37 protein-coding genes, 1 rRNA gene, 3 pseudogenes and 1 riboswitch are annotated in these 44,080 nt (G+C 40.5%); of the genes and pseudogenes, 32 read left to right on the forward strand and 9 right to left on the reverse strand.

Features of this window, described 5'->3' with window-relative positions:
* Nucleotides 1-256 precede the first annotated feature (256 nt).
* From J7E67_RS24545 to J7E67_RS24645, 21 genes and pseudogenes are all read left to right on the forward strand, one after another.
* Complete coding sequence (locus J7E67_RS24545) at nucleotides 257-1,720, forward strand: PstS family phosphate ABC transporter substrate-binding protein (protein ID WP_214714169.1); 1,464 nt, start codon at nucleotides 257-259, stop codon at nucleotides 1,718-1,720.
* 279 nt (nucleotides 1,721-1,999) lie between these two features.
* Nucleotides 2,000-2,659 carry an acetate CoA-transferase subunit alpha gene (atoD, locus tag J7E67_RS24550; RefSeq protein WP_214714167.1) on the forward strand — a complete coding sequence of 220 codons (660 nt, stop codon included), beginning with the start codon at nucleotides 2,000-2,002 and terminating at the stop codon, nucleotides 2,657-2,659.
* Complete coding sequence (locus J7E67_RS24555) at nucleotides 2,659-3,324, forward strand: 3-oxoacid CoA-transferase subunit B (protein WP_251026973.1); 666 nt, start codon at nucleotides 2,659-2,661, stop codon at nucleotides 3,322-3,324. Before atoD ends, J7E67_RS24555 begins: the two co-directional genes overlap by 1 nt.
* An 85-nt stretch (nucleotides 3,325-3,409) precedes the next feature.
* A pseudogene (locus tag J7E67_RS24560) lies at nucleotides 3,410-3,637 on the forward strand (thiolase family protein); the annotation flags it as partial.
* Nucleotides 3,638-4,035: 398 nt separating this feature from the next.
* A complete protein-coding gene (locus J7E67_RS24565) occupies nucleotides 4,036-5,475 on the forward strand; it encodes a GntP family permease (protein WP_214714163.1) in 1,440 nt (479 codons plus the stop codon).
* A gap of 57 nt (nucleotides 5,476-5,532) precedes the next feature.
* Entirely contained in the window at nucleotides 5,533-6,318 is a 786-nt protein-coding gene (locus J7E67_RS24570) for a 3-hydroxybutyrate dehydrogenase (protein WP_214714161.1), read from the forward strand.
* Nucleotides 6,319-6,448: 130 nt separating this feature from the next.
* Nucleotides 6,449-7,864, forward strand: coding sequence for a sigma-54 interaction domain-containing protein (locus J7E67_RS24575; RefSeq protein WP_214714159.1), 1,416 nt, complete (start codon nucleotides 6,449-6,451; stop codon nucleotides 7,862-7,864).
* A 242-nt stretch (nucleotides 7,865-8,106) separates the two neighbouring features.
* Nucleotides 8,107-9,855, forward strand: coding sequence for an ABC transporter ATP-binding protein (locus tag J7E67_RS24580; RefSeq protein ID WP_214714157.1), 1,749 nt, complete (start codon nucleotides 8,107-8,109; stop codon nucleotides 9,853-9,855).
* A gap of 23 nt (nucleotides 9,856-9,878) precedes the next feature.
* Complete coding sequence (locus J7E67_RS24585) at nucleotides 9,879-10,553, forward strand: response regulator transcription factor (protein WP_214714155.1); 675 nt, start codon at nucleotides 9,879-9,881, stop codon at nucleotides 10,551-10,553.
* A complete protein-coding gene (locus J7E67_RS24590) occupies nucleotides 10,550-11,587 on the forward strand; it encodes a sensor histidine kinase (RefSeq protein WP_251026974.1) in 1,038 nt (345 codons plus the stop codon). The genes J7E67_RS24585 and J7E67_RS24590 overlap by 4 nt, the downstream gene beginning before the upstream one ends.
* A 171-nt stretch (nucleotides 11,588-11,758) precedes the next feature.
* Entirely contained in the window at nucleotides 11,759-13,951 is a 2,193-nt protein-coding gene (locus J7E67_RS24595) for an alpha-galactosidase (protein ID WP_214714153.1), read from the forward strand.
* 241 nt (nucleotides 13,952-14,192) lie between these two features.
* Nucleotides 14,193-15,812 (forward strand): anaerobic glycerol-3-phosphate dehydrogenase subunit GlpA, encoded by a 1,620-nt coding sequence (gene glpA / locus J7E67_RS24600; protein ID WP_214732999.1) that lies wholly within the window; start codon nucleotides 14,193-14,195, stop codon nucleotides 15,810-15,812.
* A complete protein-coding gene (locus J7E67_RS24605; protein ID WP_214714149.1) occupies nucleotides 15,805-16,956 on the forward strand; it encodes an FAD-binding protein in 1,152 nt (383 codons plus the stop codon). Before glpA ends, J7E67_RS24605 begins: the two co-directional genes overlap by 8 nt.
* Nucleotides 16,949-18,166: an anaerobic glycerol-3-phosphate dehydrogenase subunit C gene (locus J7E67_RS24610; RefSeq protein WP_214733000.1), complete on the forward strand. Its 1,218-nt coding sequence runs from the start codon at nucleotides 16,949-16,951 to the stop codon at nucleotides 18,164-18,166. The genes J7E67_RS24605 and J7E67_RS24610 overlap by 8 nt, the downstream gene beginning before the upstream one ends.
* 123 nt (nucleotides 18,167-18,289) lie before the next feature.
* Nucleotides 18,290-18,859 carry a glycerol-3-phosphate responsive antiterminator gene (locus tag J7E67_RS24615; RefSeq protein ID WP_214714145.1) on the forward strand — a complete coding sequence of 190 codons (570 nt, stop codon included), beginning with the start codon at nucleotides 18,290-18,292 and terminating at the stop codon, nucleotides 18,857-18,859.
* A 304-nt stretch (nucleotides 18,860-19,163) separates the two neighbouring features.
* Nucleotides 19,164-19,988, forward strand: coding sequence for an MIP/aquaporin family protein (locus tag J7E67_RS24620; protein WP_214714143.1), 825 nt, complete (start codon nucleotides 19,164-19,166; stop codon nucleotides 19,986-19,988).
* 25 nt (nucleotides 19,989-20,013) lie between these two features.
* A complete protein-coding gene (glpK, locus tag J7E67_RS24625; RefSeq protein ID WP_214714141.1) occupies nucleotides 20,014-21,504 on the forward strand; it encodes a glycerol kinase GlpK in 1,491 nt (496 codons plus the stop codon).
* A gap of 141 nt (nucleotides 21,505-21,645) precedes the next feature.
* Nucleotides 21,646-23,307 (forward strand): glycerol-3-phosphate dehydrogenase/oxidase, encoded by a 1,662-nt coding sequence (locus J7E67_RS24630; protein WP_214714286.1) that lies wholly within the window; start codon nucleotides 21,646-21,648, stop codon nucleotides 23,305-23,307.
* A 266-nt stretch (nucleotides 23,308-23,573) separates the two neighbouring features.
* A complete protein-coding gene (locus tag J7E67_RS24635; protein WP_214733001.1) occupies nucleotides 23,574-24,956 on the forward strand; it encodes an L-cystine transporter in 1,383 nt (460 codons plus the stop codon).
* 250 nt (nucleotides 24,957-25,206) lie between these two features.
* Nucleotides 25,207-26,052: a VOC family protein gene (locus tag J7E67_RS24640; protein ID WP_214714138.1), complete on the forward strand. Its 846-nt coding sequence runs from the start codon at nucleotides 25,207-25,209 to the stop codon at nucleotides 26,050-26,052.
* 22 nt (nucleotides 26,053-26,074) lie between these two features.
* Nucleotides 26,075-27,145, forward strand: coding sequence for an LLM class flavin-dependent oxidoreductase (locus tag J7E67_RS24645; RefSeq protein WP_214714136.1), 1,071 nt, complete (start codon nucleotides 26,075-26,077; stop codon nucleotides 27,143-27,145).
* 148 nt (nucleotides 27,146-27,293) lie between these two features.
* On the opposite strand, the gene J7E67_RS24650 is transcribed toward J7E67_RS24645, so the two are convergent.
* Nucleotides 27,294-27,473 (reverse strand): DUF3934 family protein, encoded by a 180-nt coding sequence (locus J7E67_RS24650; RefSeq protein WP_168241740.1) that lies wholly within the window; start codon nucleotides 27,471-27,473, stop codon nucleotides 27,294-27,296.
* 93 nt (nucleotides 27,474-27,566) lie between these two features.
* On the reverse strand, nucleotides 27,567-27,800 hold the full coding sequence (locus J7E67_RS24655) for a hypothetical protein (RefSeq protein WP_214714134.1): 234 nt from the start codon (nucleotides 27,798-27,800) through the stop codon (nucleotides 27,567-27,569).
* A gap of 205 nt (nucleotides 27,801-28,005) precedes the next feature.
* On the opposite strand from J7E67_RS24655, the gene J7E67_RS32395 reads away from it, so the two are divergent.
* From J7E67_RS32395 to J7E67_RS24665, 3 genes and pseudogenes are all read left to right on the forward strand, one after another.
* Complete coding sequence (locus J7E67_RS32395; RefSeq protein ID WP_374102965.1) at nucleotides 28,006-28,134, forward strand: hypothetical protein; 129 nt, start codon at nucleotides 28,006-28,008, stop codon at nucleotides 28,132-28,134.
* A pseudogene (locus J7E67_RS24660) lies at nucleotides 28,106-28,313 on the forward strand (hypothetical protein); the annotation flags it as partial. The gene J7E67_RS32395 and the pseudogene J7E67_RS24660, both read left to right, overlap by 29 nt.
* 25 nt (nucleotides 28,314-28,338) lie before the next feature.
* The gene (locus J7E67_RS24665) at nucleotides 28,339-29,100 is read left to right on the forward strand and encodes an NRDE family protein (RefSeq protein ID WP_214714133.1); all 762 of its coding nucleotides are present in this window, start codon (nucleotides 28,339-28,341) and stop codon (nucleotides 29,098-29,100) included.
* A gap of 60 nt (nucleotides 29,101-29,160) precedes the next feature.
* Here J7E67_RS24665 and J7E67_RS24670 read toward each other — a convergent pair whose 3' ends face one another.
* Together J7E67_RS24670 and J7E67_RS24675 are read right to left on the reverse strand one after the other, a co-directional pair.
* Nucleotides 29,161-30,105: an SDR family oxidoreductase gene (locus J7E67_RS24670; protein WP_214714131.1), complete on the reverse strand. Its 945-nt coding sequence runs from the start codon at nucleotides 30,103-30,105 to the stop codon at nucleotides 29,161-29,163.
* Between the two features lie 330 nt (nucleotides 30,106-30,435).
* A complete protein-coding gene (locus tag J7E67_RS24675) occupies nucleotides 30,436-31,257 on the reverse strand; it encodes a metal-dependent hydrolase (RefSeq protein WP_214714129.1) in 822 nt (273 codons plus the stop codon).
* A 382-nt stretch (nucleotides 31,258-31,639) separates the two neighbouring features.
* Here J7E67_RS24675 and J7E67_RS24680 point away from each other — a divergent pair, with 382 nt between their 5' ends.
* Complete coding sequence (locus J7E67_RS24680) at nucleotides 31,640-32,815, forward strand: ABC transporter substrate-binding protein (protein WP_214733002.1); 1,176 nt, start codon at nucleotides 31,640-31,642, stop codon at nucleotides 32,813-32,815.
* A 61-nt stretch (nucleotides 32,816-32,876) separates the two neighbouring features.
* Here J7E67_RS24680 and J7E67_RS24685 read toward each other — a convergent pair whose 3' ends face one another.
* Genes J7E67_RS24685 through J7E67_RS24695 form a run of 3 tightly spaced genes read right to left on the reverse strand, consistent with a single transcriptional unit; the run spans nucleotide 32,877 to nucleotide 35,215 of the window.
* Nucleotides 32,877-34,019 (reverse strand): glycosyltransferase family 4 protein, encoded by a 1,143-nt coding sequence (locus J7E67_RS24685; RefSeq protein ID WP_214733003.1) that lies wholly within the window; start codon nucleotides 34,017-34,019, stop codon nucleotides 32,877-32,879.
* 23 nt (nucleotides 34,020-34,042) lie between these two features.
* Nucleotides 34,043-34,564 (reverse strand): phosphatase PAP2 family protein, encoded by a 522-nt coding sequence (locus J7E67_RS24690; protein ID WP_251026984.1) that lies wholly within the window; start codon nucleotides 34,562-34,564, stop codon nucleotides 34,043-34,045.
* Nucleotides 34,565-34,576: 12 nt separating this feature from the next.
* Nucleotides 34,577-35,215, reverse strand: a complete 639-nt coding sequence (locus tag J7E67_RS24695; protein ID WP_214714121.1) for a nucleotide sugar dehydrogenase — start codon at nucleotides 35,213-35,215, stop codon at nucleotides 34,577-34,579.
* 333 nt (nucleotides 35,216-35,548) lie between these two features.
* On the opposite strand from J7E67_RS24695, the gene J7E67_RS24700 reads away from it, so the two are divergent.
* The 6 genes from J7E67_RS24700 (at nucleotide 35,549) to J7E67_RS24725 (ending at nucleotide 41,184) form a co-directional block, all read left to right on the forward strand.
* Nucleotides 35,549-36,439: an acyl-ACP desaturase gene (locus tag J7E67_RS24700; RefSeq protein WP_168245907.1), complete on the forward strand. Its 891-nt coding sequence runs from the start codon at nucleotides 35,549-35,551 to the stop codon at nucleotides 36,437-36,439.
* Between the two features lie 88 nt (nucleotides 36,440-36,527).
* Nucleotides 36,528-36,628, forward strand: a riboswitch (purine riboswitch).
* Between the two features lie 74 nt (nucleotides 36,629-36,702).
* On the forward strand, nucleotides 36,703-37,698 hold the full coding sequence (gene add, locus J7E67_RS24705) for an adenosine deaminase (protein WP_214714119.1): 996 nt from the start codon (nucleotides 36,703-36,705) through the stop codon (nucleotides 37,696-37,698).
* A gap of 165 nt (nucleotides 37,699-37,863) precedes the next feature.
* Nucleotides 37,864-38,283 carry a hypothetical protein gene (locus tag J7E67_RS24710; RefSeq protein WP_214714117.1) on the forward strand — a complete coding sequence of 140 codons (420 nt, stop codon included), beginning with the start codon at nucleotides 37,864-37,866 and terminating at the stop codon, nucleotides 38,281-38,283.
* A gap of 1 nt (nucleotide 38,284) precedes the next feature.
* Complete coding sequence (locus J7E67_RS24715; RefSeq protein ID WP_214733005.1) at nucleotides 38,285-38,968, forward strand: PspA/IM30 family protein; 684 nt, start codon at nucleotides 38,285-38,287, stop codon at nucleotides 38,966-38,968.
* A 145-nt stretch (nucleotides 38,969-39,113) separates the two neighbouring features.
* A complete protein-coding gene (locus J7E67_RS24720) occupies nucleotides 39,114-39,788 on the forward strand; it encodes a response regulator transcription factor (RefSeq protein ID WP_214733006.1) in 675 nt (224 codons plus the stop codon).
* Nucleotides 39,778-41,184, forward strand: a complete 1,407-nt coding sequence (locus J7E67_RS24725) for a sensor histidine kinase (protein WP_251026975.1) — start codon at nucleotides 39,778-39,780, stop codon at nucleotides 41,182-41,184. Before J7E67_RS24720 ends, J7E67_RS24725 begins: the two co-directional genes overlap by 11 nt.
* An 88-nt stretch (nucleotides 41,185-41,272) precedes the next feature.
* Here the strand turns inward: J7E67_RS24725 and J7E67_RS24730 are convergent, their stop codons facing one another.
* Together J7E67_RS24730 and J7E67_RS24735 are read right to left on the reverse strand one after the other, a co-directional pair.
* Nucleotides 41,273-42,082 (reverse strand): Cof-type HAD-IIB family hydrolase, encoded by an 810-nt coding sequence (locus J7E67_RS24730; protein ID WP_214733007.1) that lies wholly within the window; start codon nucleotides 42,080-42,082, stop codon nucleotides 41,273-41,275.
* 197 nt (nucleotides 42,083-42,279) lie between these two features.
* Nucleotides 42,280-43,243: pseudogene (locus J7E67_RS24735) on the reverse strand (LacI family DNA-binding transcriptional regulator).
* Nucleotides 43,244-43,689: 446 nt separating this feature from the next.
* Here J7E67_RS24735 and J7E67_RS24740 point away from each other — a divergent pair.
* A 16S ribosomal RNA gene (locus J7E67_RS24740) occupies nucleotides 43,690-44,080 on the forward strand; the annotation flags it as partial.

A 44,080-nucleotide genomic window follows, 5' to 3' on the forward strand; every position in this document is an offset into this window, starting at 1 on the left:
AAAAAAACAGTGAAAAGTGTCTCCAATGAAGGCTATTGGCGACAAAAGTCAAAAAAAAAACAGTGAAAAGTGTCTCTAAGGAGTGTTGATAGTGAGTTCATAAGCTTATCCTATCCTTCCTCCTAAAAATCAACAATAAACCAAATCAAATCACGTTTTCAAAATTCCTGTATTGTAAAATATACCAATAAAGTGTAAAATTACACTATAAGTAATTTACGGAGTAACTACTTTATTGGTAAAAAGGAGCGAGCATATGGGGAAAAAGGTAAAGTTCATATTATTGTATTTTGGGATTGTACCGCTTGTAGTTTCATTTGGAGAATTAGCAATACTGATGGAGTTTGATCATATCCTTTTAGCGTTATTGCCTGTCTTGATTTTCTTCGGATGCCTTGCTGGGTTTCTAGCTAGTAAACAGCTCCTTAAGCAGGCCAACTTGAAAGACTATCTGATCCTTGTCCTTGTTCCTCTTGCCTATACAGCAGTACTGTGGGCTGTATTTATGCTGATTAGCAACGGGTTTTACGGAGCTGATGCTTGGTTGTTTTATAGTATTTTTCATCTGGCATTCGCACCAATCTATTTTATGGCCATCCTTTTGGGGGAAGGAAGATTATTTCTTTGGGCACCGTTCGCCTATGAGCTTTCCTTTGTTTTAGGAGTATTGTTTGCCGTGTTGAAAAGGAGGACGCGCCCAGCCTTTAATAGAAAACAATTGCAGTCTGTTGTGATGGTGTTTGTGCTTGCAATGGGTACGGGTGCGGCTGTTCAATGGCACCGTAATCAAACGGTCCTGCCATCGTATGGTTTTAAATATGGAGGGGGATATTCTAGTACGGATCTCTATCTTTATGATGTTAACAACCCAGATAATATCCTGCCAAAGCTGAAAACTGCCTCAACCTATACAATCAAAAACCCGAGTGAAATGCCTATTTTAGATGGAGCGGAAGCGGCGTTCCCGGTTTATTCTGCCTTTGCCAATGCAGCCTATGAAAATATCGAAAAGGTTTATCAAGAATACGGGGAGGTCGTCACCTTCACCAATACGATTTATGCTTATGAACGGCTTTTAACAGGAGATGTCGATATATACTTTGGAGCAGAGCCATCGAAAGAACAGCAGCAAATGGCGAAAGAGGCAGGAAAAGAACTGGTTATGACTCCGATTGGTAAGGAAGCGTTTGTCTTCTTTGTTAATCCCGACAATAAGATTGATAGCTTAGCCGTTTCAGAGATTAAAGACATCTACTCGGGAAAAATAAAAAACTGGTCAAAATTCGGCGGCAAGAACGAAAAAATTATTGCCTTTCAGCGCCCCGAAAATTCAGGAAGCCAAACACTGTTGGAGAAAATAATGGGCGATACGCCAATTATGAAGCCTCTGAAAGAAGATGTACCTGAAGGGATGGGCGGGATTATTGAACAGGTTGCTGATTACCGAAACTACGACAACTCGATTGGTTTTTCATTTCGTTTCTTTGCAACCGGAATGAAGGCGAACACTGACATTAAACTACTTGCCATTAATGGGATTGAACCAACTCCTGAAAACATCGCGAGCGGTAAATACCCATTCACCGCCTCCCTTTACGCAATCACAGTGAGGGACAACAAAAAAGTGCGAACAGTCCAACCATTCCTTGAATGGATGCAGGGGCCACAAGGGCAGGGGCTCGTTGAAGAGATTGGCTATATTAGAGTTGGTAAGAAATAGGGTGTAAAATAGGGTGTCAGGCACCGTCCGTGGACACTTCGTCGATTTGTCCACCCGATCTGGACACTTACCGTTAATTTATAGGAAGTATATTATTGTTTGGACAAAAAGTGAGGGGCATTTGGATGCACTTCGCTTTTTATTTTGCTCTTTGTAATTTTGATTTTCAAAAAACTTCGGACATCGCCTTAAGGGACTCTATTTTTGGCACACTTCTTGCATATTAAATGAGTGTAACTAACACTAATTTCATTTAATTCTTTCAGGAGGTGCGTTGTAGTGAATAAAATTATTTCAATAGAGGAAATTTCCTCCATTCTGACAGATGGAATGACCATTATGGCAGGTGGGTTTATGGGGGTAGGTACACCACAAGAACTGGTAACTGCCCTGCTTGAAGCAGATGTGAAGGATTTAACGCTAATCGCAAATGACACCGCTTTCATCGAAACGGGTGTAGGACCATTAATTGTAAACAAACGAGTAAAAAAGGTAATTGCATCACATATTGGCACAAACCCTGAAACCGGCAAACAAATGATTGAAGGTGAACTGGATGTGGAACTAGTTCCCCAGGGGACACTTGCTGAACGTGTTCGTGCCGGAGGGTCTGGCCTTGGTGGAGTGTTGACTCCCACCGGTGTTGGAACTGTTGTCGAAGAAGGCAAAGAAAAAATCATCGTCGATGGCCGTGAATATTTACTCGAAAAACCGCTTCGCGCTGAAGTTGCCATTCTTAAAGCATTTAAAGCAGATAAAGCTGGCAATTTGATTTATCATCGTTCGGCCCGGAATTTTAACCCATTGATGGCCTTAGCAGCAGATCTCGTGATTGTTCAAGTAGAACAAATCGTTGAAGTTGGAGAAATTGACCCGGATGAAGTAATGACACCAGGAATCTTGGTCGATAAAATTTTCATTCAGGGAGGTAGTCGATAATGATAAATACGCTAGTGAATCCAAAACAAGTGATCGCTGCTCGTGTTGCGAAGGAATTGCAAGATGGAGATGTAGTTAACCTGGGGATTGGACTGCCGACTATGGTCCCAAACTACCTGCCTGAAAATGTTAACGTCATTCTCCAATCTGAAAATGGATATATCGGACTCGGGCCTGTAGACGGAGATATTGATCCGGATTTGGTTAATGCGGGTGGGCAGCCTTCGGGTATTAATCCAGGAGGTGCGTTCTTCGACAGCCTTTTCTCATTCGAATTAATCCGAGGAGGACATGTGGACGTAACGGTCCTTGGAGGATTAGAGGTTGATGCAAAAGGCAACCTTGCTAACTGGATGGTTCCTGGAAAAATGGTGCCTGGTATGGGTGGAGCAATGGATTTAGTTACTGGAGCCAAGAAAGTTATTGTAGCAATGGAACATATGGCCAAAAACGGATCATCCAAAATATTAGAACAATGTCGATTGCCTTTGACTGGAAAGGGCGTAGTGGACCTGATTGTGACGGAACTAGCGGTCTTTCGTGTAACAGCTGAAGGATTGGTGCTGGAGGAACTTCAAGATGGTGTCGAACTTGATACCGTTAAGGAAAAAACAGAAGCTGCGTTTACGATCAATCCAGCTATTTTAAAAGCAAAAAACGGTTAATTAATACGGAAAGTGTTCAATTTTTTGCAAATAAAGCAACCTACAACTTATTAGTACAGGAGGGAAAGGTTATGCGTGATGTTGTGTAAGTGCTGTTCGTACAGCGATTGGTAGTTTTATGGGGGCATTAAGTAACACCCCCGCCCCAGAATTAGGTGCGATTGTGATCAAAGAAGCCTTAAATCGTGCAGGTGTAACCGGTGAACAAGTGGATGAAGTCAAAATGGGAAACGTGCTTCAAGCTGGTCTTGGTCAAGGTCCTGCCCGTCAAGCTTCCATCAAAGCGGGTTTGCCAATTGAAGTTTCTTCGATGGCGCGGCTGCCCTAGTTCTGAAGATAGAAAATGAAAAGTAAATCGAGTTTCATAGATTCCGAGGGATTAGGCATTTATCAAATGCTGTTAAAGCCAGTGTTTTAAATAAATCGATTCCGGAAAAACGGAAAATTCCGGATTTTCGGAATCCAATCGCACTGAATTTTCCGAATTTGCGGAATCATAAACGAGAGTATAAAGGGTGGTTTTTGGTAACGTATAGTTATAAACTATTAATTTAGTATAATACTTGTATGATAATAAAGAAAATTTAAATTTTTGAGAAATTAATAACCGATTTTGGCACGGAACTTGCATTTTTTTAAGTGAACTTTATCCTGTAAACGCTTACCTAGAGGATGCTGAAGCTCATACAAAAAGTAAAAAGGGGGATTTAAATGCAATTATTTATTATTCTTTTGTCACTTGGGCTCTTAATGTTTGTTGCCTACCGAGGATTTTCTGTTATCTTATTTGCACCGATCTGTGCACTTTTAGCTGTTGTACTTGTTGACCCAAGCCATGTTTTACCGTTCTTTTCCGGTGTGTTCATGGAAAAAATGGTGGGATTCATTAAATCATACTTCCCAGTGTTCCTATTAGGAGCCATTTTTGGAAAAGTAGTTGAAATGTCAGGGATTGCAGAATCCATCGCTAAGACGATTGTCCGTCTGCTTGGTGCAAAACGTGCGATGCTAACCATTGTATTATTAGGCGCCATATTAACATATAGCGGTGTAAGCTTATTCGTAGCTGTATTTGCAATTTACCCATTTGCTGCTCAAATGTTCAGGGAAGCGAATATTCCTAAACGCTTAATTCCAGGAACGATTGCACTTGGTGCGTTCACGTTCACTATGGATGCCCTGCCGGGAACACCGCAAATTCAAAACGTTATACCAATTCAATTCTTTAAAACAGATATTTATGCGGCACCAACACTTGGAATTATCGGGGCTATTTTTGTCTTAACTCTAGGGCTGCTTTATCTAGAGATTAGAAGGAAAAAGGCAGCAAAAGCAGGGGAAGGTTATTATGGATTTGAAGCCGAAACTGCGGCTGCATTGGATTTAGCTGAATCAAATCAAAAGGACGTAACCGTTCCAGATTTAACGACACATCAATCTGTTTTAAAGCAAATATTAGCGTTTGTACCGCTTGTGCTGGTAGCTGTTTCAAATAAATTATTCATTACCTACATACCAAAATGGTACCCGAACGGTTTTGATTTTTCTGCGATTGGCTTAAAAGCATATACAGTAGATGTTCCTACTGTTGCAGCTATCTGGGCCATTGAAATGGCCTTAGTCGTGGGGATCGTCACGTCACTTGCCTTCGATTGGAAACGTGTGACAGTAAACTTTAAAGAAGGACTAAACCTCAGTATTGCCGGAGCATTGCTTGCAACGATGAATACGGGTGCCGAATACGGTTTTGGCGGTATTATTTCCTCACTTCCAGGATTTGCAAAAATCAGTGACGGGATTTCTAGTACCTTTACGAATCCACTTGTTAACGGTGCTGTTACTACAAGTTCACTAGCAGGTATTACTGGCTCTGCCTCTGGTGGTATGGGTATTGCCTTAGGCGCGATGGCTGATAAATACAATCAGGCAATTACTGCGGCTAATATTCCACCAGAGGTTATGCACCGTGTTGTCGCCATGGCATCCGGTGGTATGGATACACTTCCACATAACGGTGCCGTCATTACCTTGCTCGCGGTTACAGGATTAACACACAAACAATCGTACCGCGACATTTTCGCCGTAACAGTGATTAAAACAATAGCCGTTTTCTTTGTGATTGGTCTTTACACTTTATTTGGGATTATCTAAAGACATTGCGCGTAAATATAGAAGAATAGTTGTCTAGTTATAAAGGAGGATTCTCGTATGACCAAGTCATTAGAAGGAAAAACAGCATTTATTACAGGGTCTGCAAGTGGGATTGGATTAGAAATCGCGAAGGCGTTTGCACAAGAAGGCGCTAAGGTTGTGATCTCAGATCTAAATGCTAGTAAAAGCGAAGAAGTGGCTGCTGAATTAAGGGAGCAAGGATTTGAAGCATTATCGGCGCCATGTGATGTGACCGACGAGGAAGCATTTAAAAATAGTCTTCAGTCAGCTTATAAAGCATATGGCAGTATTGATATTTTAGTCAATAATGCAGGAATGCAGTTTGTATCACCAATTGAGGAATTTCCCACTGAGAAATTTGAATTACTGGTAAAAATCATGTTAACCGCCCCATTTATTGGGATTAAAAATGTATTCCCAATCATGAAGAAACAAGGCTTTGGAAGAGTAATCAATATGGCTTCCATTAATGGTGTGATCGGGTTTGCTGGCAAGGCTGCCTACAATAGTGCCAAACACGGTGTCATTGGTTTGACAAAGGTTGCAGCATTGGAAGGTGCAGCAGACGGAATCACCGTAAATGCTTTATGTCCTGGTTACGTGGATACACCACTAGTAAGAAACCAATTGGGAGATTTGGCTAAAACAAGAAATGTCAGCTTAGACAGTGTAATTGAAGAAGTACTCTTCCCGCTGGTTCCACAAAGAAGGCTATTATCCGTAACAGAAATTGCTGATTATGCGGTCTTTTTAGCAAGTGATAAAGGAAGAGGCGTTACAGGTCAAGCAGTTATTCTAGATGGCGGCTACACTGCTCAATAATTCCAAATAGAGAATCCTATTCGATTGATCGAATAGGATTTTATTATTCTATGAAAATGCTCCCAGTCGCTCAAACAAACGTCTACGTTTGGTATAATTTTAATATCTAATGTGCAAAGGTGGGAAAAGAATGTACCAAGGATTTGAGAAGATCCCCCAAAATTGGCATGAACAAATGATTCATCTATTAGCGGAACGAATCGTAGTCGTCGATGATAATGGTATTATTCTTTATATAAATGAGGCGTATTGCCAGTTTTTAGGAACGACGATTAAAGATGCGGTCAACCGGCCTGTACAGGATGTCATCGAAAATACCCGCATGCACATCGTTGCCAAAACAGGACAAAAAGAGCTTGCTGCTCTTCATCCGATTAATGGAAGTGAAATGATAGCAAACCGTTTCCCAATTATTGAGGATGGTAAAATCGTCGGAGCGGTGGGAACAGTCATGTTTCGTTCCCCTGAGGAATGGCGAATGTATAGAACAAAAATACAGGGTCTAGTAGAAGAATTAAAGTACTATAAAACCAAACTTGAAAAAGAGCTGAAAAGTAAGTACAAATTCAATGATTTAATTGGAAAAAGCTCTACTTTTCTAGCAACCAAAAAACTAGCAGAAAGAATATCAGGAAGCAACTCATCCGTTTTACTAATCGGCGATTCTGGAACAGGCAAGGAATTATTCGCTCATGCCATTCATAATAGCAGCATGCGTGCCTCCTTACCCTTTGTTGCGATCAATTGTGCTTCAATACCTGAACATTTACTAGAATCGGAACTGTTTGGTTATGATGACGGTGCGTTTACAGGAGCAAAGAAAGGCGGAAAGAAGGGGCAGTTCGAAATTGCCAACAATGGTACACTTTTTCTAGATGAAATAGGCGACATGCCACTTTCGATGCAAAGTAAGCTTTTGAGGGTGCTGCAGGAAAAAGAGATTCAGCGAGTCGGAGGTCAAAAGTCTATTACAGTAGATGTGCGAATCATTGCAGCAACACACCGGGATTTAGAGATGCTGGTGGAAGAAGGAAAGTTTCGTCAGGATTTGTATTATCGATTAAATGTCATCAAAATAGAAATTCCCCCTCTTAGAGAACGAAAAGAGGATATTCCGCTAATCTCTCAAAGCTTATTGAAGAAGTTAGAGGGGAAATTTTACCGCAAAGGAATTGAGCTATCTACTGTGGTAGAAGAGAGACTAATGGAGCATTCATGGCCGGGAAACATCCGGGAACTTGAGAATGTCTTGGAACGATCCATCAATGTTCTGGATGGGAAAACGATTGAAATGGTCCACCTGCCATTATACTTACGTGACATGGAACCGGATTTTGTTAAGGGAGCTAATACCCAGAATCTTGAGACGACGCCAAAACCGCTATTACCGATTTTCTCATTAAAAGAAACACTTGCTCATGCCGAGAAGAAAGCCATTTTAAATGCATTAGAGGTGACAAATGGCAATAAGCAGGAGGCTGCTAAACTACTGGAAATTGGGAAAACTAGTTTCTATGAAAAATGTAAATTGTATGCTATTAGATAGTAACAATAATTAATTTGGGACTTCATTTCCAACTCGAAAAGAGTAGGTGGAAGTAAGTCGATCTTGTTAGGGTGTCAGGCACCAGCCGTGGACAAATGTCCACGGCTGGTGCCTGACACCCTTTTTTAAGCTATTCTTATTGGCAGTTCATATTCAATTCATATATTCTTTGTATAATCGAGTTTGTAATTGAGAATGTAGACTTGAAATTAACGTGACCTTTAGAAGGGATGTAAATATATATGACGGAAGTGAAGATTGAGAAGGGCTGGCGCCAATTTATTCGATTGGTTCAGCATACCAATCCATCTAAATTGCTCCTTGGTATCGCTCTTTTATTAAGTGTAGGTACCACAATAGTGGGGCTATTGGTCCCGCTGTTTACAAAAAATCTTATTAATGATTTTTCGATTAGTTCTTTAAGTACGGGTAGGATTATTCTTCTTGTTACTGCGCTTTTACTACAAGCAGTGGCTAGCGGGATATCCATCTATTTATTAAATCATCTCGGCCAATCAGTTGTGGCCGGGATTCGAGACAGTTTATGGAAAAAGCTGCTCGTCTTACCGGTACCGTTTTATGATGAAAATCAAACCGGCGAAACCGTCAGTAGAATGACCAATGATACAGCCGTGGTCAAAGGATTAATTACCGATCATCTCGCAAATTTCCTATCAGGAACCATTTCCATCATTGGTTCGATTGTTGTTTTGCTGCTATTGGATTGGAAAATGGCTTTGCTCATGTTTATAGCACTGCCTCTTGCAGCAGTAATATTAATGACACTTGGAAGAAAGATGCATCAGGTATCAAAAGGGATGCAAACCGAAACAGCACGTTTTACCTCAGTTCTCCAGCAAGTTTTATCAGAAATACGATTAGTCAAAGCTTCCAACGCCGAGGCTATCGAGTATAAGAATGGTAAAAACGGGATCACCCAATTGTTTCAATATGGGTTGAAAGAGGCGAAGATTCAAGCATTAATCACACCCCTGATTGGTTTAGTGATTATGGTATTACTAGTTGTCATTCTAGGTTACGGTGGAATGAGGGTATCATCAGGTGCATTAATGGCGGGTGATTTAGTTGCCTTTATTATGTATCTGTTTCAAATCGTCATGCCAATGGGACAATTAGCTGCCTTCTTTACCCAATTTCAAAAAGCAACCGGTGCCACAGAACGAATTATCGCCATCATGGATATGAACGAGGAAGAAGACCATTCGAATCAGGATGTTCATAATGTGAATCAATCGATCACTGTAGAGGATCTGAACTATTCTTATAAAAATGGGGAAGACGTACTTATGAATATTAGCTTTTCCGCAGAAGCAGGCAAGGTGACTGCGATTGTCGGTCCAAGCGGGAGCGGAAAAACGACCCTATTTTCTTTATTGGAGCGTTATTATCAACCGCAACAAGGCGCTATTCGTCTGGGGCAAGAACCGATTAATCAATTCTCCCTGTATTCCTGGAGAAGTCAAATTGGCTATGTATCACAGGAAAGCCCGATTGTTGTGGGAACGATTCGTGATAATATTTGTTACGGAATGGATAAAAAAATTGAGCAGGCAGATATCGAAAGGGTGGCAAAAATGGCCTATGCGGACCAATTTATTGCGGAACTGCCAAACGGGTATGATACAGAAGTTGGTGAAAGAGGAATAAAGTTATCGGGTGGGCAGCGTCAGAGGATTGCGATTGCTCGTGCCTTTTTAAGGGACCCCAAAATTTTAATGTTAGATGAAGCAACTTCCAGTCTTGATAGCAAATCAGAACGTGTTGTTCAACAGGCATTGCAAAATTTAATGAAGGGAAGAACCACCCTCGTAATTGCGCATCGTCTGTCAACGGTGATCGATTCTGATCAAATTATCTTTTTGGATAAAGGGAAAATTACCGGAAGCGGTACACATGAACAACTTTTAAGAACTCACTCCTTGTATCGTGAATTTGCTGAGCAGCAATTACGGATCAACGAACCTGCTTAATAGAAGGAAAGGAATGAGGATGAATGACAAAAGTTCTAATGGTCGATGATGATGCCAATATTCGCGAACTAATCCAACTTTTTTTAAAAAAAGAAGGGTTCGAACTTTATGAGGCATCAGATGGTGTAATGGCATTACAACTGATGGAAAAAGTAAAGATGGATTTAGCGATCATTGATATTATGATGCCAAATATGGATGGCTGGGAATTATGCAAAGAGCTGCGGGAATTTAGTGATATTCCCATCTTAATGCTGACCGCCAAAGGGGAAACAACACAAAAGCTGAAAGGATTCGAGTTGGGAGCGGACGATTATCTAGTTAAACCCTTTGACCCAATGGAGTTAACCGCTCGAGTTAAAGCATTATTAAAACGGTATAATATAACGGTTTCGCAAACGATTACGATTAATGAATTTAAATTGAATCGAAAAACACATGAAATTTCTTTTAAAAATAAGGAATATACGATTCCGTTGAAAGAATTCGAGCTGTTGTTTAAACTGGCCAGCTATCCTGGAAAAACGTTTTCACGAGAGGTGCTCATTGAAGACATTTGGGGCTATGACTATGAAGGAGACGAACGAACTGTCGATGTTCATATTAAAAGGTTAAGAGAGCGGTTTCCAGAAAGAGAATTCCCGTTCCGGATTCAGACGATTTGGGGATTAGGCTACCGCTTTGAGGTAAAATCATGAAGATTAAGCGCTTTTTTCAACATGTATTTGGGGTTGTCTTTTTCTTTGTATTTGTCTCTTTTGGTTTTTCAGCAGGTTATTTTATTGTCTCTGGCACTTATCGATTATTCGATTTTCATACATCCGATTACCTTCGTCATATGGCATCGGTAATTACTGGTTTATTGACGATGAGCTTAGTTGGTTTTCTTATATCTTTATTCACTCGTTCAAGGCGACGCAATCTCTTTCATGAAGTACTGGATGCTTTAAGTAGGATTTCTAAAGGTGATTTTAATGTATACCTCGATTTAAAGGCTGGTAAAAGAAATCAATTCACGAGTCTGATTGACCATATTAATCATATGGCTAAGCAATTAAAGCAGTTGGAAGAGATGCGGCAGGAGTTTATTTCTAATGTCTCACATGAAATTCAGTCGCCGCTGACGTCGATCATGGGTTTTGCAAGAGCACTTCAATATGGCCAGCTTTCGAGCGATGAAAGAAGTCATTATCTCAGTATTATTGAAACAGAAAGCAAAAGATTATCAAAATTAAGTGATAATCTTCTAAAACTAACTTCCCTAGAATCCAAGCATCATCCCTTTGAGCGACATAGCTATCGGTTAGACCAACAATTACGGACAATTATATTGGCCTGTGAACCACATTGGATTGAAAAGGAACTGGAACTGGATGTGTCCCTCGAGAAGGTCATCATCATTGCGGATGAAGATTTGATGAGCCAGGTATGGACCAATCTGATTCACAATAGTATTAAATTTACTCCCAAGCGCGGAAGTATTCGTGTCCATCTCCAGCAGGTCGATGACAAAACGATCGTGAAAATTTCCGATACGGGGATTGGCATCACGAAAAAAGATCAGATCCATGTTTTTGAACGATTCTACAAAGCAGATAAGGCAAGGGACCGGTCAAAAGGCGGCAGCGGTTTAGGACTCTCCATCGTAAAAAAAATCATCGAAATGCACGAAGGAACCATCTGTGTTGACAGCGAAGAAGGGAAGGGAACCACCTTCACCATTACACTATAAAAGCCATTTTTGTGTTGTTTTGGGTGTCAGGCACCGCTCGTGGACAAATGTCCACGAACGGTGCCTGACACCCTTTTTAAATTTATTGTTCTGATATACATAGGGAAAATCATATTTATAGGAAGATAAGTAAGTAATTTAGGTTATCTAACAATGGAGGAATGAGCGCTCGTGCCAATTGATTGGGATGAAAAGGATAGGATTTTTCATTTGTACAATGGCAAGATTAGTTATTTGATTCAAATTGTCCATGGTAAATATCCCGCTCATTTGTATTGGGGAAAGATGGTTAAGACGCTGCATCCTTCTTCCATTCTGGCGTTTAAAGGCAGGACTTTTTCGCCGACTACCGAACCTTCTCTTCCGCAATTTTCACTTGATACGCTACCACAGGAATATCCCGCTTTTGGGAACGGGGACTTTCGTTCGCCGGCTTATCAGATCCGTTCTGCTGACGGAACTACGGTAACGGACTTTGTCTTTGATTCTTATGAAATTTTTCAAGGAAAACATACGCTCGAGGGATTGCCGTCTGCTTATGTCGAGGATAATTCTGATGCTGAAACATTAGTGCTAACACTGGTAGATTCCATGCTTGGGATCGGGATGAATCTACATTATACAATTTATCGTGATTTTGATGTGATAACGAGATCGGTCTCCTTTGAGCATCTTGGCAGCCATGATGTGGAAATACATAAATGTATGAGTATGTCAGTCGACATTCATCAATCAGATTGGGATTGGCTGCACCTTTATGGAACATGGGGGCGTGAGCGTCACATTGAAAGGCAGCCACTTAACCACGGGATTCAAACGATTTCATCAGCTCGGGGTTCAAGCAGCCATCAACATAATCCTTTTGTTGCGCTGCTTTCAAAAGACACCAACGAAGAATATGGGGATGTATTTGGCATCAGTTTGGTCTACAGTGGGAATTTTCAAGCTTCCATCGAAGTGGATCCTTATCAAACTTCCAGACTTAGCATCGGCATAAATCCCTTTGATTTTACATGGGTGCTGCAGCCGGGGGAAACGTTTCAAACTCCTGAGGCTTTAATGGTTTATTCCTCGGACGGGCTTGGAGGAATGTCCAGGACTTATCATAAATTTCTGAGGGAAAGGGTTTGTCGAGGGGTATACCACGACAAAACACGCCCAATTCTCATTAATAACTGGGAAGCCACCTATTTTCATTTTAATGAAAAAAAACTTATCGACCTTGCGGATGCAGCAAAAGAGTTGGGCATTGAACTGTTTGTATTGGATGATGGCTGGTTTGGGCATCGTGACAATGATAAAAGTTCGTTGGGTGATTGGTTTGTTTTTAAGAAAAAACTTCCGAATGGTTTAAACGGATTGGCTGATTATATCCAAAAAAAGGGGATGCAATTTGGGTTATGGGTCGAGCCGGAAATGGTTTCTCCTGACAGTAATTTGTATCAGAAGCATCCCGAATGGTGTATCCATGTGCCGGGACGGAACCGAACACAGTCTAGAAATCAATTAATTCTTGATTTAAGCCGGGAAGACGTATGTAATTTTTTAATCGAAACGCTGACCGAAGTCTTTAGCAGTGCTAAGATCTCCTATGTGAAATGGGATATGAATCGAAATATGACGGAGGTGGGTTCGGCTGCGCTTCCACCTCATCGGCAAAAAGAAACCGCGCACCGTTATATGCTTGGCTTGTACCGAATTCTAGAAAAACTGACCGAACGATTTCCTAAGATTTTATTTGAAAGCTGTTCCGGAGGAGGCGGTCGCTTTGATCCTGGAATGCTCTATTATATGCCGCAAACCTGGACGAGTGATGATACTGATGCTGTTGAACGGCTTAAAATTCAATACGGAACAAGTCTCATTTATCCTGCCATTACAATGGGAGCACATGTATCAGATGTGCCGAATCACCAGGTCGGTAGAACCACACCGCTTTTAATGAGATGCCATGTGGCGATGGCTGCAAATTTGGGGTTTGAATTAAATATCGACAGGCTGAGTAGTGATGATAAGGAGGTGGTAATGGAGCAAATCAAACGATATCATCAAATCAAGGATATTGTCTGTTTTGGTGACTTATTCAGGCTGTTAAGTCCGTTTGATGGAATGGATTCGGCGTGGATGTATGTTTCACCGAATCAGGAAAGGGCTGCTGTTTTTTACTTTAAAACGTTGGCAACACCAAATCCACCGTTTTTTCGGCTGAAGTTGCGTGGGCTAAAGTCGGATGAGATGTATAGAGTAAATAGGGGAGAACAGGATTATGTGGGCGATGAGCTAATGAAAATTGGATTAATGCTGCCACTGATAAAAAGAGATTTTACCTCGATTATTTACCACATTGAAGCATTCGAAAAGTAATCAAATAAAAAATACGAGCATTACCTTATATATCTCAATTAAAATTCACAATTTTGACATGCCATCTACCTGTGCAAAAAAATATTTTTGGTATATGCTTAAGTAGAAAATATAATAGCAGGCTTAGAGACTTGGAGAAAGCCATAAAAACCCTTGGGAATGATTATTACTATTCCTATGCGTTTTTATGGCTTTTTTGTGTGCAAAAATACCCCTTAAGATGGAGCTGGGAGGATTGGGTATGGGACAAAAACTGGAAACAGAAGTAATAGTAATAGGTGGAGGAATGACGGGAGCAGGAGTGCTTCGCGATCTCTCCTTACGTGACATAAAAGCGATATTAATCGAGCAACAGGACTTGGGACATGGAACTTCCACACGAAATCATGGTCTGCTCCATTCGGGTGCACGATATGCTGTTCGCGATGAGGAAGCGGCAATTGAAAGTTATCGAGAAAACCTAATCTTAAAAAAAACGATTCCAGGTTCAATCGAGCAAACAGGAGGTTTATTCGTAAAAGTTCCTGAAGATGATGTTCAATATATTCAAAAATGGCTGGCGTCTTGTGAAAAGGTGGGTATTCCTGTTGAAGAAATACCTGTTGCCCACGCCTTACAGCAAGAACCTTTTTTAAATAAGGACGTGCAAGCTGTGTATCGGGTCCCAGATGGTGCGGTCGACTGTTTTACAATGGTGGTTGACGTGGTGGCCGACGCGGTAAAACATGGTGCAAAGGCGTTGACTTACCATGAGGTGGTTGATGTTTTAACGGAGCAACACCGGGTCATTGGTGTACAGGTTTGTGACGTCTTTACAGGGGAGAAAAAAGAAATTTTTGCTCAGCTGGTTGTTAATGCAGCAGGTCCTTGGGGGGCGGAAATTGCCCAATTAGCCGGGATTCCCTTAAGAATGATTAATAATAAAGGGATGCTCGCAATTTTTAGCCATCGGATCAATAAGCAAGTCATTAATCGTCTGCGCATGCCCGGAGATGCTGACATTTTCGTTCCGGCCCATAATGTGACAATCTTTGGTACAACTGGAATGAATGTCGAAGATCCGAATGACTTTTCCTTAAACCGACAAGAGCTCGAGGGAATGTTGGCTGAAGGGAAAAAGTTAATTCCAAAGATCAATGAATTACGGTTGATTCGTGCTTTTAGCGGCAGCCGTCCACTATATCAAGAATCGAATGTTGCTGATGCGAGTGGGAGGAATGTTACCCGTGGAGTTGCGTTATTAGACCATCATACACGCGATGGATTGGACGGATTAGTCACGATTACAGGCGGGAAGTTGACAACCTTCCGCTTTATGGCGGAAAAAACAGTCGATTTAATTTGCGAAAAGCTCGGGGTAAGGGCCAACTGCACCACAGACCAGGAAATGGTCCCTCATCGGAACGCTGATGAGTTTTTCAAAGAAGTGGATATGGCTCCTGCTGCAAAACAAAAATTATTTCATTGGGCCGGTACGAAGGCAAAGAAAATTGAATCAGCCTTAAAAGAGAAGCATTCAAATGTTGTCGTTTGTGAGTGTGAGCAAGTAACCTGGGCAGAAATTGAATCAGTCTTACCAGAGGAAGGCCGATTTCATCTAGGGGATATTCGACGTAGAACCCGCTTAGGTATGGGACCGTGTCAAGGAACCTTCTGCAATCACCGGGCAGCTGCACTAGCTGTTGAGAAAGGAAAGACGACGATTGAGGAGGCTGGATGGGCACTTCACCATGCAGTTTTTGAAAGGAAAAAAGGTATGGATGTGGTTGCTACGGGTGAAACCGCGAAGCAATTGCAGTTGATGGAAACGATTTATAAAGTTTCTTTAGGACTCGGAGAGGGGGATTATCAACATGTATGATGTGGTTGTTTTAGGTCAAGGGTTATCGGGATTGATTTCTGCCATTTGGGCAAAAGAACAAGGGTATAGCACGGCATTAGTAGCCACTGGAACAGGGAAAATTATTCAATCAACCGGGGTGATGGACCTAATCCCTGGATCAGTGGAGGGATTAAATGAATGGGCTGAGCTTTATCAAATGAGTAATTTGCAACTATCTCAATTGACAAGAGCAATGGAACAATTTAAAACCTTAACGAAAAAATTAGGATATCCTTACGAGGGTGAAATCGAGAAACTCTCTTCGATTGTTACCGGTTCCGGCCATGTGAAAAAGACAGCACTATACCCTGAGACCATTTCTCCCCTTCCAGAAAAAGGTCATGTTGTGATCGTTGGGTTTGAGGAAGTAGTCGATTTTCAGCCCGCTTATATTAAAGGGAATTTACAAAAGGCTAGACCTCAGCTAACAATTGATGTGTTAAAAATTAAGTTAGAAAATCACTCGCAACGGACGATGACACAATTAGATGCGGCACGGCTATTGGATCAAAAGGGAATTCGGAACAACTGCATCAACCAAATTAAAAGGCGTATTGTTGAAAAGAATATCAGGCAGGGCGATATGTTTATTTTTCCAGCATTACTTGGGGTTGAGCAATGGAAAGAAACAATGGAACAGTTTTCTTTTGAACTTAATGCAAAGATCACGGAGGCACCCGGCATGCCACCGAATACGACAGCCATCCGTCTCTATGAACGTTTGAAAAAAGAAGCAGTAAAATTAGGTGTGAGATTTTATGCTGACACCACCGTTACTGGGTGCACCATTGACGGAGAAGAAATCAAATCGTTAACTATCCATACCGCAAATAGATTGACGAGCCTTAGCGGGAAACAATTTATCCTTGCAACCGGAGGGATTCTAGGTGGTGGATTGGAAGTAACGCCGGAAGGGTTAAAGGAAACGGCTTTACGATTGGAAACAGATGAAAAGGGAGCACTGCTTCATTGTCCAACCAACCTCTACCCAGTAGGTGCAAGCAAGGGTATTCAGGTTACGCAAAACGGTATTACCGGAGGCATTTTTACCCTCTTATCAATCTATGAAATGATCGAACAACTTCGCCAGCAAATGATGTTAGGGGGAACACGTAGTGCTTGAGTTGCAATTTGCTGAATCCACATTTAATAAGTGTCTTAAATGTAATGCCTGTGTTGCAAGCTGTCCTGTTTCCAATACATCGTTGGAATTCGGCGGCCCGAAACATTTAGGTCCTGAGTTAAAAAGGCTTATGGATAATCAACAACTCATCGACGATAAACGAATAGAATTATGTACGTTATGTGGCAATTGCGACATGGCTTGTCCGGAGAATGTCCATGTATCGACGTTGACCGCTTATTTAAAAGCGATTCATGTGGAGAAGTCGGGAACAAAATTCCGTGACTTGGTGTTAAGTAATGCTGAAATGGTAGGAAAACTGGCTTCCGCGTTTGCACCTGTTACGAATCTTGCCATGGGAATGAAACCTGTACGAAAGGTGATGGAGATCGTCATGGGCATTCCTGCAGAGAGGCAATTTCCAAAGTATCGTTTTAATAATTTCAACCGTGTCTATAACAGAAAGTATGCCTTTACTGAGCGCAAAGTTGCTTATTTTGTGGGTTGTTATGCGACTTATAATGCACCTGAAGTAGCAGAAAGCTTCATTAAGGTGATGGAGCATAATGGCATTGAGGTGGTTAAACCCAACCAAAAATGCTGCGGTGTGCCAATGTTCGCTAACGGACAAATGAAACAAGGACTGAAAAATGCAAACGATAATATTAATAGCTTTTTAGAATTTACTCGCCAAGGCTATGATATAGTCGTCACCTGTACAAGCTGCACCCTTGCACTTAAAAAAGAGTATGTAGCATATGTAAAGACAGAAGAAGCAAAAGAATTGGCCGGCCATGTCTATGATGCGGATGAATATTTGCTCATGCTAAAGGAAAATGGAGAGCTTAACATGGAATTTGCTCCAATGAATGATCGAGCAGGATACTATGCTCCATGCCATATGAAAGCACAAGGAATCGGAAATCCGGCCATGGATATTTTAGAGCTAATTCCCGGCTATGAAATTACTGACGTAGGAGCAGGCTGCTGCGGGCAATGTGGCACTTTTGGATTTAAAACGGAAAAATATGATGTTTCGATGAAAATTGGCCGACCGATGGCTGAAACAGTGGAGGAATTGGATGCAGATTATACCGTTACAGAATGTGGAATGTGTAAAAATCAACTTGACCAACTGACTGAAAAAGCGGTTAAACACCCCATGCAAATCGTAGCAGAATCATATGAACGTGAAAAAGTATTGGTATAATATCCGCTTAAACACGTTTCGACATTATCAATCTAAGTAAATCTAATTAAAGACTGTATAGAGGGATAAAAGTGTTATAAAATAATAGAATAAGAGAACGAAGATGAAAGGTGAACAATGGGGATGAGCTTCTTTGGACAAAAGGTGTTACCCGCAATTAGAAAAATAGAAGATGTTGAAAAAATGATGACAAGTAATTATGAGTATCTTGTCATTTTGGATATGCATGTTTCCAGACTGAAACCCATTTTTCAAATGGCTAAGGCCAACCATAAAAAGTTAATTATTCATATGGATTTAATTCATGGTCTAAAAAGTGATGAATACTCCACCGAATTTATTTGTCAGGAATTTAAGCCATTTGGACTGATTTCAACTAAGGGGAGCGTTATTCTGAAAGCGAGGCAGAAAGGCGTAATTTCGGTGCAGCGTCTGTTTTTATTAGACACGAGTTCGATCGAAAAGAGTTTCGCGTTAATCGAACGGACCCAGCCCGATTTTATTGAAGTGTTACCTGGAATTATGCCGAAAATTATTAAGGATATTCGCAATCGAACGCAAAGGGAAGTATTTGCCGGAGGATTTATCGATACGATTGAAGAGGTAGAACAAGCATTTGCAGCAGGAGCAATCACAGTAACAACATCCAAAAAAGATTTATGGAAATATTTTGAGCCAGAAAAGAAAAAGTAATAGAATACTAAATTGTACTCAAAAGACATTCTTTATTTTCATAGAGAATGCCTTTTTATGTTGGTTTTCGGCTACTATAGTAGATTAATATAGGTAAATAATGAGTAAAACATGAAGATTATGTGAATGTGTTGACAGCGCTTTCAGGCAAACGTTATACTAGTGATTAAGTTGATAATATGTGAAGAAGAGCCAGAGACTCACGGAATTCCCCTTTTTTGGGATATTTCTGTGTGTCTTTTTTGTTTTTTTCTGGATTATTTTCAACGGATTAAGATGTTTTTAAAAAAAGAGGAGGTTTATGATGACAGCTTTTTGGGGTGAATTAATTGGTACGGCTATTTTAATTACGTTAGGTGCTGGCGTGTGCGCAGGTGTGAATCTGAAGAAAACACTCTCTAATGGCAGTGGTTGGATTGTGATTACGTTTGGTTGGGGATTTGCGGTAGCCGTTGCTGCATACTCAGTAGGTAAATTTAGTGGCGCCCATCTAAATCCTGCTTTAACCGTGGCGCTGGCGTTTACCGGTGATCTTCCGTGGAAAGAAGTCCCATCGTATATTTTCGGTCAAGTAATTGGAGCAATGATTGGGGCGATAATTATTTATTTCCAATACCTTCCACATTGGAAAGTGACAGAAGATCAAGGGGCGAAGTTAGGTACATTTGCAACAGGTCCTGCCATTCCGCATACTTTTGCAAATTTAATTAGTGAAATTATTGGTACATTTATTCTTGTTTTAGGAATATTAGCGATTGGTGCAAATAAATTTACTGATGGACTAAATCCACTTGTGGTAGGCTTCCTTATTGTTAGTATCGGTTTGAGTCTTGGGGGAACAACAGGATATGCGATCAATCCCGCCCGTGACTTTGGTCCAAGGTTAGCACATGCCCTTCTTCCGATTCCGGGAAAAGGAAGTTCTAACTGGGGATATTCATGGATTCCCATTGTAGGCCCAATCCTTGGAGGAAGTTTGGGAGGATTATTTTATAAAGCGGCCTTTCTCGGTAAAACAGAAATGAGTCTTTGGTTTATAATAGGGGCAATTGTAGTTGTTCTTGCGATCGCTTCCGTAATGGGAAAGAAACCTCAGGAAACGGTCCGCGTAGAAAAAGTCAGTGCATAATTTTAATTAAAGGGAGAGTTTATATATGGAAAAATACATTTTATCATTAGATCAAGGTACAACAAGTTCACGTGCTATTCTTTTTAATAAAGAAGGAAAGATTGTCCAAGTCGCTCAGCAGGAATTTCAACAATTCTTCCCTCAACCAGGTTGGGTAGAACATAATGCAAATGAAATTTGGGGTTCGATCCTAGCGGTAATGGCTTCTTGTTTGGCCGGGGCTAATGTAAAACCAGAACAAGTGGCTGGAATCGGTATTACAAACCAACGGGAAACAGCCGTTGTCTGGGAAAAAGAAACTGGCCAACCGATATATCATGCCATTGTTTGGCAATCCCGCCAAACAGCAGCGATTTGTGAAGAATTGAAAGCAAAAGGATATGATCAATTATTCAGGGATAAAACAGGCCTTTTAATTGATGCTTATTTCTCTGGAACAAAAGTGAAATGGATTCTTGATAATGTAGAAGGTGCAAGAGAAAAAGCAGAACGTGGAGAACTGCTATTTGGAACGATTGATACATGGCTTATTTGGAAACTATCTGGTGGAAAAGCCCATGTAACAGATTACTCCAATGCATCGAGAACATTGATGTACAATATTCATGACCTTAAATGGGATGAAGAGTTATTAGATATTCTTTCTGTGCCTGCTTCGATGCTTCCAGAAGTTCGCCCATCTTCAGAAGTATACTCAGAAACAGTTGATTACCATTTCTTTGGCTGTAATGTGCCAATTGCCGGAGTTGCGGGTGACCAGCAAGCAGCGCTATTCGGTCAAGCATGTTATGATAAAGGAATGGCGAAAAATACTTATGGAACTGGCTGCTTTATGTTAATGAATACCGGAGAACAAGCAGTAAAATCAGAGCACGGTTTGTTAACAACAATTGCATGGGGTATTAACGGAAAAGTAGAATATGCATTAGAAGGAAGTATCTTTGTTGCCGGATCTGCCATTCAATGGCTTCGTGATGGGCTCCGGATGTTTAGAAACGCTGAAGAGAGCGAGAAATTTGCTACTAGTGTAGCATCTACTGACGGTGTTTATGTCGTTCCAGCATTCGTCGGTTTAGGAACACCTTATTGGGATAGTGATGTACGTGGTTCGGTCTTTGGCTTAACACGTGGTACAACGAAAGAACACTTTGTTCGCGCAACGTTAGAATCCCTTGCTTATCAAACAAAGGATGTCTTAACGTCTATGGAGGCGGATTCAGGTATTTCGCTTAAAGCTTTGCGTGTAGACGGTGGAGCTGTTGCTAATAACTTTTTAATGCAATTCCAAAGCGATGTGTTAGATGTTCCAGTGGAACGTCCAGAAATAAAAGAAACCACAGCATTAGGAGCTGCATATTTAGCAGGATTAGCGGTAGGTTATTGGGAAAGCCAAGAAGAAATCGCTACTCAATGGAATATGGATAAAGCATTTACACCAGATATGGCTGAAGAGGATCGAAACAATTTATATACAGGTTGGAAAAAGGCTGTAAACGCAGCTAGGGCTTTTAAATAATCGTAATCTATGGTAAACTATACTTAAGTTAATATTTTGGCGGGAGAAACTCGAGAGGCCACAACAAAGCAATGGATTTAATATCATTGTGATTGTTGTGGCCTCTTTTTTTTATCCCCATTGGAGGTAACCATAGTGGAAATGTTAAAATTCTCGAGTTCAAATAGAAACACAATCCTAAAGGAAATGGCCGCAGAAGAATTTGATGTACTTGTCATCGGTGGGGGAATTACAGGCGCTGGAATCGCATTAGATGCCGTAACAAGGGGAATGAAAACGGCATTAGTCGAAATGCAAGATTTTGCCGCTGGGACATCAAGCCGATCAACGAAGCTTGTTCACGGTGGTCTCAGGTATTTAAAACAATTCGAAGTGAAGATGGTCGCAGAAGTAGGGAAGGAACGGGCGATTGTTTATGAAAATGGCCCACATGTAACTACACCAGAATGGATGCTCTTGCCAATGCATAAAGGTGGAACGTTTGGGAAATTCGGTACATCAATTGGACTACGAGTCTATGACTTTTTAGCAGGCGTAAAAAAAAGTGAACGAAGAAAAATGCTTTCTCCGGATGATACCATTCAGAAAGAGCCGCTGATTAAAAAAGAGGGATTAAAAGGCGGCGGGTATTATGTGGAATATCGGACCGATGATGCCCGGTTAACCATCGAGGTCATAAAAGAAGCGGTCGCTCATGGTGTCAAAGCTGTAAACTATTCAAAAGTGATTGAGTTACTGTATCAAGATGGTAAGGTGATCGGTGCTAAAGTTGAGGATCTATTAACTGGTACCGTTCATGATATTTACGCAAAACACATCATTAATGCCACTGGCCCTTGGGTCGATGCGCTCCGAGACAAAGATCAATCGTTATCTGGGAAAAAACTGCGGCTCACCAAAGGGGTCCATTTGGTGATGGATCAGTCGAGATTTCCCCTTAAACAGGCGGTGTATTTTGATACACCTGATGGCCGCATGGTATTTGCGATTCCAAGGGATGGGAAGACGTATGTGGGGACAACAGACACCTATTATGGCAACGATCCAATTCATCCGAAAATGACGGCAGCTGACCGAGATTACATTATTAATGCGATTCATTATATGTTTCCAACCGTTGTTATCAAGGTGGAGGATATTGAATCAAGCTGGGCAGGGGTAAGACCACTTATTTATGAAGAAGGCAAGGATCCCTCTGAAATTTCGCGAAAGGATGAAATTTGGGTATCAAATTCTGGCATGATTACAATCGCAGGCGGGAAACTGACCGGATACAGAAAAATGGCAGAAACGGTTGTAGACTTGATCGCTAAACAGTGCGGCGAAGCACGCCATATTGGATCTTGCCGAACAAAGCATTTACCTATTTCTGGAGGTCATATTGATGGCTCTCGTAACTTTGCTTCATTTATAGAAAAAAAGGAAAAAGAAGGCGAGTTAAGTGGGTTTTCAAAGGACCAATACCGAAAATTAGTCCATCGCTATGGTTCCAATATTGATCGTATTTTTGAAATTGCAAAAACGTATGACCCAAATAACAAATTTGGCTTGCCGCTAGAGGTGTATGTTCAAATCGTTTATTCCTTAGAGGAAGAAATGGCCGTAAAACCAGTGGACTTTTTTATCCGTCGAACTGGAGCTTTATTTTTTGATATCAAATGGGTAAATGAGTGGAAAGAAGCAATCATTGGCTTTATGGAAGATGCTCTTGGATGGACATTGGAGGAGAAGGCCGCGTTCAAAGACGAATTAGAAACCGCACTAAAGGATGCTATCCATCCGAAACCGACTGAAATGATATGAGTTTATCTGACTTGCAGTCCTAATAGTACGCGTAATTTTTTGGAAGATTGAAAAACTAATTAAACGTTTGATTGAATAATTTATGGGCTTGGAATATATAGGGTCGCCATGTCATATTATTTACCATATCAAACGTTTGACTGTTTTAAAGTATAAAGGTACAGAAATTACCGATGACGATGAAGACGAAGACGAATTTAATTCCGACTTAATGCATTGGAATATTTGGTTTTCAATTTTTCCGAAAAATAAAGAGGAGGAATTCCATGAATACCTTTCTTATCATTGTAAATGTTGCGGTGCTGCTATTACTCATGTTTGGTTTATTTACGATGCAAAAAAAGCATGTTTCTTTTTCCAAGCGTGTTTTTAGTGCGTTGGGTTTAGGAATTATATTTGGTTTTATTATTCATCTCATTTATGGTACGACACATGAAGTGACGACAGGTTCGATTGATTGGTTTAACATAGTCGGGAATGGCTATGTAAAGCTATTACAAATGATCGTTATGCCACTCATTTTTGTTTCGATTGTAGGGGCCTTTACAAAACTAAAATTAACTAAAAATATAGGGAAAATCAGTTTTCTTGTCATCGGCATCCTTCTTGCAACGACGGCCGTTTCTGCCGCGGTTGGCATTGGCTCAGCTTTAGGATTTGGTCTTGACGGGGTTCAGCTAACTGAAGGAGATGCAGAAGCAGCCCGGAATGCCCAGTTAGAGGAGAGAGCTGCAGGGATCGAAAATATGACACTCCCACAGCAAATCATTGAGTTAATCCCAAGCAATCCGTTTCAGGATTTAACTGGGGCCCGCGCAACATCGACGATTGCGGTTGTTATTTTTGCCGTATTTATCGGTATTGCTTACCTTGGAGTTAAGCGTAAGGACCCAGAGCATGGTGAATTTTTTGCAAAGATCATTGATACCTTCTACTCTGTTGTCATGAGGGTAGTCACACTGATTCTTCGTTTAACGCCATATGGTATCTTAGCGATCATAGCCAGGGTTACAGCCACGAGTGACTATGCAGCGATAGCAAAACTAGGTAAGTTTGTGATTGCCTCGTATGTGGCGCTCATTATTGTGTTTATTGTCCATCTTCTCCTTTTATCATTTGCGAAACTAAGTCCTATAAATTATGTGAAAAAAGGGCTGCCAACCTTAACTTTTGCCTTCACTTCACGGACAAGTGCAGGAACATTGCCAATGACCATTAAAACACAAACAAAGGACTTTGGTGTATCCGAAGGTATTGCAAACTTTGCGGGTTCGTTTGGGCTAACAATCGGTCAAAACGGATGTGCAGGCGTTTATCCTGCGATGCTAGCGGTGATGGTTGCTCCAGCGGCAGGTATGGATCCAACAAGTATATCCTTTATTCTAACGCTCATTCTTGTGGTTGCGATTAGTTCGTTTGGTGTTGCTGGTGTAGGTGGCGGTGCAACCTTCGCAGCCTTAATCGTTTTATCAGTAATGAATCTCCCAATTGCGATTGTTGGTCTGCTTATTTCAGTTGAGCCTCTCATTGACATGGGACGTACAGCCCTAAATGTCAGCGGAGCGATGACATCAGGCATACTCACTAGTAAAGTAACAGGCGAGTTTGAAAACGAGGTTTACGAGCAGCCTAATATCGTCGAAGCATAAAAAACGTGAGGCAGGTTCAAGGGCTTTTTCGCTTAGCGGAAGAGTCCTTTTTCTGTTGCAAGAGTTAAAAAATAGGCTGGTCTCCCACATACTTTGAATTTAAAATACTTGAATTCAAGATAAATTAGAGGTACACTGTAAGCATAGGAAATAGTAATCGGTTTAATGGAATGTAAAATAACCATATTAATAAAAAGATTAATTTTTAAAACATTCGTTTACAAATGAATAAGGAAGGGATGAGGAGAAAATGGATAAATTTCATCAGGCACCAAATATATATGTCGGTGAGGTCAATATTAAAGTAAAAAACCTCGATTATGCGCTCACTTTTTATCAAAATATCATGGGCTTTCAAGTATTGGAGAAACTAGATCGTAAAGCAGTCTTAACGACAGACGGAAAAACCCCATTATTAACGCTAGAGCAGCCGAAAGATGTGGTTGCGAAAACAGGACGTAGTTCAGGTTTGTATCATTTTGCGATCTTGCTTCCATCGCGAGCTGATTTATCTGTCTTTTTACGGCATATGATTCAAACGGGATATCCACTGGGTGCTGCAGATCATTATGTAAGTGAGGCGTTATACCTTAACGATCCAGACGGAAATGGGATTGAAGTGTACCGAGATCGCCCTTCTTCAGAATGGCGATGGAACAACGGTTTAGTAGAAATGGCAACTGAAGAGCTTGATGGAAATGGAATTATCGCGGAGAGTGATGTGGAATGGAGCGGTCTGCCGGCTGGCACAGTTATGGGCCACATTCATCTTCACGTATCTAATTTGAAAAAAGCAGAAGAATTTTACACTAAAGGGCTTGGTTTTGAAATTGTTAGTTACTATCCACAAGCTGCATTCCTTTCCACGGGACGTTATCATCATCATATTGCTATCAACACGTGGCAAGGTGAAGGGGCAGCGACACCACCGAAAAATAGTGTCGGCTTAAATTGGTACTCACTCGTTTTCCCTGATGAAGCAGCAAGAGAGAATGCGATTAAACAGCTAAAGCAATTAGGTGCGCAGATATCGGAAGAAGCTGATTTCTTTGTAACGGAAGATCCTTCAGGAAATCAAATTCGATTAGTTTTATAAATGATTGAGGGAGGATATGAAGATGAAGCCAGATTCCAAAGACGAACATTCAGGTATGGAAATAGGGATCTATACATTGGGGGATTTAGTTCCGGATGGGGGAACAGGGAAGACTATCAGCGCAAGACAGCGACTTGAAGAAATTATTGAAGCAGCGAAAATGGCTGATGAGGCAGGATTAGATGTAGTGGGCGTTGGTGAGCATCACCGCCTCGACTATGCCGTGTCCGCACCACCCGTCGTCTTGTCCGCCATTTCACAAGTTACAAAACGAATTAAACTGGCAAGTGCTACAACTGTCTTAAGCACCGTCGATCCTGTTCGGCTATTTGAGGATTTTGCGACACTTGATCTCCTGTCAAACGGACGGGCGGAAATTATTGCGGGGCGCGGGGCATTTATAGAATCTTTCCCGCTGTTCGGGTATGAGTTAGACGATTATGACCAGCTTTTTGAAGAGAACATCAAGCTCTTTCAGCAGCTGAATGCACAAGACCGAGTGACCTGGAATGGTCAATTTCGTTCTGCGTTGCAGGATGCAGAAATAGCACCACGGCCATTACAAGAAAATATTCCGTTGTGGGTAGGTGTTGGAGGAACTCCGTCAAGCGCAGCACGAGCAGGAAGATTAGGGACTAACTTAGCAATAGCGATACTTGGAGGCGAACACATTCGGTTTAAGCCGCTTGTAGATATTTACCGCCAGGCCGCCAGTCAAGCAGGGCATGATCCTGAATCGATGAAGGTTGCAGTGACTGGTCATGCATTTATTTCGGAAACAACCCAAAAGGCAAAGGATGAGTTCTATCCGTATCATTCCAATTATTGGGGATCCGTTAATCGCCAGCGTGGGATGAATACAAGAATGTCCAGGGCTGATTTTGAACAGATGGCCGGACCGGAAACGGCTTTATTTGTTGGCAGCTCCCAGCAGATCATTGAAAAAATCCTCCATCAATACGAACTATATGGACACCAGCGGTTTATCGCCCAAATGGACATCGGCGGAATGCCCTTTAAACAAGTCGCCGAAAGCATCGAGCGATTAGCAACAGAAGTAGCACCAGTCGTAAGGAGGGAAACCAGCAAATAAGAAGGAAATGAGGTGTAAAATTAGGTGTCAGGCACCACTCGTGGACATTTGTCCTCCTGTGATGGACTGGCGCTTTTTTTGAAAAGGTCGTTTGCTCGGGGGAAATAAAGACCCGGGGGATGGAGTCCCCTGAGTCTTTGATTTATTACTATTTTTCGGATGTGTCACCTTTATTATTGCTGGTGTTGTTTCCGTCATTTGCTCTTTTAACACCTTTGCTGACATATGGTTTGGCGCTTTTTGCTTTTTTGACACCTGCTTGCCAACGAGTCCAGCCCTTCTTGCCGGTTCCTCTGCCTGTTCCGCCTTTCCCTTTCGCACTACTCATTTAACCACTCCATTATTAATGTACGTTCTTCTAACGTCGTTGGTTAGTTTAACACAGTTCATGGTGATTTGCCCTGAAAATATAAGTTTGTTGTCAATGATTGAAAAACCCTAACGCATATTTAATCCCTTCCTCAATCTCATTTGTTTCATATCCTAATAAGTCCTCATTGGTGACTTCTAATTTTGTTCTTGCTAAGGAATAGCCGCTGTCTAATTCAATATCAAGCACTACTTCATACCCGTTGGTTGTTTGAGTAATTTCAATAATGTCGTATTCGCGGATAGCAGTGCCTGTTTCGTATTCTAAAGGCTCTAATTCTGACATGGAAACACACCTCCAAATTAAATTAGGTCGTAGCTATTATTATTTCCAACCTTGCGATTAAAATCAGGAATAGATTTATTTTCTTTTTAGCAATTTGAGCTTCATTAAAAGACTTAGAACGGAGGATTCCAACAGGTTAAAAGGATTTTCAAAAAATATGGCGAATAATGGTTTGTGTATGATTTTTCCATATGGAGGTAATGGAATGAATTTGGATACATTATACCTAATAGATCAAAAAGACGGTTTGGGCCTGGAGTTTAGTAATTTAGTTTCGATGATGAATTATTCGAGATATACGACATTTTTACATGGATCAATTAGCGGATGTTAGGAACATAACGATCGAAACATTAAAGCGCTCCCAGATGAATGGTTATTTGAACAAACACTGTTTTGGTGGGAACGCCCCGCAAATAACTACTTTAAATGGTTCCATGTGTTTGAAGATGACTGAGCCATCGCGGCCAAATTCGTCTTATCAAAAAAATGGTGCGTAAACTTAAAGAGTAAATTATTTTTAAGGCTGTGATTGTATATGTGTTTAATCGTTTTTGCCTATAGAGTCCATCCGGTCTACAAGCTCCTTGTAGCGGCAAACCGAGATGAATTTTACGGGCGACTTACTGCCCCTGCTCATTATTGGGAAGACAGACCTGACATCCTTGCCGGTAGAGATTTAGAAAAAATGGGCACTTGGATGGGAGTTACCACATCTGGACGTTTTGCGGCTTTGACCAATTATCGTGACCCAAAGGAAGAAACGAAAGGGAAGCGTTCACGTGGAGAATTAGTTTCCGATGCCCTGAAACACAAAGGTAGAGTAAAGGATTATATGCAAAGTCTTGTAGGGAGAAAAGAGCTCTATCCGGGCTTTAACTTACTTGCAGGGGATGGAACGGAACTATATTATTATTCAAATAAAGGGCAAGAGCTTCAGAAGGTGGAGCCTGGTATTTATGGTGTCAGCAATCATTTATTAAATACTCAGTGGCCAAAGGTGCAAAAAGGTAAGGAAGGCATGTCCCAAATCATAAAGAGCGAACGGGAAGATAGGGTAGAGGAGCTTTTGAACATGCTCCAAAATGCAGACCAAGCTCCAGACGAACTTCTTCCGCACACAGGCGTTTCTTTAGAATGGGAAAGAATGCTTTCGCCGTTGTTTATTAAAAGTGAGGACTATGGCACGAGGAGCTCGACCGTCATGTTGATGTCTGATAAAGAAATTCAATACGTCGAACGAGTCTTCTCTAAGAAGGGCACGAGTGATCAGCAATTTACGGTGGAATTATTGAGTTAAAACATGGTGTCAGGTACCACTCGTGGACATTTGTCCACGAGCGGTGCCTGACACTCTTTTTTATGAGGTAATATAGTCGCCGCCGTTGACGTGCAGGGTTTGCCCTGTTACATATTGGGAGTCAAGGCTTGCGAGGTAGACGTAGGTTGGTGCGAGCTCAAAGGGTTGGCCTGCTCGTTTCATTGGTGTGTCAGTTCCAAAGGGTTGGCCTGCTCGTTTCATTGGTGTGTCAGTTCCAAAGGTTGATACGCGCTCAGCTGAGAAGGATGAAGGGATAAGCGGGGTCCAGATTGGTCCGGGTGCTACAGCATTTACTCGAATACCCTGCTCAACGATATTTTGAGAGAATGAGCGTGTAAAAGAAACGATTGCACCCTTAGTGGATGAGTAATCAATTAGAGTTTTTTCACCACGATAAGCTGTTATTGAGGCTGTATTAATAATGGAACTCCCTGACTTTAAATGAGGCATTGCGGCTTGGGTCATAAAGAAATAGGAAAAGATGTTGGTTGCAAATGTATTGATGAGCTGCTCTTCAGATATATCTGTTAGCTTTTCTCGCGGAAATTGTACCGCTGCATTATTTACTAGTATATCTATTTTCCCGAATGTTTTTATCGTTTGTTCCACCACCTTGTTGCAATTCTCCTTATAGCGAATGTCAGTTGGGAGTGCTAAGCACTTCCTTCCAATCTGCTCGATTCTTGTCTTCGTTTCTTCGGCATCTTGGTGTTCGTAAAGGTATGCGATCACAACATCGGCGCCTTCTTTTGCAAACGCTACGGCAACTGCACGTCCTATGCCGCTATCTCCACCAGTAATGATAGCCACTTTATTTTGCAGCTTTTGGCTGCCCGCATAGGAGGGGTTTTCGTATATGGGTTTGGGATTCATTAAATACTCCAGCCCAGGCTGTTGCTCCTGATGCTGAGGGGGAAAAGCAATAGGTTTCTCTTCGCATTTTGTTTCTTTGCTGTAATAAGGATACATTGGATAGTTATTCATGAAATACCTCCATAACATGGGCGTAAAATTAGAACATTATATGCGGAGGTATCGTCTAAAGTTAATTTCCGGGCTGATGATTCCATGAGGGAAAAACTAATCAAACGTTTGATTGAAAGGGGCGGAGGCTTTGGTATTGAAGGATTTCAAGGCGGTTTGGTTCATTGGAAGAAAAACTAATCAAACGTTTGGTTAATTTGGGCTGATGCCTTGGTATAGAAGAATTCCAAAAGGGTGTAGGGGTCAAATGAAACAACTAATCAAACGTTTGATTAGTTGTTTAGTTTATGGCTGCATAAAAATGAGGCACCCTCTTAAAGGGTGCCTCTCTCATGAGAATTCCTTATCAACCAAGACTTCTGACCAGAGTTTTTTATCGAACTCTATTTCTTCTCCATAAGAGAGTGTAATCACGGCTGTCTTTGGATAATCCTTTAATAATTCCTTTAACTCGTTGTCTTTATCAATCATAAAATCAACAACAGGGAAAGCCTTTAATAATTGGGCTAATGATTCAGGAGAAGCAGCTGTTTCATGTGTCGGAAAGGTATGACTGGGAATCACATATTTAACTTTTAATAAGTTTTTTACAGCATAGGCTGCTTCTTTTGGTCCCATTGTAAAATGTCCGCTTGAAGAAAGGATCGCAATTTCCGGCTCATACACATCTTGAATCAGCTTTATATCTGACATTAATGCCGTATCACCAGAGTGGTATAGAGTATAATCGTCATTAAAGTCAAAAATATAACCTGCCGATTCACCGGCATATACTGGTGGACCTTGGGTTTCGCCATAGGAAGAAGTATGTTTTGCCTGGACCATGGTTACATTTACATCCTCAAAGGAAACAGAACCCCCTAAATTAATTGGAAGGACATTTTTAATTCCTTGCTGCAAAAGGATAAGTGCCAGCTCGTATTGTGCCACAATCATAATATCAGGTTTATGTTCAACCAACTTAGTAAGACCGCTTGTATGATCGAAATGGCCATGGGTTAAAAATACACAATCAATAGATTGGTAGAAGTCAGCAGTGTTTAATTGCGGAGGAAAGCCGGGATTCAAATCGAAGAACGGATCAATTAGATACTTTTTTCCAACCTTGCTTTTTAGGACATACATGGCATGGCCAAGCCGTAATATTTTCAAAGAGAACACCCCCATAACCTTAGAATGAGACTTCTTATAACATTTTATTTATTAGAAAGAATAATAAGAACTTATTATCAACTATTCATAATAAATGAGCGTTAACCGATTATTAGTATAATTTTTTGTAAAAAATTAAATATGGTTAGAATAACGTTATTAGGGGATTCTGAAAGAAAGCACTACCAAATAACTGTAAAACAAAAATGTCAGAAATATTTAAATAAATCAAATAATATACTAGACGAATCGAAAAAATTGTTTTAAAATAATATTTATCAATTAGTTAAGACAGTAAACAAAAGTATTTTGAATCATAAAAGGTTATCAATCTACGCTTTGTTATGTCAGAAAAATCAGAAAACAGAAAGAGGTCATTATAATGAAGAAAAAATGGGCAAAAATGTTTATGGCTTCCACTTTATTAGCTGGAATACTTGCAGGTTGTTCAGGAGCACCAAAAAGTTCAGACAGTGACAGTAAAACGATTAAAGTTGGAGTTAACTTAGAGTTATCCGGTGGGGTTGCTTCTTACGGGGAGTCACTTGAGAACGGTATCGATATTGCAGTTGATGAGATTAATAAAGCTGGTGGAGTAAAGGGTAAAAAGCTAGAAATCATTAAAGTAGATAACAAGTCCGAAGCAGCAGAGGCTACGAACGGCGCCATTAAGTTAACAAGTCAAGACAAAGTTACAGCCATTATTGGAGCGGCAACTAGTGGTGATACGGTGGCACAGGCTCAAATCGCAAATGATACAAAAACAATTCTTTTAACTCCATCGGGAACAAGTCCAAACGTAACCGTGGGCGATAATGGAAAATTGAACGAATTCGTCTTCCGTACTTCCTATATTGATCCATTCCAAGGGATCGTTGCTGGGAATTTTGCTGCGAAAGAATTAAATGTAAAAAATGCAGCTATTTTTGCAGACAGTGCTAGTGATTATGCCAAAGGGTTAGCGGCTGCATTTAAAGAGACATATGAAAAGGCTGGCGGTAAAGTGGTTGCCGAAGAGGCATATGTTGCGAAAGATACTGATTTCCGTGCAACCTTAACTCGAATTAAAGCCAAAAATCCAGAATTCATTTTTATTCCTGGATACTATGAAGAAGTTGGTTTAATTGTAAAACAGGCTCGTGAGTTAGGAATCACTGCTCCATTAATGGGTGCAGATGGTTGGGATTCACCGAAGTTAGTCCAATTAGCTGGAGCTGACGCTTTAAATAATACATTTATCACAAACCATTACACATCTGAAGATCCAGATAAAAATATTCAAAAATTCGTAACAACATACAAAGAAAAGTTCAATGGTGAATCACCTAATGCATTTAATGCACTTGGCTATGACACAGTTTATCTATTAGCTGATGCGATTGAGCGTGCTGGCGGTACAGATACGACAAAGATTAAAGAGGCATTAGAGAATACAAAAGATTTTTCTAGGATTACAGGTAAGATCACTATCGATAAAGACCACAATCCAATTAAATCAGCTACTGTTTTAGAATATAAAGACGGTAAGCAAGTGTTTAACACTAAAGTTAATCCATAAAAATTGCGAAAAGTGAAATGGAAGGACGGGCCTTCCATTTCACTTTTTTTATTTTTCTTAATCATGCATACTTTTGCCCGTTTTGTTCTTCGATTACATTCTTATAATGCCAAGTCAGATTTTCAAATATCCGATCCCATCTCTGTGTTAATGCGTAATCTCTTCCGGCGTTTCCCATCTGTTCTCGCATTCCATCATCCGTTAAAATCTGAATAATGGCATCTCTAAATTCCTGAATATTCCCTGGTTTACATAAATCACCTGTAATCCCTGCTTTAATTATATTCTTAACACCTCCAGACTTTGCTCCTATAACAGGTGTTCCACTCGCAAGGGACTCTAGAACAACATTTCCAAAGGTCTCAGTAGGTGAGGGAAAAACCAATAGATCAGATGCTGAATAGACTTCGGCTAAGCTTTTTCCATATAGGTATCCTGTAAAGGTCATATTAGCTACTGCTTGGGCTTGCAGTTCCTCGCGTAATGGGCCATCACCAACGATTAACCAATGTAATTTTTCATTTATTTCAGCCGGGATTGATTTTGCGACGGCAAATAGTGTTTTAATATCTTTCTCAGGTGCTAATTTGCCAACATAGGTAAGGAGGTATTTTCCTTGTGTACTGTAATGTCTTTGAACAGCGTTTTTATCATAATAGGGGTGATAAAGCTGGCAATCCACACCTCTAGGCCATAGTTCTAAGTTTGAAAATCCATGGTGCTTAAGCTGTAGGAATGTTTCAGTTGAGGGGACAAAGATTTTTCTGCATGTTCGATGGAACCAGAGCATGTATTTCCAGTGGATTTTTGAAAGAAAATGAAGGTCATAATAGTGTAAATAATGATCAAAATTGGTGTGATAGGAACCAACGAGGGGAATGTTTAATTTCTTAGAAAAATAAATACCACAAAGGCCGATATTAAAGGGGGTTGCAACATGAATTAAATCAGGAGAGAAATGTTGTAACTCTGACTTGATTTGAAGAAGGTTTGGAAAAGCTAAGCGGCATTCAGGGTATAAGAAAAAGGAACGGCTTTTAAAAAGATGAATATTCGTAGAACTATAATCGTTGGAATTTGAATCGGGTGCAAAAATTTTAAAATCAATATTCTGATCTTCAAAATAGGTAGTCAATCGTTTAAGCGTCCCAGCAACCCCGTTGATGTCTGGATGAAAGGTATCTGTGAAAATAGCAATTTTCATATAATCCCTCCTAATTGTATCTCTCATATCCACAATAAATAAAAGCATAGGCTCCCAGAGAGGGTCCCTAGAATTCCTCCAGCAATCACATCGGAAGGATAGTGAAGACCTAAGTAAATTCTAGAAATGCCTACACATAGTCCTAAAGGGATTAGGACATAAGAAAGTAGAGGTATGAATAAGACATATGGCGTCACAACAGAAAATATTGCCGTTGTATGCCCTGAAGGAAAAGAATGATCTTGTAATGGGTTAGCAGGAAACTTTGTTTTTTCAATCCTTAAATAGGGTCTTTTACGAGGAAATAGCAACTTTGCAAAATGTACTGGTATATGACTTGCTGATAATGCAAGTGCGCTAGCAATGGCAATCAATCTGATCTCCCTTGGCGAGAGGATTAAGAGAAAAAATGTGGCCGCGATAGTTATTCTAGCTCCACCAAGGTGTGTAACCGTGCGGAAAAAAAGATTTAATAGCTGTTTATCAAAATGGCTGTTTACCTTTTGCAGGACCCTGCATTCAAAACCATAAAATACATGTAGCATTTTTATCATTGTCTATTCCCCCTTTGCATTCGATGCGTTTTTCATTATTTCAGCACTTCGGATGTCCGTTATTATTAGCGGGATTTTCAAGGGTTGATAAATTTTTTCCATTATGATTGCTGCTTCAGGATAATTGGTTCCAATTACGATTAGGTCACCATGGAAAAAATCTCGGATGGCAGAACCTTCCCGAAGAAACCAGATAGTAGCGACCACGTTTGCTTGGAGGTTCGGGGGTTTGCTTCTATTAATAATTTCTTGGATCAGATTGTTTGTACCGACTGGAACCGTGCTTATTGTACATACAGTTACATCATTTTCGATATAGTGTGCAATCGTGTGTGAAACTACGTGGATGTATTTTAGATCCCGTGACCCATCAGGCTTTTTGGGTGCTCCGACCGCGATAAGAATAACTTCAGCCTCTGAATAGGCTTGATGATGGCTCACTGTAAAATTCAGTTGACCGTTATGGAGGTTTTTTTCTAAAAGAGACTCAAGACCAGGCTCGAAAATCGGAGAACGACCATTTTGGAGCATGTCAATTTTCTCTTTCTTAATGTCTATACATGTCACCATATGCCCTAATTCTGCTAAGCAAGCACTTGTGACTAGCCCTGCATATCCTGCTCCAGCAACGGTAATCTTCATCCAATCCCTCCAATTGATATTATTTACTTAATTGTATAAGGGAATAGAGAATTTTTTCTTAAGCTGGTGTTAAAAGAATGTAAAGAAATTGTAAGATTCAGCATCTTCATCATGAATAAAGTGCCTGACACCTGAGAATATTAAAAATCCCTTCATTAGGTAAATTCAGAATAGTGTGCTATAATTTTGTTGGTAGTAGGTACTAACATCAGATATTAAAATAACTATTTTTCCAGATTTTATAAGGGATTTATAAGTGGCCCTATTTTTCGAATTTGGAAATAGCGCTTGTCAGGAAACCTAAATAAATTTTTACAACAACGGGGGATTATGATGTTAACAAATGATTTGGACTTTAGGTTAGAGCCTAAACTTATTGATTTATATGAAGAACATAAAAAACGGTCTGAAAAAATAGATTGGGGTTACCATGATTTCTTACCATGGGATAAGGCAATGGATTTTCGACGTGTTCCCTGGGATGAAAGCCAGGTCACACTGCCGCCGTCCATTATTACTGCGGTTGAAACGGCTCTTTTAACCGAAGTAAACCTGCCATGGTTTACCTCGCATCTCGATCAAACGTTTAAAGGCTCTTTAACGGTTATTAAAGATTTTGTCCATACTTGGACTGCGGAAGAAGATCAGCATTCAAACCTGATTGAAACGTATTTATTAATAACACGCAATGTAGATCCCAAGCGACTCCACCAATTACACAAACAAACGGTTGAGAATGGCTGGAATCCTGATTACCATACGCCTTTTGAAACCATGGTTTATACCTCTTTACAAGAACTCGCAACCATGGTTTTTTATAATAATGTTGCCAAAGTAGCTGGTTCGCATGATAAGGATTTAGCTAGTCTGCTTCGCCGACTTGCAAAAGATGAAACGTTGCATTATGCCTTTTACAGGGACGTGATTAAATTCCATCTGCAACTAGAACCCAATTACTGTTATCATTTAGGACATGTTATTAAGAATTTTCAAATGCCTGGAACAGTAATGCCTGATTTTGAAGATCGCATGGCCATTATAGCAAAAGAAGCAAACTACGGCCCTTTGGAATATTTTGATCAAGTTTTAGATGTGATTGTTGATTATTGGGAGTTGGAAAAATTAAGACCGATTGCACCAGAAGCAGAAAAAGCTAGACTGGACATTCTAAATTATCACGCCCGGTTGAAAAGAGTAAGAGATCGTTTTTATAAAAATAAATAAGTTGCTTCCGAATAAAAAGGAAAATATTACCTATCCAATCGAAACTAAAACGCTTGACAATAAAAATAAGATTTATTATTCTTGAGCAATAGTAATTTAATAAAAATTTCGTATAACTCCAATGATATGGTTTGGAGGTCTCTACCAGGAACCTATAAATTCCTGATTACGAAGAAGGTACATGGATGTGTATTTTCTTCGTAATCAGGAATTTTTTTTTTTCACTTTTTAACCAAACAAAAATTAGGAGGGAAAGATCCAACATGAATTTCGCAACCTTACCCAAAATTGAACTTCACTGCCATTTAGATGGGAGTCTAAGACCTGAAACAATCATTGATATCGCAAAGAGAGAGAGTATCAGTTTACCCTCTATGAAAATAGACGAGATAAAAGGAGAGCTCATTGCTCCATTAGATTGCAAATCCCTGGATGAATATTTAGAGAAATTTTCTATTCCTAATTTAGTTATGCAGTCAGAGGAAAATCTTAGAAGGATTTCCTTTGAACTTTTTGAGGATGCGGCCCGGGAAAATGTGAAATACATGGAAGTAAGATTTGCACCACTACTTCATACAGCAGGGGGATTAGACGTTGAAGATATCATCCAAAGCGTCTTAACTGGAATGAAGGATGCTGAAAAGCAATTTGATATAAAGGGAAACTTGATTCTTTCCTGTATGAGAACGATGCCAGCGGACCGTGCTTTTGAGGTCATTGAGAAGGGGAAGAGATTCCTTGGAGAAGGTGTAGTGGCCATCGATTTATGCGCATCGGAAGAGGAAGGATTTTGTGGAAGATTCGTAGAACCGATCGCCTTAGCTAGAGAATATGGTTATAGAGTTACGATCCATGCGGGTGAAACAGGCATAGGGAAGAATGTATTAGAGGCGGTTGAACTTTTAGGTGCAGAGAGAATTGGACACGGCGTATTCATAAAGGATTGTGCTGAAGCATACAACATTGTGAAGGAAAAACATGTCGTCCTTGAAATGTGCCCAACCAGTAATGTGCAAACAAAAGCAGTGAACCAGTTTAGTGAACATCCAATCTATCAGTTCCATAAGGATGGGATCAAGGTAACAGTTAATACGGACAACCGGACCGTTTCAGATACTACAATGGCGAATGAATGTAACATCGTATTTAAAGAATTCAATATAAATGAAAATGACTATAAGCAAATTTACCTTAATAGTGTCGAAGCAAGCTTTGCCGATTCCGAAACAAAGGAAATGCTAAAAAAATTTATGCCCTGAGAAAAAAGTAGAATGAAAGGTGTCAGGCACCATGTGAATTTTTCACATGGTGCCTGACACCTTTTCTATTTTTTTGAGAAATTTTAAATAATGGGACAGGCTTTCACCAAGTTTTCACTATTCTTTATTAGACTTCAGGTATCAAGTAGAAAGGAGGAAAGAGAGATGAATACGAAAGTGAGAAAAGGTATTTTCTGGGGCGTGGGAATCGCCGCCATGATTTTGGTGGTCAATGTTCTCCACTATTTATTTGGAGGCCAAAGTCATAGTAGTTATGCGAATGGACCGCACGGACATGGCCCTGGACCTGGACCTGGAGGGGCCATGGGACAACAAGGTGGCTTTGGTTCTCACCAGGTTATGAACGGACCGCACCACGGCGGAGGATTTCCTTGGCTCGGCCTTCTAATTGGACTAGCTGTTGTGGTTCTCTTAGTGAGATGGTTTAGAAAGAAGGCAAAGGCCTCATCGATGAAACAATTTATTAACACACCAGTGGGTTCACATATACCGGTAATAAATCAAAATGCAAGTATTTTAGATACATGGGAAAAAAATTTAACCAATAAAAAGGAGAATGTGTAAAATGGGTATTTTTAAAAGAGTAAAGACGATAACGATGGCAGAAATCAATGGGTTACTAGATGGAATCGAGGATCCAATTGCGATGTTAAATGAATATTCACGAGAAATGGAGCAAGAAATTTTAAAAGTCCAGAAAGCCTTGTCTCGTCAAATTTTTGTGGAGAATAAACAAGCTGCTCTCATTTTGGAAACCGAAGGATTGGTAGCAAAGCGTACGCGTCAAGCGAAACTAGCGATTGAACAGGGTGAGGATGGAATCGCGAAGTTAGCGGTGCAAGAGAAACTAGTCCATGAAAAGCAGCTAGACCTTTACAAGCAACAATATGAAGCGGTTAAAGCCCAAACTCAAATTCTTATCGAAAAATTAAATGAGCTGAAAGAGACCTATAACCAAATGCAGCATAAGAAAATCCTTTTAGCATCCCGCGCGAATGTGGCGCAGTCGATGAAGCAGATTCAAAATGCAACAGTCTCCTTCCAAACTGACAACATTTCAAGAGGTGTGGCCCGTGCGGAAGAACGGATTTTAATGATGGAAGCAGAGGTACAAGCTGGTCAGCAGTTTTCAGCCCCGTTAGCCCAGTATGCAGCTTACAGCAACTTTGTAAACGAAGAAGAATTGAATAAGGAACTTGAAGAGCTAAAAAATGAAAAAGTACTGCAATTAGAAGAAAACGTAAAATAGGACGAGAAAGGAGCACCCATTATTTATGGTGCTTCTTTTTTATATCCTTATCTTTTCTTAAGCAAACTTTAAGATTGCGATGCTAGATTTGAGTTACTAGAGAGGATAGATTCAGCTAAAAATCAATTGCAAAGGGGTTCATACCATGAATATTTTATTAGCAGAAGATGATATACGTCTCGGAGAGCTGATCGTTTATATGCTAAAAAAGAAGGGCGGATACCTGGTTGAGTGGGTATTAGACGGAGAAGATGCCTACTATTACGCCACCTCTGCTCACTACGATGTAGTAATCATGGACTGGATGATGCCAAATGGGACAGGTGTAGAAATTTGCAGCCGATTGCGTAAACAGGGTTATTCGGGTGCGATTCTGATGTTAACCGCCAAAGATACCGTGGGGGACCGAATTGAGGGATTAGATTCTGGTGCGGATGATTACCTTGTCAAACCGTTTGAAATTGACGAACTTTTAGCTCGGCTGCGTGCACTTTCCCGCCGGAATTATGCGCCAATATTGGAGGATGAGATCCAATTTCATGGATTGGTTTTGAATCGGAAGAGCCATATTGTACGTTTGGATCGAGAGGAAATTCAACTAAGCCCTCGTGAATTTCAGTTATTAGATTTAATGGTGAAAAATAAGGGGCAGGTCCTGCCACGTGAAGTGATTCTTGAGCGAATCTGGGGCTTCGATTCAGAGGTAGCACCTAAAACCATTGATGCGACAGTCAAATTAATCCGAAAGAAACTCCAATCTTTCGGAAAACAAAATTTGCTTCAAAGCATCAGAGGGGTAGGGTATAAGTTTGGTAACTAAATTTAGCTCATTCATACAGACCTTCACGAACCTAGGTGAAAAAGATATTTTTAAGAGCACACAAGGCCGATTAACACGCATGTATAGTGGACTGCTCATGCTCTTTCTTGTCTTTTTTATTGCGATCGTTTATATCGTCCTACACGTTGTTATCCTAAACAACCAGGAACGAGAACTTCAATCATTAGTGAATCAGGAAGCAAACTTCATTGAGAGTTATTTATTAAAAGATGAACAGAATGATCTCCAAGGAATGGATGACCAAGAGTTGGTGTTTGCTGGAGTCAATCAGTTCTTTTATTATGTGGTTAATTCTAAGGGAGAAATCATCATGGGGAATGAATCGGATCCCCGCTTGCGCTCTGATCTACTGCAGCTAATAAATGGAAGATTTCAAAACGAAAGAGAAATTCGAAAGGAAACACTGCATGATGAAGGAAATTCAAACGGAAGGGGAATGAAGGGGGGCTTTCATCCGCGGGAGGCACCTAAAGATATTCGGCTAATAATTACAAGTCGAGCAATTTACGACAAAGGTCAATTCATTGGGCAGTTGTATGTGGGAAAAGACATTACATTTACGTATCAGCTATTCCGCTCTCTATTGCTGATTCTGATAGCAATAGGCATCTTGTTTTTGGGTATTGCCATCTATATGAGTGTGGTAATGTCAAAAAGAGCGATGATTCCGATTAGCGGCGCATTTACAAGGCAGCGTGAATTCGTGGCAGATGCCTCACATGAATTACGGACACCCTTAAGTGTCTTGCTCTCATCGATCGATGCGGTGGAAATGACGATCGAACCTCAAAAGAGAGACATGGTAGAGAAAATACTTACGAATATGAGGCAAGAGGTGAGGCGGATGACACATTTGGTGAGCGATCTATTAACCTTAGCCCGTTCCGACTCAAATACAATCCAACTTAATCTAGAGACCTTTGACTTCCGTTCCCAAGCAGAAACTGCAATTGAGTCCGTCCGTCCGCTGGCAGTTTCCAAGCAAATCACGCTCCACTTGAATACGCTTGGTTCGCTGATTACAGTCGGCGATCCGCAAAGACTATCACAGCTATTATATATACTTTTAGACAATGCGATAAAATACACCCCGCAGGGCGGTGAAGTTAAGCTCTCACTATCAATAGTAGGACAACAGCTTTGTATCTCTGTTCAGGACACCGGAATCGGAATTAGGCCAGAGGATTATCAGCGTATTTTCGAACGTTTTTACAGGTCCGATAAATCTCGTTCCCGGCAAATGGGAGGGCATGGTTTGGGACTTTCCATCGCCAAGTGGATCGTTGACACACATAAAGGGACCATTAAAGTTTCGAGTGAACTCGGCAAAGGGAGTACATTTATGATTCATATCCCACTTGTTTTTAATGCATAGATATATGGCGAACGGTGCCTGACACTGTCCGCCATAAGATATTTGAATGACTTCAAACTTTCTAAAAAACTACCAATTCGAACGGGTACTATCTTTTGTTTTCATACTCTACAGCTGCCTCTTTTTCTAAAAGACCCACCTGGATAAGACCATTGAGAATCCCGTGATTAGAAGATGAAGTTGTGATTAAATCGGCTGCAGCCTTTGCTTCAGGAACCCCATTACCCATAGCAATCCCCGTTCCAATCATTGTTAACATCTCCAAGTCATTCAAACCATCTCCAAACGCAAAACAGTTCTCATTATTGATATCTAAGTACTCTTGCAGTTTGCGAATACCGACCGCTTTTGAGGCGCCTTTTGGAAGGAAATCATAAGCGTAATCGTGCCATTTGACGAAGTGGAAATCAGGGAAACTGTTGATATATAGATCTTCGTCCCTGCTATTACAGTAGAGATGTCCTTGGTAAATGGCTCTATTTTTATAAAATCCTTCATCAACTTTAGGATAGGACATCATCAATGAATCAAAACAAGATTCAATAAGTGGATGGTTTCTTTCGCTGACCCTATAATCATCGTGGCTGCAGTAAGCAAGGGCATGCCCTTTACTTGCTGTCATAGTGGTGATGGAATGAAGCAGCTCATCATTGATTGGATTCGCGTATATTTCTTGCCCTTCAAACACGACATATTGTCCATTCATGGAAATAAAAGAGTCGATATTTAATTCTTTTTGAATCCAATAAAACATTTTCGGTACACGACCAGTGGCGATAACTGTGTGAACTCCTTTTTCCTGAAGTAAACGAACGGCCTTCTTTGTAGAATCCGGAATCACTTTATCCTCGTCAAGCAGCGTACCATCAATATCAAAAAAAACAATAGGCTTTGTCATTTTCTACCCCTCCGTTAAACACAACACGGTCGTTACGCTCAGAGGATTCCGATCACGCCGACATCGTGTTGTGAGTTCCTGCAAAAACAGAATATTTTATGAAACGCGTTTCAGGTCAAGTGGTTTGTAAAAAAATTCTGTTTTAGCAGTTCCTTTAATGTAAGAATTCGAAGGGAGAGGACAATTGATGCTTGAGATTACACCGTTTTTCGCTCAATTAATTTCACGGGGATTTCATTTTGTGCAATCTCTTCATTTTTGATGATTCCTTGTAAAAATAATTTCCTGCCGATATCCTCAAGGGGGATTTCAATTGTGGTGATATTCATCATTTTAGCAATGGGGATTATTGAAACCAATTAGTGCGAGGTCGTCTGGTATCCTAACATCTAAATTTTGCGCACAAGTTACAATCCCTGCCGCGACCTCATCGCTCGTCACAAGCAATGCTGTGGGAGGATTAGACATTTGTTTAATCCGATTTATTACCTTTTCTCCATCCTCAAAGTGAAGACAATCCTCATAAATATAGGCAGGGTCAAAAGGCAAATGATAGTTCTTGATAAAATGCATATACGCTAATTCCCTGTTTCTACTATTTGTTCCTGATTTCCGTCCGATGCAATAACCGATTTTATGATGACCTTTTTGATGCAAGTAATCTAAGGCGAAATGGAAACTTTTATAGTGATCCACAAATATGGAGGATACGTTTTTCCCTCTAGTATCTTCGCATAAAACAATGGGCCCAAAAGGCAAATACGCTTCGATTGTCGACCAAGTACATATTCTCGAACAAATAATTAACGCATCAATCTGCTTTTGTTTTAGCATTTGAAGGGCTTCTAATTCCCTGGTCTCCGCGTAATTGGTCTGAAATAAAACCAACTTGTAGTTGTTTTGTAACGCTTCATTCGCTATTCCTTTAATTAATAGTGCAAAGTAAGGGTGATCGATAAAAGGAACAACCACACCAACAAGAAAGGTTTTCCCCATACTTAAATGGACGGCATTAATATTTTGTTGGTAGTTACTCTGTTTAATCGCTTCTAAAACTGCACCCCTTTTTTCTTCACTTACATAAGGATGATTATTTAACACTCGAGAAACTGTTGTTACAGATACCCCTGCCATCTTCGCCACATCTTTAATGTTTGTCATACAAGTACCTTCCTTAGCGGTGCCTGACACCATTGCAACCCCGCGATTTTCAGTTAATGTTTGCATAATTGTTTTATTATAACTTTATCTTAAAAATAAAAATAATATATTTGTTTGTAGAATACTAGTTGACTTTATTAATATACAATAGTAATATAGTAAATCTGATGAGGGCATTGCGAAAGAAGATATGATCTTCCTAAAAAATAATCCTTCACCAGTTGACAAAAATGATATTGATTGATATGATAAAAACCTCGCTGATTCAAATGAAGTTATTTCAAAATAACACTTGACTTTATTGAAGTGAGATGATACAATGTTATTCTGTCACAAAATAGTTCTTTGAAAACTAAACAAAGCAGAAACGTCAACAAATTTTTTATTAGTGAATCTTTCGTCAGAAAGTGAAGCTAAGCCAACGTAACAAAATGAGCTAATCAACTTTCTTGGAGAGTTTGATCCTGGCTCAGGACGAACGCTGGCGGCGTGCCTAATACATGCAAGTCGAGCGAATCAATAGGAGCTTGCTCCTGTTGATTAGCGGCGGACGGGTGAGTAACACGTGGGCAACCTGCCTGTAAGACTGGGATAACACCGGGAAACCGGTGCTAATACCGGATAATCCTTTTCCTCTCATGAGGAAAAGCTGAAAGTCGGTTTCGGCTGACACTTACAGATGGGCCCGCGGCGCATTAGCTAGTTGGTGAGGTAACGGCTCACCAAGGCGACGATGCGTAGCCGACCTGAGAGGGTGATCGGCCACACTGGGACTGAGACACGGCCCAGACTCCTACGGGAGGCAGCAGTAGGGAATCTTCCACAATGGACGAAAGT

The sequence above is a fragment of the Bacillus sp. ISL-46 genome (assembly GCF_018613205.1).

Excerpts from the sequence above, each read along its gene's own strand:
- J7E67_RS24545 (WP_214714169.1), top strand. The coding sequence starts at position 257 with ATGGGGAAAAAGGTAAAGTTCATATTATTGTATTTTGGGATTGTACCG.
- J7E67_RS24555 (WP_251026973.1), top strand. The coding sequence starts at position 2,659 with ATGATAAATACGCTAGTGAATCCAAAACAAGTGATCGCTGCTCGTGTT.
- J7E67_RS24565 (WP_214714163.1), top strand. The coding sequence starts at position 4,036 with ATGCAATTATTTATTATTCTTTTGTCACTTGGGCTCTTAATGTTTGTT.
- J7E67_RS24570 (WP_214714161.1), top strand. The coding sequence starts at position 5,533 with ATGACCAAGTCATTAGAAGGAAAAACAGCATTTATTACAGGGTCTGCA.
- J7E67_RS24575 (WP_214714159.1), top strand. The coding sequence starts at position 6,449 with ATGTACCAAGGATTTGAGAAGATCCCCCAAAATTGGCATGAACAAATG.
- J7E67_RS24580 (WP_214714157.1), top strand. The coding sequence starts at position 8,107 with ATGACGGAAGTGAAGATTGAGAAGGGCTGGCGCCAATTTATTCGATTG.
- J7E67_RS24585 (WP_214714155.1), top strand. The coding sequence starts at position 9,879 with ATGACAAAAGTTCTAATGGTCGATGATGATGCCAATATTCGCGAACTA.
- J7E67_RS24590 (WP_251026974.1), top strand. The coding sequence starts at position 10,550 with ATGAAGATTAAGCGCTTTTTTCAACATGTATTTGGGGTTGTCTTTTTC.
- glpA (WP_214732999.1), top strand. The coding sequence starts at position 14,193 with ATGGGACAAAAACTGGAAACAGAAGTAATAGTAATAGGTGGAGGAATG.
- J7E67_RS24605 (WP_214714149.1), top strand. The coding sequence starts at position 15,805 with ATGTATGATGTGGTTGTTTTAGGTCAAGGGTTATCGGGATTGATTTCT.
- J7E67_RS24615 (WP_214714145.1), top strand. The coding sequence starts at position 18,290 with ATGAGCTTCTTTGGACAAAAGGTGTTACCCGCAATTAGAAAAATAGAA.
- J7E67_RS24620 (WP_214714143.1), top strand. The coding sequence starts at position 19,164 with ATGACAGCTTTTTGGGGTGAATTAATTGGTACGGCTATTTTAATTACG.
- glpK (WP_214714141.1), top strand. The coding sequence starts at position 20,014 with ATGGAAAAATACATTTTATCATTAGATCAAGGTACAACAAGTTCACGT.
- J7E67_RS24630 (WP_214714286.1), top strand. The coding sequence starts at position 21,646 with ATGTTAAAATTCTCGAGTTCAAATAGAAACACAATCCTAAAGGAAATG.
- J7E67_RS24635 (WP_214733001.1), top strand. The coding sequence starts at position 23,574 with ATGAATACCTTTCTTATCATTGTAAATGTTGCGGTGCTGCTATTACTC.
- J7E67_RS24640 (WP_214714138.1), top strand. The coding sequence starts at position 25,207 with ATGGATAAATTTCATCAGGCACCAAATATATATGTCGGTGAGGTCAAT.
- J7E67_RS24645 (WP_214714136.1), top strand. The coding sequence starts at position 26,075 with ATGAAGCCAGATTCCAAAGACGAACATTCAGGTATGGAAATAGGGATC.
- J7E67_RS24650 (WP_168241740.1), bottom strand. The coding sequence starts at position 27,473 with ATGAGTAGTGCGAAAGGGAAAGGCGGAACAGGCAGAGGAACCGGCAAG.
- J7E67_RS24655 (WP_214714134.1), bottom strand. The coding sequence starts at position 27,800 with ATGTCAGAATTAGAGCCTTTAGAATACGAAACAGGCACTGCTATCCGC.
- J7E67_RS32395 (WP_374102965.1), top strand. The coding sequence starts at position 28,006 with ATGAATTTGGATACATTATACCTAATAGATCAAAAAGACGGTTTGGGC.
- J7E67_RS24665 (WP_214714133.1), top strand. The coding sequence starts at position 28,339 with ATGTGTTTAATCGTTTTTGCCTATAGAGTCCATCCGGTCTACAAGCTC.
- J7E67_RS24670 (WP_214714131.1), bottom strand. The coding sequence starts at position 30,105 with ATGAATAACTATCCAATGTATCCTTATTACAGCAAAGAAACAAAATGC.
- J7E67_RS24680 (WP_214733002.1), top strand. The coding sequence starts at position 31,640 with ATGAAGAAAAAATGGGCAAAAATGTTTATGGCTTCCACTTTATTAGCT.
- J7E67_RS24685 (WP_214733003.1), bottom strand. The coding sequence starts at position 34,019 with ATGAAAATTGCTATTTTCACAGATACCTTTCATCCAGACATCAACGGG.
- J7E67_RS24690 (WP_251026984.1), bottom strand. The coding sequence starts at position 34,564 with ATGCTACATGTATTTTATGGTTTTGAATGCAGGGTCCTGCAAAAGGTA.
- J7E67_RS24695 (WP_214714121.1), bottom strand. The coding sequence starts at position 35,215 with ATGAAGATTACCGTTGCTGGAGCAGGATATGCAGGGCTAGTCACAAGT.
- J7E67_RS24700 (WP_168245907.1), top strand. The coding sequence starts at position 35,549 with ATGTTAACAAATGATTTGGACTTTAGGTTAGAGCCTAAACTTATTGAT.
- add (WP_214714119.1), top strand. The coding sequence starts at position 36,703 with ATGAATTTCGCAACCTTACCCAAAATTGAACTTCACTGCCATTTAGAT.
- J7E67_RS24710 (WP_214714117.1), top strand. The coding sequence starts at position 37,864 with ATGAATACGAAAGTGAGAAAAGGTATTTTCTGGGGCGTGGGAATCGCC.
- J7E67_RS24715 (WP_214733005.1), top strand. The coding sequence starts at position 38,285 with ATGGGTATTTTTAAAAGAGTAAAGACGATAACGATGGCAGAAATCAAT.
- J7E67_RS24720 (WP_214733006.1), top strand. The coding sequence starts at position 39,114 with ATGAATATTTTATTAGCAGAAGATGATATACGTCTCGGAGAGCTGATC.
- J7E67_RS24730 (WP_214733007.1), bottom strand. The coding sequence starts at position 42,082 with ATGACAAAGCCTATTGTTTTTTTTGATATTGATGGTACGCTGCTTGAC.